A 57,671-nucleotide genomic window follows, 5' to 3' on the forward strand; every position below is an offset into this window, starting at 1 on the left:
GATCTGGATACATGCAGTATATGATGGCCCTGCATCATTTCTTCCTGTGTATTGGCAGGCGCTCCGAATTGCTCATACACATACCATTGCCAGGTTTGAATAAGTATATAGGCCAGTGCAATAAATGCAGCTACCTTTTTTATAGTAGAAAAGTTCATGGAAAAGGTTTTAAACTGAAAAAGGTTTATATGCTGAATGTATCTATTTCTTTTCTCCGAACATAGCTGTTCCTGTAAAACCCGCTGCCATTGCTGATTTTTAAGAATTCCTTATGATGCCTGTTATGAAAGTTTTCCGCATCTGGTAAGTGGCTTTTTCCGCATCTAGACAGGGTAAACCACTGATGCGCAGCATTTTTGCCGCCGAAACCAATTCATCATAAGAATATTTTTATACCATGACAAGGCTGCTTCTTCTCTGTAGCATCTTTCTTCTTTTTACAATACCCTCCTTTGCTCAGTCGTCTAACGGATCTCTGAAAGGAACAGTGAGTACCAGCGACGGAAAGCCTGCAGTTTTCGTAACTGTTAAAATTGAAAATACTAAATGGACTGCCACCACCGATGAGAGCGGTGTATTTGGCATCGATCAGATCAGGCCCGGCAATTATGTAGTGAAGTTTTCTGCGATCGGCACGGTTAGTCAGGAAAAACAAGTAGAGATCAAAGCGGGTGAAACCGTTCAGATCGAATGCATCCTTAAAGAAAGTGCTTCGCAATTGCAGGAAGTGATTGTAACTGCCCGCAACCTGAACAAGGAAAATAAATTCGTTTCAAAGATGCCACTGAGGAACCTCGAAAACCCTCAGGTGTATACCACGGTGTCTGCTGCTACATTGAATCAGCAGGGCATTACCAATTACGATGATGCATTAAGAAACGTAGCCGGCATTGTGCGTACATGGGGATCTACCGGAAGAGCTGACGATGGAGCATCTTACTTCGCATTGCGTGGCTTCGATGCACAACCCAATCTCATCAACGGGTTGCCTGGTTTGGCCAGCGGTACCCTCGATCCAGTGAATGTGGAAGAGATCAATGTGATCAAAGGCCCATCCAGCACGCTTTTCGGCGGAACCTTCTACGGATATGGCGGCGTTATCAATACCGTTACCAAAAAGCCTTACCATACTTTCGGAGCTGAAGTGGGTTATAAAGTAGGAAGCTTTGGTCTGCATCGTGTTACTGCCGATGTAAATCTTCCCTTCTCCAAAAAAGTAGCTTTCCGCATCACTTCTGCATTCCACTCCGAAAAGAACTGGCAGGATGCAGGCTTCAAAAAATCTTTCTACATCGCTCCTTCGCTTTCATATGATGTGAATGATCGTCTTTCGTTGCAGGTAATGGCTGAGATCCTTGAAGAGAACAGAGCAGTGCCTCCGGTATTCTTTCATTCGGACCGTACTACACCACTCGTGTTTAAGAACATAAAAGAATTGAATCTTAATACCGATCTTTCTTTTACTTCTGATGATCTTACCATGAGAAATCCGAGATACAATGTACAGGCGCAGGCGCTCTATAAACTGGGCCGTGGCTGGACTTCACAAACGGTTTTTTCTCACAGTCAATCCCGCGCCAAAGGCATCTATACTTATATCTGGGGCAATGTTGGAAATAAATTCGGTCAATCATTTGATGGACAGGATTACACCCGCCGTTCAATTGATGTACAACAGAACTTCAATGGCGAGTTCACTATTGGAAAGATGCGCAACCGCGTGCTGATCGGTCTGGATTATTTCCATCGCAATGTTCGCAACCGTGGGATCGGATCGGCCAGGCTGAGAAACGTAACACCACAGGGAGAAGTAACGTATGAAGATCCTGAAACAGGGGAAGCGGAGCCAGTTGTACCGCTGGATAAAAAAGCGATCTATCAAATACTCACGCAGCTCAATGGTGCGCCTGCAAATGGCAATGTTTCCAACAGTTCTTACAGTGCTTATGTTTCAGATGTTGTGGACATTCTGCCCCGATTGTCTGCGATGGTAAGTCTGCGTGTTGATTATTTCGATTCAAAAGGAGAGAAGAGCAAAAAGGAGGATGATTACGATCAGACAGCCTTCAGCCCCAAGTTTGGATTGATCTATCAGGCTGTTCCAGAAAAATTCTCTGTATTTGCCAACTACATGAATGCGTTCGTTAATGTTGAGCCACGCACTGTGAAAGATGCTGATCAGAAAAATCCCCGTGTAAAATCTTTCCGTCCCGAACAGGCTAACCAGTTTGAGTTCGGATTCAAATCCAATCTGCTCTCCAACAAATTGCAGGTTACGCTGTCTGCATACAATATCACTGTAAGCGATCGCGTGATAGGTATGATGGGCAATCCATTCGATTATACACAGAAAGGTAAAGTAAGGAGCCAGGGTTTTGAGCTGGAAGCCACTGCTTATCCGGTAGCCGGATTGAGCATTATCGGTGGTTACAGCTTCAATAAGATCAAAACAGTCGACGGCGATAAGAATGATTTCTATTCAGAGCCGGGCCGTGCACCTGGCGGTCAGGGACCCCAGAACCTGGCCAATATCTGGGCCAATTACAAATTCACCAAAGGGGCGCTGAAGAATCTCTCTGTTGGTGCCGGAGGAAACTACGCCAGCGTATACAAAGTGATCGACAACAGTGCAACCGGCGTATTTGAACTGCCTTCATATGCACTCGTAAATGCAGGTGTATCTTACAGCATTTCAAATGTTCGGATTTCATTCAATGTGAACAATATCTTCGATAAGTCTTATTATTCAGGATATTGGTCAGTAAATCCGCAGCCACCGGTGAATTTCGTGGCCGGTGTGTCGTACAGTTTCAAGTAAGCAGGATTTCGGCTTTCCGTATTTTATCTTTTACTAAGTATAGATTAACCGGTGACTATACCAGCCATCCTTTTTGTTTTGCTGTAAGAAATGGTTCTGTAAATTGCAGCACAATCACGATTGTTATGCACGTAAATATTTTCGGTAAAGAAGTTTATACAGCACGCAGAAAACAGTTGAGCGCAAACATGCAAAAGGGATTGCTCCTCTTCATGGGTAATGAAGAAAGCAGCATGAACTATAAAGACAACACTTATCCCTTCAGACAGGATAGTAATTTTCTTTATTATTTTGGATTGGATGTAGCAGGACTGGCTGCGGTGATCGATCTCGACAATGGCACAGAAACCATTTTCGGAACTGAGCTCAGCATCGACGACATTATCTGGACTGGTCCTCAGCCATCACTCAGTGAGCTGGCCGGTGCAGTAGGTGTGCAGAAGAATGGCAGCATCCCACAGCTGCAAAGCTTGCTGAAACAGGCGCTGGAGAAAGGACAGCAGATCCATATTCTTCCTCCTTATCGTCCGGAGAATAAGATCAAATTGTCCGCATGGCTGAATACATCACTCGATGGCATTGCGCAGTATGTTTCTCTTCCTTTCATCAAGGCAATTATCCGCCAGCGCGAAATCAAAGAAGCAATTGAGCTGGAAGAAATGGACAGAGCCTGCGATATCAGCGGCGACATGCACATGGCTGTGATCAAAAATGCAAAAGCAGGCATGAAGGAATATGAACTGAAAGGATTGCTGGAAGCGGTAACACTCTCCAACTGGGGAAGAACTTCTTACAATACCATTCTTTCAGTTGATGGACAGGTGCTGCACAATCACTATTACGGCAATACCATCAAAGAAGGGCAAATGATCCTCTGCGATGCAGGTGCCGAAACCAGTCATTACTACGCGGGCGATCTTACACGTACTGTTCCGGTAGGAAAGAAATTCACCAGCACACAGGAAGAGCTTTATCAGACTGTTCTCAACTCACTGAATCATGCTATCAGTCTGCTCAGACCTGGTATTGAATTCAGGGAAGTGCACAGACAGGCATGCGTAGAGCTGGTGAAAGGACTGGTAGGTGCAGGACTCATGAAAGGCGATCCAACAGAAGCAGTAGCGAACGATGCACACACCATGTTCTTCCAGTGCGGTCTCGGACATATGATCGGAATCGATGTGCACGATATGGAAGATCTCGGTGAAGAATATGTTGGCTACACCGATGACCTGAAAAAGAATATGGTATTCGGATGGAAATCGCTTCGCCTCGGAAAAGCGCTCCAGCCCGGATTTACGCTCACAGTTGAGCCTGGCATTTACATCATTCCTGAACTGATCGATAAGTGGAAAGCCACCAACAAACTCGATCAATTCATCAACTATCAGAAATTGGAAGAGTATCGCAACTTCGGCGGTATTCGTATCGAAGATAATTTCGTGATCACTGAGAACGGAAGCAGAAAGCTTGGCAAACATCTTCCCAAATCACTGGAAGACCTGTATGCAAGCAGAGGGTAATTGAACAGTTTCTCAGATCACGCTGCATTTATAAAATTTTCTGAAACGCTCGCCGGCACCGGCATCGGGAATTGGTTTTTCTTCCAGTATTTCGATGCCGTTGCGCGCGAGCGTTGCTTTTAATTCATCTTCAGTAAGATATGGCAGGTGACATCCTTTTGCTTTCGGCATCGGACGTTTGGTATGTGGTTCTTCAATAAACAGCAAACCGCCCGGTTTGAGTATTGATTTAATGTCTGCCAGCATTTCATCTTTGTAATCGCATTCGTGCAACACTGCAGTCATCATCACTTTAGTGAAATAGTTTTTGGGAAGCCGGGTAGAAGTGTACGTGCCGTAAGTGATCACAAAACTATCGATGGAAATAGCGGGGTTATATGCTTTGATCATCTTCTGCAGATTTCTCCGGTTGCAGGAGGATGAGTCGATGTCCTCAACATAATATCTGATAAGCGGATAATATTTTGAAAGTCTTACGAGGTTGTATCCTTTTCCTGTTCCGATATCTGCAACAATATCAGTAGTGGTGATATGCATCAAGGAAACCATGGTGTCGAGCCTTCCCTGTTTCAGTTTGCTGATATCTTCCATGGTCATTTTCTTCTGAGCAAAGGCAACAAGAGGGAAAAGAAGCAGGAGTAATGCTGGTATGGGTTTCATATTAATTCTTCCTGATGTAGTAGTTGGTCACCAGACCATTGGAAAAAGTTACAGAGCGTTTATGAGAAAAATGCAGTTCCCTGCCCAGCTCTCCGAATAATGATATGCCCGATCCGAGCAATAAAGGTGCAATTGAAACGATCAGTTCGTCGATGAGGTTCTCTTTCAAAAAGCTCTGGATCACTTTGCCTCCATCGATGTACAATCCCTTGTATCCTTTGTCTGATAAGTGTTTCAGCAGCTCTGCCGGTGGCATGGACACAATGCTGGCTTTGTCTTTCAATGTTTCAGGAATTTCTTTCAGCGTATTGCTCAGTACGTATACGTGTTGTTTGTAATACCATTCTGGAAAGGTGATCACTTTCTCGAAAGTATTTCTTCCCATTACAATTGCATCGATTTGGCTGCTGAATTCTACGTATGCCTGATTTACTTCGTCGTTGGCATATTCAACAATCCAGTCAACATCACCATCTTGTTTTGCGATAAAGCCGTCGAGACTGGTGCCTATGTACACGAATGTTTTCATACGTAAAGTTGTTGTTTGAAATGTAATGGTGGGAGTGTCGACAAAGATAAGACCGGAGAACGGATTTGTTGTTGCCGGTCAACATAAAAAAGAGACGGCTGCCTTTTTCAAAGCGGCCGTCTCTTTTTTTTGGGGTGATTATTTCTTTACCGGAATTGCATCGAGTGCATTGCTGATATCACGGATGATATCCTCGTGATGCTCTATCCCGATACTCAGTCTGATCATTTTTTCAGTTAATCCCAAACGATTTTTTTCGTCTACAGGAACACCTGCATGCGTCATGGTGAATGGATGTTCTGCAAGACTTTCAGTGCCGCCAAGGCTCACTGCCAATCGTATATGCTGCAATGCATTCAGAAATGCAAAGGCCTGTGCTTCGCCGCCTTTTACATCGAAGCTTACCATGGCTCCTGAGCTGCTGTACTGACGTTTGTTCAATGCGGTTTCGTTGAAGCCGAGATAATACACTTTTTCTACCAACGGATGCTGCTGCAACCATTGTGCTACATGCTTCGCATTGCTGGCAGCGGCTTCCATGCGGATCTTCAGCGTTTCCAGACTGCGCAGCAACAACCAGCTGGTATGCGGATCGATGATGGTACCAAAGAATGTGCGTGCCATTTTGATCTGCGCCATTACAGGTTTGCTGGCAACCGCCACACCTGCAATTACATCACTATGTCCACCGATGTATTTTGTTGCAGAGTACAACACAATATGCGCACCGTGTTTCAGGGGATGCGACCAGAGCGGTCCCATGTAAGTATTATCTACAGCGAGCAACACTGTTTTTTCTGCTGTTGAATAGGATGCGGCGATGTCGGCGCAAAGACGAATATCTATCAGATCATTGGTAGGATTTGCAGGTGTTTCAACGAGGATCATTTTGAGGCGACTCCCTTTGTCTCCGATATTTTCTCTGATGCTTGCTGCATCATCAGCGGCATCGAATGCAATGGATTCAATACCCCACTCTGCCAGAAAAAAATGGATGTAGCTATGTGTTCCTCCGTAGAGCGGATTGCTGTATAAAATGCAATCACCTGGTTTTAGAAAGCTCATCAGTGTGGTAGAGATCGCACTCATGCCACTGGAAAATGCTGCCGCTTCTTCGCCATCGTCCCAAAGTTTAAGACGTTCTTCGAGTATCTCGATATCCGGATTGTTGATACGGCTGTAGATCAATCCCATTTCCCTGGCCTGAGATGGTTCACGGCCGTATGCCATGCTGAAGAAATCTTTTCCTTCTTCGGCCGTTTTGAAAACAAAAGTGGAGGTCATGAAGATCGGGCATTTTACTGCACCCTCACTGAGGAATGGTTTGTAACCATAGCTCATCATCGCGGTTTCGGGTCTGTTTTTCATATTTGCAAGTTTGTAACAAAGCTGCTCAGAATGACTGCGATGTACAATACACAGCAGTTTGCATGGAGAAAATCGCTATTGGCAATATAAATGAGATAAGATTTAGAGTATTTCACTAAATTATGCCTGAATAATAGTAAAATCGTTCGTGATGAAAGCTGATTTAGATTGTATCGATCTGCAATTGCTGACTTTATTGCAGCACGATTGCAGACTTAGCAATAAAGAACTGGCAGATAAATTAGGCATCACTGCCACACCTGTTCTGATGCGAAGGCGTAAGCTCGAAGAGCAGGGCTACATCAGCAAATACATGGCTGTGGTAGACAGAAACAAAATTGATCTCTCACTCGTAGCATATACCAATGTGCAGCTGAGCATCCATTCAAGGTCGGCCATGACTGCTTTTGAAAAATCGGTGATGAAGTTTGAAGAAGTGATGGAGTGCCATCACATGACTGGTTCTTACGATTACCTGTTGAAGATTGTATTGAAAGATATGAACGCCTATCACCATTTCATACGCGAGAAACTCGCCACTCTGCCAAACATCCATACTGTGCAGAGCAGTTTTGTGATGACGGAAGTAAAAATGCAGCTCTCCTACAAATTGCATTCATAATGCTGCAATAAAAAACGCCCTCCAAATGGAAGGCGCTTTTATCAGAGACATAACCAGACAGCTTTAGTTCTGCGCTGTCAGCAGTTGATCCAATTGAGTACGGAGCAATTTATTGGATGGCCTGTACGCATTGGCCGAGACGATCTTCCCTTCTGTATCTATCAGTATGAAACGTGGAATGGAAATGATATTGAAATCCTGAATGAAAGCAGAGTTGAATGCATTGTCAGACATCAGTTGCACGCCTTTCAGTTCGTTGTTGATCACATAGTCTTTCCACTTCTGAGCATCTTTCAGCTCATCAACAGAGATGCTTACGAATTTGATGTTCTTATCTCTGTAATGCTCTTCCACTTTTTTCAGATTGGGTATCTCTGCTTTGCATGGACCGCACCAGGTAGCCCAAACATCGATGTACACGAAATTCCCTCTGAGGCTGCTGAGTGTTACTTTCTCACCAGTTACAGTCTGGTATTCGAACTCAGGCGCAGGCGCGCCTTTGGAGAATTTTTTGATACGCTCATATGTTTTTTCCATACCAGCTGCATAGGCAGGATGGCTGTTTGTTGTTTTGAATGCCTGAAAAATGCTGTCTGCTTCCTTCAGGTCTTCGGATGTTTTCAGTGCCTGAGAAGCGAAACGATAGTTCCAGTAATTTTTGATGTAGGTATTGCTCACTGCCTCGGCAGCTGCTTTCTGCTTGATCGCTTCCTGACTCATGCGGCCGCTGAACTCTTTGCTGTATTTGGTGTACATGAGAGTGGTGAATTGCTGGTCCATCCATCTTCTGTAGGCTGCTGATCCTTTGAAAGCAGCTTCTTCGTTGAAGGAGCCACCGAGATCTCCGATAGAATCCAGTTGTTTTCTCTGTTCTTTGGTGAGCTTCCAGGTTTGCATTGCTTTGTAGGCGGAATCAATTTTTTTGTGATCGAAATTAGTTCCCATCGACTCCATCAATTTGTAGAAGTTCTCCTGCTTCTTCGTGTCCACACCATATTTATACCCATATTCATTGTAGAAGTTGCGGATGGTGTAATCGATATCTGCTTTGCGTGTTGCCTGAAAATGCTCACTCAGTTTTTGTTTGTTGAGCAATGCATACTGGCTTTTTCTGAATGCTTCCATTTGTTTTTGGAAGTCGGGGATCTTCACAAAATTCATTTCTCCTTTATTCAGTTTCTCCGAAATTTTTTGTGAAGAAGCATTGAGTTGCTGTATGAGGTTGTTCTCTTTGCTGCCGTTACCCTGCATCACCAGTTGATCGTTCTTTTTGGTGATGTTGAGTGAGTAACCGGGTGAAAGGTATACTGTGCCTACATCTGAGAGAGTGTAATATCCTGCTTCGATGCCTTTGATGGTTTCATTGAAATTGCCTGTGGCATCTGTTGTGATGCTCCATTTCTGTTCGTCGAGGTTGGAGAGCTCCAGTTTGCCATTCTTCACGGAAGGCAGACTGCCGGCGAGGGTCACATCCTGCGCCTGCAATGCACTGCAACTTAAAACTGCACTGATAAAAATTACTGGTTTCATTTCTGCTTTGATTAGTGGTGAATTATCTTTCGTTCTGCGGCATATCCGGGTTGAATCTGATCACAACCGCCGGGATCATCATTGTGTATTTCTTGCTGTTGGGCTCCAGCGTATAAGTGGTAGTGCCTACAGTTCTGGTAACGGTTGGTGTTCTTCCTTCCGGTGCTAGCCTGCGCATATCGAACCACCTGAGCGGAGAGGGAAGAAGTTCTCTTCTTTTTTCATTCAGAATCCAGGTGATCACCTGCTCTGCATCTGTTGAACTAAGGTCTGTGTGGCTTCTGTCGCGGTTTTTATTCAGTCTGTTCATGATGTCGAGCGCGGCTGTGAGATCAGGGCTGCTTTTTCTTGCAAGCGCTTCCGCTTTGATGAGCATCACCTCCGGAACTGTGATGCCGTAGTGTGAACTGAATGCTGCGTAGCCGAGCGCATTTACAAACAGTCTTTTTCTGCTGTCCGTTGTATTGAACAAGGCCTTTGCATCTGCTGTAAGGTTTGCACTGTAAGGGTGTTCAAACTCCGTTACTGTTTTGAGGTAATAGAATTCCGGGTTGGCGGGGAAAGCTACTGCTCTGAAGGTTGCAGGAGAATAATCGAGTAAATCACTTTTCAGCGCCAGTGCTGCATCTGCGTTTGCAATTGCCTTTTCGTAATTCTTCATGTGAAGGTAGATGCGCGAAAGTGTTGCATGCGCTGCTGCCTTGCTGCCACGAATGCTGAGGGTACTGGTTTTGGGAAGAAGCGGTATTGCCTGCTCTATATCATTCAGCACTTTGGTGTAACAGTCAGCAACGGTTGAACGGGCAGGAGTTACACCATACATATCTGTTGTTGTTACATAAGGAATGCCGTAATCGGTGGCGGCTGTTGCTGCATCATAATGCTTTGCATAAAGTTGAAGCAGCAGAAAATGCATGTAGCCGCGGGTGAGCAATCCTTCTCCCTTCAGTTTTGTTTTTTCTGTTGCCAGTCCGCCCGTTGAATTTTCTACCTCATTGATCACGAGGTTGGCGTAGTAGATGGCTTTGTATGGCTGCGACCAGAGTGCGGGGTCTTCCTGCTGATATGGTTGATTCTGCCAGGTATAGACCATTCCCGGAGCGCCTGCCGGAGCTTTGCTGGAAGGAAATTCGAAATTGTCGTTCAGGCAAAGCATCGGCCAGCTGATGAATGATGTAACAGCGCTGCTGTTCAGCATCATGTCATAATCTTTGGTGGTGCTTACTGTGATCACGCCGGGTTGCTCCACTTCCAGGAAATTCTTTTCGCATCCTGCAAGCAGCAAGCCGGAGAGTATGAATAAATAGATGATTCTGTTCATGAGAGTGAAATTGATCAGTTAGAAATTGGCAAGTATTCCGAGTGTATAAGTGGTGGTTACTGGCAGTGTTCTTTCTCCGAATTGCAAAATGTGCGCTTCAGGATCGATGCCTTTGCTGTTCTCCACCCATTTCCATGGATTCCTTACCTGGAAGTTCACTTTAACGCTGTTCATCGGAATCTGACCCAGTTGTTTTTTGGTGAAGAGATAAGACACGGCTACTTCACGCAGCTTGATGAATGTTGCCGACTGATAATTGATATCGCTCCAATTGTACTGATTGGTCTCATAAGAGTCGAGCAAAGGCACATTGGTGTTTTTTTCGTCTCCCGGTTTTTTCCATCTGCGGGCTACATCTTTAGGCAGGTTGTTGAAACCTGATCCTCCGAAACTGTTGCTGAAATAATCGTCGGATATGGCGTCGGATTGCATGTAGTGGCCACCATTGGCAATGAAGAGGAAAGAGAAGTCCCAGCCTTTGTACTGGAAGATATTGCTGAAACCTGCAGTGTATTTGGGAATGATGGAACCGATCACTTTGTAATCTTCGAAAGTGAGGTTGTCATAATCAGCTGCCGGAATTTTTACTCTCTTGCCATCGGGCTGAAGATCCCACAACAGGCCATGTCCGTTTTCGTCCACACCTGCCCATTGCAATGCAAAGAATGTGCGGGCTGCATATCCTGTGAGGTTTTTAGGAGCACCGATCACATTGTTTTTGTTGGTAGTGGAGAAGCCAACTTTGTTGCTGTTGAAACCGAAATTCACAGCTGTTTGCCAACGGAAATCTTTGGTGTTTACATTGATGGTATTCAATCTCAGCTCAATTCCCTTATTCAGGATGTCGGATGAGTTGATGGGAACGGTAAAGAATCCTGTAAGTGTTGGGTCGATACCTTCCTGACCAAGCAACTCTGTTGTTTTCTTGTAATAGAGATCCACTGAACCACTGATTCTGTTTGCAAGCAGACTGAAGTCCAATGCGAGATTGTGCGTAAGTGTAGGTTCCCAACGCAGTTTCTTATTGGCAGGACTTCCGATGGAGAGCATAGGAACTCCAAATGTGTAACTTGCACTTGCATAGGCAAGGGTTTTCATAGAAGAGGTAGTGATGTTGGGCACATTGCCTGTGAGACCCGCTGTGTATCTGATCTGCAGCTGATTGATCCAATCAGGAGTTTTGATGAACTGCTCTTTCAGGATATCCCATTTTACACCTGCAGAGGCAAGAATCTGCTTGTTCAATCCGGCAGACGGATCGAACCGGCTGCTCTTATTGATCCTTGCGCTGGTACTGAATGCATACTTTCCTTTGTAGGTGTACGAGCCTGCGAAATAATAGAAAATGTAACGATCGTCGAGTTTCTTCTTGTTGAAGTAATCAGCCATTCTGAATTGAGAATTGAGGCCGGTTACCGGGTTTTTGTTTCCAGCTCCGCTCAATGTTGCGTAGTCTACACCGAAGCTCAGGTTGCTTACGGGGTTGTATCCGAACCTGGAATCCATGGTGTTGTCGAACACTGAACGCTGACGTTCCAGACCGATGTTGAGATCAACACGATGATCGTGGTTGAAAGTGTGGTTCAGATCGAGTTGTGCACGGATATAGTAGTTGGTAGTGGTGCCACGATCTTCTCTGAGCATGGCCCCTTTGGGAATATTGAAAATCGTGTTGGTGTTTACAATATTGGAGAAGTCGTTGATCAGAGCACGGGCTTCGTATGAATCTTCTTTGTAGAGATCGCTTTTCAGATCATTTATCTTTTCAGTTTTGTAACTGAGATTGAAAGAGAGCGCTTTGCTGAACTGATAGGTAAGCGTAGATTGAAGGCGAAGCGTATTGGTGTTAGATGTAAGCTCATAATCCTTGAAATCGTTCAGGGGATAGTAATTCATATCCATGAGCCCTGCCGCGTTCAGCTTGTTGATCATTTCGTTGCTGAACCTTCTGGGGAGCGCATTTGCGCTGCCGTCTGCTTTGCGCAGTCTCAGATAGGGCAACATTTTCAGTGCCCCCGGAACATCGGAATTGGATCCTGCTCCAAATCTTTTCAATGCGGAAATATCCTGATCGTTCACTGTATAGTTGGCGCCGATATTCAGAGTAAGTTTGCTGGTGAGTTTGATCTCAGTATTGAAATTGACGTTGCTCTTTTTGAAGTTATCTCCTTTGTAGAGGCCTATTCCTTTCAAAAATGCAAATGATGCGTAGTAGTTGAAACGATCGCTCGGAGCTGCGCTGATGCTGACTGTATTGTCTGAGCTCCAGGCGCTGTTGAGGTATGTTTTTTCTACTTCTTTGGAGTTGTTGTAGTTGGTGATCTCTTCAATTCTTTTGTCGCGTTCTTCGGCAGTGATCTTTCCTTCTTCAAAATCGAAGAATGCTCCATAGATATCAGTGTACGAATCGCGGGCATTCAGACCGGTAATTCTGTTAGGCCAGAAATCCGGGTCAGGATCTGCATAGAATTTGTTTTTTTCATAATCAGCCAGTTCTTTGGAATTCATAAGATTGAGGTAGGATAAGCGGGGTCTTTCATTCATGTTGAATGAAGAGCGGAAAGTGACTTTAGGATTGAGGGTCTTTCCTTTTTTGGTATTGATCACAATTACACCATTGGTGGCTTTCACGCCCCAGATGGCTGCTGCGGCTGCATCACGGAGGAGTGTAACGGTTTCAACGTCGTTCGGATTAATGGTAGAGAGCGTTCCTTCGATGGGAAATCCATCAACTACTACCAGCGGTTGCTGACTGCCGAAGGTAGATACGCCACGCATGAGAATGGACGGATCTTCCTGCCCTTCCATGCCATTGGCGCTTTTGTTGATCATGAGGCCGGGTGCCATTCCTTCGAGCAGGTTCAGCAGATCGGGTGAGGTTCTGCGTTCCAGCTCTTTTGAGGTGATGATGGTGAAGGAGCCGGTGGCCCTTTCTTTCGGTATCTTCTGGTAACCGGTGTTTACAGAAACGGTTACATCTCCAAGAGATGAAACTTTTGTTCTTACTTCCATATTGATGGTCGATCTGCCTGCAACGGCGATCTCCTTCGTTTCGTAGGATACACTGGTGAAAACCAGTATGGCATTGTCTTCTACCTGATCGAGTACGAACTCTCCTTTGCTGTTGGTGGCTGCACCGCGTTCTGTTCCTTTGATGGTAACGGTTACGCCTGCGACGGGTTCTCCGTTTTCATTGGTGACTTTGCCGCGCACTTCTCTTCCGGGTTTAGCCCAGAGTAATGAAGCAGGAGTTACAACCTTTTTTGGTGAGATCACAATGGTTCTTTTCTGAATGGAGAACTCATACGAATGATCGTTGAGCAGTTCCGTGAGAAAGCTGGCCAGCGGCATCTTGTCTGCATTGATGGTAACCGGCGGCATCTTCTCCAGTATCTCTGCATCGTAGAACAGCACAAAGCCCGTCTGATTTTCGATGGCATTGAATACTTTGATCAGCGGCACCTTCTTTCCGGTGAAGCTGACAGATTGTGAAACACCCGTGGCGCTTATATGCATGCAGAAGCCAAGGATGATGAGGGTGAAAATCGAGAGCCTCATAAGCAGTTGTTTTTTGAAGGCCGGCCCAAAGCCTTTAAGCCTCGCCCGGACATGGTCGTTTCCGGGTTGGCTGTCAATTTCGGTTCGGGTGTGCATAGGGCACCGGCCTGTGGTTTGAAGACCCGCATGGGATGGGTCTTTCCAAAGAACATTTAATTGCATAAATTAGCAACAGTTTTGGGTTGAATAAATGAATAGCATAGTCTGCAACGGCTATCTTGAAATGATCACCCGATACTCACGGAGCCCGGTCACGACCCGGGTTTCGTTTTTTCAGACAATCACGTAGTTTGGTCTGTTGGTTATGGTTTTACTATCAGTTTCTTCGATCCTTCGAGTTTGAAATTCAGGTTGAGTGATGATAATAAATTCAGCATTTCGTTCAACGTGAGATCACGCTGCATTTTCCCTGCGAATACTCTGTCGGGAATCTTTCCTTCGTACTGCACTTCTATATCGTACCACCTGCTTAGCTGACGCATCACGCCAGGTACATTGGCATTTACAAAACAGAAGAGGCCGTTCTTCCAGGCGATCACCGGCCCGGTATCCAGCTTTGTTACTGTTATCGCTCCATCGGAAACTGATGCCTGATGATCGGGCGTCAGCAGTTTCGACAGTTGCGATACTGCTCCGGATACCTTCACGCTGCCTTCTATCAGTGTGGTTTGCTCCAGCGGTTCATCTGCATAGGCATTTACATTGAAATGTGTGCCCATCACTTCGATCTGTTGTTTAGGAGTGAGCACACGGAAGGGGCGTTGCTGATCGGGCGCCACTTCGAAATAGGCTTCGCCTGTTAGTTCCACTTTTCTTTCATTGCCGGCAAATGCAGCAGGGTAGCGGATTGTACTGGCTGCATTCAGCCAAACTGCAGATCCGTCGGGCAGTCTCAGCTGAAACTGTCTGCCTCTGGGCGTCGACATGGTATGCCAGGCGAGGGCTGTGTTGCCTGTGCCGGCATTGTTGTCGTACGTTAATTGTCCGTTCTGAACAATCAGTTTTACACCGTTCTCCTGAATGGTGCTTCCGTTCTGCATATCATCCAGCACTATCTGTCTGCCATCGGGCAGCGTGAGAATAGCGCCTTCTTTTCCGGGTGCCACATCATGAACTTTGGCAACAGGCTCCGATGCCGGTGGCTTACCGGAATCGTTCATCCATAGATAAGTGCCGAAGGCAATGGCCAGCACCGCTGCTGCAACGCTGATGCGGAACCAGAGTCTGCGCGTTACCGGCCTTTGCTGAAAGGGCTGTGGGCGGCTGTTCTCCAGATCATCCCAGGATGCATCCATCAGATCGCGGAGGACAGGTTCATTTTCCGGATCATTGCTCAGCATAAAAAGCTCCTGCTGCTCTGCCTCTGTTGCATTGGCGGCCAGCTGTTTTTGAAACAGGTATTGTAGTCGTTGGGTATTGTTCACAGTAAACAAGGTTTAGTTGTGATAAATAGGACAGGTATGAGCTATAACGAACGAGGGAAACGAGACTACCAGTGGGGGATAAAATATTTTTTGAGGAAGATGAAATGCCCTGTCAGTGCGGATTGCGCGAGCATAACTCAATAATGGCGGCAGCTGCCACTACGGTACTGTGTTTCTCAACATGGTTTCTTACAGACCTGATGGCTTCCGTCATATGATTGCGAACGGTGTTGGGGGAGAGCTGCAGCTTTGCCGCAATCTGTTCGTAACTGAGATGATGGTCGCGGCTGAGTGTGAAGATGATTTTTTTCTGAGGAGGAAGCAGGGCGATAGCATTGCGATAGATCCTGCGCAATTCTTTTTCGTGCAATGCATCGGCGGGTTCATTGAGCGCCGTGCTCATAGCATTGTAGAGCAGTTGCTGGAAAGCCTGTTCCCGTCCGGCTTTGCGGAAAATATCGAGCACCAGGTTCTGCGTCATTTTTTTGATGTAGGGGAGAAGCAAGGTCTGTTCGGGGAGGCTGGCCCTCTTTTCCCAAACGCGCGTGAATACTTCCTGCACTACTTCTTCTGAGAGATCTTTGGATTTGGTGAGATAGAAAGCGAAGGAGAAAACGGACTGCTGAAATCGTTCATAGATTACCTGGAAAGCAGTTGCATTCCCTTCAGCCAGTTGTTGCAACAACTGCGCGTCATTGTATGAGGCTTCCTTAACCAAACGAGAGGGGTGTTGAATATGCAACTTACAACATTACCCAAAACTCTGCGCAATAAAATTGGCTGAAGTGCTTTGCAGATGGACAGTTGTTGCCGGTTATTTTTCATCGGATACCGGTTTCCGGGCATATTAAATTACCCTTAAACCGGTACTGATAGCGGAAAAGAGGAGATGGCTCAGAAAGGGAAAGCCTAACTTTGCATCGAGCAGCAATCATACAATGAACAATATTCTTTACAGATCACTCCGTTACGAAGACCTTAGCCTGATCAGAGACATCGATCGAAGCGAGGAGATTTTTTCGATGTACAAATTGAAGGAAGGGCGGTTGATTGCTGAGCCTCACCGTGAATCAGTTACAGACTGGGATGAAGTTGAACTGGAACAACTGATTTTGAATCAGCAGGTGATCCTGCAAAATAAAGGAGTGGTGATCGGTGCATTCGATCATCAGAAACTGATTGGTGCAGCTTCCGTGGAAAATCTGCGTCGTGGTAATTCAGCTGCGTATTTTAAACTGGATATTCTTTATGTGAGCAAAAGATACAGAGGACACAGAATCGGAAAACACCTGATGAATTTCTGCAAAACAATTGGCAGGAATTTCGGCGGCGATAAACTCTACATATCGGCAACGCCCACCAAGCATACTGTTGATTTCTATATGAGGCATGGTGCAGTGCTCGCAGAGGAAACGGATACCGCGTTGCTGGAGAAAGAGCCCGATGATATTCATCTTGAGCTGTTTGTTGGATAAATATTCCGTAACAAAAAATATGAAGCAAGCCCCGGAATCCTTCCGGGGCTTGAGTTTTAAAGGCTAATGATTATGATTGATGATTGGAGTTGTTAGTCGAAATCCCAATTGATGAACGGGAGACTTCTCTTGCTGTTTTCATTCCACAGACCGAACTGAAATCCGCGCAGGTGTTTGCATCGGTTCACAAGTCCGATCTGAACGCCACGTCCTTCAACGTTTTTGTTGATCAGACCCGAAACCACCACGCCTTCGAATCGAGCACTTTCATTCCGGAGACCTGTAATGTTGAGTCCTCTTGACCTCGTAACATAACATAGCAATCCGTTGATGGCAACACCGCGCATATCTGCGTTTCCTACAAGACCGCCACCACTGAGGCTTACACCCTTAATGCTTTCCTTCATTTCATCCCATGGAATAGTATCAGACATTTCAGCAAGTTTTCGCGTACTTTTCGGTGTGCCGAAAAGTACGTACATGGTAAATACGGCAGACAATACATCTGCACTGAGGTTCACGCCTGAGATGGTGAGTGAATCACCTTCGTTCAGGCCAAGCGTTTGCAGTCCGAGATTAACACCACTGATAAAACTTGCATTGCTGGGTGTGAACCAGATTACATCCCGTCTTTGGATATGTGCAGACGGAGGCGGAAACAAGTGCCTCCCTGTATTGCAATCGAGTGTGGATGTGGAATCGTAATAGAAGAACTCTCCGCATTTTTCAAACAATAGGTCGATGCCATGATCGGAGAAGTAGGGAAGCAGTGCCACTTCTTCAGTACCCATGCTATCTGCATTTTGCATGATGGCAGTTCTGGAAGGGAATTGCTTTGGCGCTTTATCAAGCGTGAAAGTTTGTCTGTATTTGGAGAGATAGATAGTAGTGAAAATTTCTTTGCCTGCGGTATTACTACGCGAAATGGAGCCGATCTCACTGGGATGTATTCTGAAGATGGTGTCTCTGTACATGCCAACCACAGTATGTTTCGTGTAAGACTCGTAATAAATGCTGTCGTTTCGGATATCAGTGATACGCACAATGCGTCTGCCTCCATAAGTTGGATTGATGGTGTACACGCAGTTGCGATAGAGATAGAAAGATTTTTCTTTACGGGGACTGAAATCTTCTTCGCCGAATACATCCTTCTTTTTGTAAACGGGTGTGAACAGGAGATTCTGCACCAGACTGTCCTGCGAAACAGCTATCTCCGGAACTAATGTTGTGATGATGATTGCAGCGATCAATAATTTCATATCAGCATGTTTGCAACAAACCTATCACATGCATATGGCTACGCATAACGGCAGACTGCGGCAGGGTAATGAATAACAGCAGAAAGCCTGAATCATATTGATGTCTGAACCTGGTGGTCGCAGTAACTGCAAACAAATGATTTTTATTGTTTATCTGTTTGCGAAATTCCGTAATCCCGTTTCCATTGTTATGGATTTTCAGTAATTTTCTCCCACATGGACGCCAAAACCCTACAACAACTGCTTTTCAAAAAGATCAGGGAACAACTTCCTGCCCATCTTTCCCTTGCTGACGAACTGGGCGAACTGCTCGATCTCAGTCCAGACAGCGTATACCGCCGAATCCGCGGAGAGAAACCTGTTGATCTCAGCGAGCTGCAGGCCATCTGCAAACATTACCAGATTTCACTCGATGGATTACTGCAACTGGAATCGGAAGCCGTGATTTTTCAGGCACCCGGAGTAGGGAACAAATTCATTCCATTTACACAGCATATGCAGGGGATGCTGCAACAGTTCCGGTATTTCAACAGCTTCAAAAAAAAGGAGATCCATTATCTCTGCAAAGACACACCCTTCTGGTACTTCTTTTTATTTCCGGCAATGGCGGCTTTCAAAACTTTTTTCTGGTGCCGTACCATCAATAATGAACCGGAGTTTCAGCAAAGTAAATTTTCATTGCAGGCTTATCCTGCCGATGAATGCCGGGCTATCGGTTACTCCATACTCGAAGAGCACAATAAAATGAATTCAACAGAGCTGTGGAATCTCGAAAGCATTCACAGCAGCATCAATCAGGTGGCCTATTACAGAGATGCCGGTATTTTTCTGGAAAGAAAAGATCTGCTGGCAGTAGTGGACGATTTCATTCAAATGCTCGATCATCTTCAAAAGCAGGCAGAACGTGGCACCACCTTCATGCCCGGCGATGGAGAGCTGAAACCACAGGGCAGTCTTCAGTTCTATGTGAACGAACTGATACTCGGCAACAATACCATTCTGCTTACACTCGACGATCAGCAGATCTCCATGATCACTTACAGCGTATTCAACTATATCTCCACGCGCGACGAACGATTCACCGAAAAAGCATTCGGAACTTTCAATACCCTGCTCAGCAGATCGACACTCATCAGCCGTTCGGGAGAAAAAGAAAGAAACCGTTTTTTCAATACGCTTCGCGATAAGGTGAACCGCCTCAAAGATTAACCCCAAATCAAACCATACATGAGACTTATCCTTTTTTGTTGTCTGTTTCTATACAGCCTCAGTACTATTGCACAACCCGTAAATGCGAAAGCTGAATGGCGCGTAGCTACTGCATCACCCATTGTTGGAGATGCCTGCATCGATGCAGGTAATATTTACTTCGGCAATGAAGCCGGTAAGGTTTTTTGCCAAGCATTGAAAAATGGAAAACTTATCTGGGAGAAACAATTGCCCGGCGCTGTGCGTAGTAAACCAGCTGTTGTTAATGGAAGTCTGATCATCAATTGCAATAACGGAGTGCTATATGAGCTAAATAAAAGCACCGGTGAAATAATCTGGGAGTTCAGTACCAAAGGCGAAAAGCAATACGATTTCTGGGATTACTATCGTTCATCCCCTGTGCATGTAAATGGATTGATCTATTTCGGAAGCGGCGACTATCACGTGTATGCAATCGATGCAGTTACAGGAAAAGAGCGTTGGAAGTTTGCCACAGGCGGCATTGTGCATGCAGACCCCGCTATTCAAAATGATATGCTATACATAGGAAGTTACGATGGTAAATTCTATGCGTTGAATGCCACAACAGGCCAGCAATTATGGCAATTCAAAACTATCGGCGACCGCAACTTCCCCAGAGGAGAAGTTCAGAAAGCTGCACTCGTTACCAATGAAGCAGTGATCTTCGGAAGCAGAGATTACAATATTTATGCGCTAAATAAATCCAACGGAATTGGCCTTTGGAATATGAAGGAAATTGGCAGCTGGATCACCGCCACACCGTTGCTTCATAAAAACAATCTCTTCTTCGGAACCTCCGATACACATGCGTTCTATTCATCTTCTGCAGAGGACGGAACCGTGAAATGGAAAACGCCGATCCCGTTCCGCTCTTACAACACTCCACTCGTTGCCGATTCACTGATACTGGCCGGCTGCTTCAACGGCATGCTCTATGCCTTCGATGTAACCACCGGTAAAATTCACTGGCAGTTTCAGACAGATGGAAGCAAAAAGAATTACTCCACCGTTTACGATGCAAATGGTCATTTCAGAAAAGACTTCGTGATGTACGGAGATAACAAAGTAACCGGAGCAGCTGAGAAAAAGATATTCGATCTCGGAGCCGTGCTGGCCACTCCTGTTCAGCACAATGGCATGTTGTACTTCGGCGCAACCGATGGTACTTTTTATGCAGTGAAACAGCCTTAGGCGCTGATTGCTGTAACGGAAGCATAGAAATACTGCTGCACCATGTCGGATACTTCACGGGCACATCCCCATGAGAAAGTAACGCCCGCGCCTCCATGCGCATAGTTGTGGATGAGCGGATAATTGGGATCTTTTTCCAATCGTACATTGGCATTGCGGAATGGACGAAGTCCTACACGCACCGGTTCTGTTTCATCGATCTCAGCCTGACGCAATATGGGCATGAATTCGCAGCACCGTTCGTACATCTGTTGCACTGGCTCGTGATTGTGCAGGCCGATGTCCGTGCTCCATTCATCTTTTTCTGCAAGACCTCCGAGTACAAGCATGTTATTGCCGCGGGGAACTATGAAGATGATGTCCTGATTGTTGCTCGATTCATCGTGCGAGATGCAGTATGCTTTGGTGATCTTCGGCATCTTCTTTCCATCATTCTTTACACGTACCAGCGCTCCGCGAAGCGGATACATGCTTTCACCCGCCAGTTCGCTGGCGCCTAGTCCGGAACAATTGACAATGAAGTCTGCATTGAACTGGTCGCGGAGTTGTTGTTCCTGCTCTGCTATCAGTCCGGTTATTTTTTGTTGCCTGATATCACATCCTGCCAGTTTCACTTGCCGGAGCAGCCAGTGCATATACTGATCGGTATCCACCATCGGTGCGAGATGGCAATAAGCATCTTTCAGTTGAAGATGAGGATTGATCTCTTCTTCACTGATCATTGCTTTATCGTGCCGGAATCCTTTGATCTTGTCTTTCAGCTCCAGCATCTTGTGCAGATCGCGCGGGGAGTTGTTCACCGGTTGCCGGAAGAAAAACAAAACCGGACGGATATGCACGCCTGTTTCGGGGCGCTCGGCGAGATCGAAGAACTGATCGTAAGAAGTCATGCACCAGTCTTTGGATCTTGAAAGCGAGATCTGATCGTGATGATAGCCGCAAACGGCCGGAGGCCACTCCCACAACGCGCCTGCCACTACCGAAGTGAGGTTGGGAGCAAACCTGTCTGCAACGATGGTTACTCTGAAGTTCTTTTCTGCGAGGCAGAGCGCTGTGGTCAATCCGGCTACGCCGGCGCCAATTACCAAAACACCGGGTTCCTGCGTTTTTTTCATGCTGTGTTGTTTTTGTCTTGATTGAATTGACGGGGAAGGTTGCCGGCCAATTTGAGTTGCCGGACGAACTCCTTCCAGCTCATGAATGGAGTTCCCAGGGCATGATTCTGTTTGCTGATACGATAGATCAGCGTCCAGTGTTTATAGAGATCGCGGTAAGCGGCGAAGAAAGAAACGCGGGGATCGAAAACGTGAATGGGCAGACTGCCCGCACCATTGATCTCAAGAACATGACAGTCTTTTCCTTCGCGGAGATTTTCGATGGAGCTGGTTCGGATATCGAGCCGGCCGATATCAAAGCCTTTCACAGGCCTTGTGATGCGCTCGATGGTTGCAGCCAGTTGCGGATCTGCGATCTCATTGGCATCGATGAATTTTGTTCCTCTTCTGCGATGCGCTACAAAATCGAGTGTTACTTTTTCTCCTTTTGATGGAATATGCTGCAGGTCTGTTGTTAGTCCATATCCGTTGATGGCGGAACCTGTCTGCAGAATCAATTGCTCAACCGTTGAAGCTCCGTCGCCGGTAACAGCAGGTAATTGCTTAATGCCAACTGAGCTGATGCCCCATTTTTTACCATCGGGATATCGATAAAAAACAATGCCCAGTTCCAACGGAAGATCGATGTATTGCTGTGCAACAGCATCCGTATCGTTGGTGCGTATCCAGTGCAGCAGCTCTTCTTCGGAATGGATCAGCTGAACACCCCATCCTTTCTCACCTCTGTCGGGTTTGAGAATGAAAGGATAGTTCAATGATGATGCGCCAATGAGTTGCAGCACATTGTTCGCCGGAGCGCCGGCAGGAATGAATATGGTGATTGGCCTGAATGCTTCGTCGAGATCACTCAGGTGCTGAAACTTCGATTCGTTCACCATTCCGCCAGCAAGCATTGCAGGATTGCAGGCCGTAGGAAATGAGAATGATCCTGAGCGCATACTCAGGTAAATATAGTAGGGAAGTATAGGAAGGTAGAACACCCACCAACGTCTCTTAGGCGATGTGAACAGTTTCTTTAGCACCGGAATTAATTGTTTGCTAATGGTAATGCGGAAAGGGCGGGATTACGTTTAGTGCAGGGGGATATACTAAAGATAATGAATTATTCCGTTCGGTAAAAGCTGACAGTAAAGGTTAACCGTACTGATGCCCGTTAAGGGTCAATGAGTTGGAAGTACATAAAAAAAACGGCCGCAATGCTGCGGACGCTTAATTGTCAATCAATGATGAAATATCATTCAGGCTTGCAATACACCGTTGCGAAATAGGTGCTGAGTGCATCGATCACTTCCTGCGGCAGATCTATCTGTTTTTTACTTCCTTCGGCTGATATTTTAATTACTGCTCTGTTATGTTCCATTGTAAGTGGACGGAATTTTCCCGCCAGATTTCCTTCTCCTTCATCGATGCTGATGTAGTTGGATTTGTTGCTGCAGTTGAAGTTTAGATCGGCAAACGAAATGCTTCTTCTTTTCTTATTGTCCTTTGTGAAAAATTCAATTCTTCTGTTGGTGATATCGTATGCGATGCTCCAAACGGTATAGTCACCCTGTGAAATTTCATTCATGATCTTGAACGCTTCGTCTACCGGACTTGTTTTGCTGTTAACATCCTGCTGATATTTTGAAACCATCGAACAGGCTTTGTTGAAACGAAGCTGTGAGTTGCTTTTCGTGGCGAGAATATCTTTAGCTGATTTGAAATTATTTTGTGCAGATTGATAGGTGTTGTTGGTGAGTACAGGTACCGGCAATTGTTTTCCTCTGTGCACAATCATTTTACCATTGATGAATTCGATGGTTGCTGCATCACCTGTTGCATCTGCGATCAAAAAATGATTGGTGGATGGAGATTTGCGGCTGATGCGGAGCAGCTTCTCCGACGCAAGCACTTCTGCAACGGTAGCGGAGTTGTCGAGCTGGTATTGTATCCACTGTACCTGATTGATGGCCGGGCGATCGTCGTCTGCTTCGTACACTGTTCCATCCAATGCCATCAGGTCTATCACCAGTCCTTTTTCATTCATGCCTCCGTACGGAAATTCTTTGCCAAACTGATTGAAAGTAAGGCTGCCATATTTTGAGGTCCAGGTGATGTTTTTCTCTTCGTACACCATGGAGCTTTTAGTAAGTCCCGAAGGATTGATCAGAACAATGCCGTTACCGGTCGACCAGTCGTAGTTTCTTCCGAAAACCAGGTGCCCGTTTTTGTTGATCAGAAAGGTGGAGCACGCGAAAGATTGCGCTGCGGCAAGTATAATTAAGAAGAGTAGTATTGGCTTTTTCATAAAGTGAAATTAGCCGGAAACACTGCAATGTACAAGCGGGCTGCGGCTAATTTGCGGGTAAAACCGGTGAATGCAGGAAATGGGGCGGTGAAACAGATTCGTACCCACCAGACAGTTGCAGGTGGGTACGAATCTGCTTTGATTATGCAAGGGGTGAAAAATCTGATGGAGCAGATTTTTCAAGATTGGGTAATTGCGGAACATTCTTTCTGCGGGATGCTTTTCTGCCGCGGAAGAAGAAGTACAGATTAAAGAAAAGCATCAGGCCAAGGTAGATGCTGAATCCGCCGATCTTGGGGCTAAGCGCTTCGATCATGGTGAGATTATCATTGATTGGTTGATGGATCTCCAGAATGTATAAGCCGAAACCAAGGTTCAGTAAATAGAAACCTGTTTTGAACAGTGTGTTGGTGGCATGGGCAATGTCTACTTTGTTATGGAAGATTTCGAGCATAAAGACACGGCCGTTTCTGAACAGGGTGCGGGCCACATACCAGGTAAGGAGAATCACTACAGGAAGATAAATGTAATAGCCAAGAAGCGTGAAGTTGAATGTGGGGTTCATATGTTTAGTTTTTATGGTTGAGCGAATGTTTATGTCTGCTTATCAGAAAAATTACCGTCATGTTTGCGAAGTGGATAGCAGCCAGCAACAGCATTATTCTTCCCGTTCGGGTGCAGATCTCTTCGATGATGGCAGCGAAGCTGCCGGGCCTCCATTCAGACAGGGTGAGCGCAACATAACCGAGGTTCAACAAATAATATCCGGTGAGCAGCATGCGGTTGATATATGCAGCGAGCTGTTGGTTGCCATCGAGCAGATCGAGTACATAGATGAGTCCGTTGCGGTAAAAGACCTGGCCTGCGTGTACAGTAATGAAGTAGGTAATGAGCAGGTAAAGGATGTAGGCGAATAAGTTCATGGTGCAGAGTTTTACTGCTGGTTTCACTTCCCTGATTTCACACTGTAAAGTTTATTGTTAATATTGAAATTTCAAAATATTCTGAAAGATAAATTTTAAATAAAGGGAGGAAACATTTCATCGGCCTTACCTGTGCATCCGGAAGTCTGATACCATAGACCGGGAGGGTGGGTCCGAAATGCTGCGATCTCTGTGTTGCGCAGTTCAACGGCATATGTTGCAATTCGTCGGTCTGCGGCGATCATTGGAGCAGCAGCGTGCTAATTTGGTGTTGTTATCAATCATTAATCAACCAAACCTGTTCCACATGCACGCCATCAGTAAACTGGAAGAAAAGAAGATCAGGGTACAGTTATCCCTGAACGAAGAAGAGCTTGGCAGACTCAGCGTAATGCTGCCACACTGCATCATGCAGAAGGAAATCATCGGAGATGATGAAGAGATCACTCCGCGCATATCGCTGGTAAAAAGCAATTTCCGCGCACTGAAGAACCGGTTCCTGCTGAGAAAAGGAAAAGAGCTGGTATCGGTTCATTGCAATGAGATCGCTTATTTCTATTCAAAGAACAAACTGAGTTATCTGAAAACTTTCAACGGCAGAAGTTTTCTGGTACGGATGAGTCTCGAAGAGATCGAGGAATGCCTTTCGCCCGAACAATTCTTCCGCGCAAGCCGTCAGGTAATTACCTGTCACGATGCAGTGCAGAAAGTATTGCTCTGGTTCAACGGCAACCTGAAAGTGGAGCTAGCTCCCAAGGAGATCGATCATGTGATCGTGAGCAGATTGAAAGCCAATCATTTCAGGGAATGGATGGGAGAATGAGTTATCAACCCATGCAAACAAGTATATTGCAGGCAGGGAATCAAAGCATCAAAGCGCGGATATGTCCATAAAAAAAATAATCATAGCTGATGATGAAGCAGCGGCAAGAACCATTCTGCTTCAGTATCTCGCAGACTTTGCGGAGCTGGAAATTGTTGCTCAATGCCAGGATGGGATCGAGGCTGTAGCTGCCATCGACCGGCTGGAGCCGGATATCGTTTTTCTCGATATCCAGATGCCAGGCCTCAGCGGCTTTCAGGTATTGCGGCAGATTGTGCATGTACCGCAGATCATCTTCACAACCGCCTATGATCAGTATGCACTGAAAGCTTTCGATTCGAATGCAATCGACTATCTGCTCAAACCTTACACGAGAGAAAGATTCAATCAGGCAGTATCGAAACTGCTTACACGGCAAGGAAATGATCTGGCGAAGATCACGGCGCTGACAGATGCCATCAATCAACCCGGACAAACTTTTCCGGAGCGTATCCTTTTGGAAAACGGCAACAAAATGATCAGTCTTGCAGTACAGGATATTGCCTGGCTGGCAGCCGAAAAAGACTATACCCGCGTACATACCCTTCAGAAGAATTTTCTCAGCAACTACGGCATCGGCATACTCGAACAGCGATTGAACCCCGCTGTTTTCATTCGTGTTCACCGCTCGCATATCGTGAACGTAAATCATATCAGGGAAGTGTACAAAGAGAACAGCGATGCCTATCTGGTGCTCAGCAACGATGTGAGCCTTAAAGTAAGCAGAGGTTATATCGATAACCTGAAAAAACTCATGTATTAGATTTTGATACTGTTGCAGCTGTATCCCGGAATATTGCTAACTTGGTTGTATGGAGCAACAGCAGGCAATAGACATGATCAGGCATGCATCGCTTAACAGCACTCAAGCCCGCACCTGGGCTGATCTTGGAAGCGGAAGCGGTGTGTTTACGCAGGCGCTCGCCGCCATTCTTACCCCTGGCAGTAAAATCATTGCCATCGATGATAATGCAGCAGCGCTCCGCCAGATCAGATCGGGCGATGCAGTGAACATCTCTACACTTGCTGCTGATTTTACCAAACCATTGTCGTTGCCTCCACTCGATGGTGTGCTGATGGCAAACTCTCTCCACTATGTGCAGGATAAAATTTCCTTCCTCGAACTGCTGAAAACCTATCTGCATCCATCCGGACAAATTCTGCTGGTAGAATATGATTTGAAAAAAGGCAATCAGTGGGTGCCTTATCCGCTTCCATTTGATGAAGCGAAGAAATTGTTTACCAATGCGGGTTTTCCTCACATTGAAAAAATCAATGAACGCCCTTCTGTTTACAATAATTCCATGATGTACAGTTGCATCTGCAGTGCCTGATCGGATGATGATCAGAGCAGCGGCGAAAGCAGTCTTGCTATCTTTTCCATGAGCTGCCTGAAAGTGCTTCGCTGCAGCCATTCTTCGAGAATAACTTCTTCTGATTCTTTGAGGTCTTCGTGAAATACCTCCGTCATTTTTTCTCCGAATGCCTGATCGTAGAGAATGGTGTTGAGTTCGAAGTTGAGATCGAAGCTTCTGAAATCGATATTGGCTGAACCTACCATACTGAGCGTATCGTCGATCACGATTGTTTTGGCATGCACGAATCCTTTCTGATACAAAAAGATGCGAACGCCACATTCTAGCAATGGTTCAAAATAAGACTGGGTGGCAGCATTCACGGTTTTGGAATCGGAGATGCCGGGCACCAGCAGGCGTACATCGCAACCACTGAGCGCTGCTTTTTTGATGGCATCATAAATGCTGTTGTTGGGGATGAAGTATGGTGTAGTGATGTATACTTTTTTCTGCGCATTGGCTATTGCCGAGAAGTAGCTGAGCATAATGTCTGCTCTCGGATAATCGGGACCGCTTACAGCGATCTGCGTAAGTGTGGTGAAGTCGTGGCGGCGGATCGGAACCGGAAAAATATCGCGGTTGGGAATGAGATTCTGATCGGAGCAGAAGTTCCAGTCGGCCAGAAAATGATATTGCAGATTGAGTACGGCCGGGCCTTCGATCATTACGTGAGAGTCCCGCCAGTAGAGCTTTTCAGGATCATTTCCATTGATGTATTTGTCGCTCACATTGATTCCCCCGGTGAAGCCGGTTTGTCCGTCGATGATGATCACTTTGCGGTGATTTCGGTAATTGAGACGGCTGGCAAGAAAAACAAAATAGATCTTGTAAAAAGGATAGATCTCCACACCTGCACTTTCCAGTTCGCGCACCCATCTTTTTTTCAGTCCGTTGCTGCCGAAGTCGTCGTAAATGAAACGCACTTTCACGCCTTCCTGCGCCTTGCGCATGAGCATGCTTTTGATCTGATTGCCGATCTCATCATTATCGTAAATGTAGTACTGGATATGGATGGAATGTTTTGCCGCTTCCAATGCTTTGAGCACTTCGGGGAATTTGTTCTCTCCGTTGAGAAGCAGTTTTACATGATTGAGTGAAAGAAAGGAGAGGGAGTCTCTGATCAGCAGTTTAGCGAGGCCTGCGAAACTGCCTACATCGTCGTGATGCTGTTGCAACAGGCGGAGCGCATTCTCATCGATATCTTTCCTAAGGGCCTGCAACAGGTATTCGTCGGTGATGAGTTTTTTGTTGTAGATCTTTCGTTTCCGATAGTTTACTCCCAGTGAAAAATAAACAATGCTGCCGGCAACGGGCAGCATGATTGTCAATAAGAGATACCCCAATGCTTTACTCACATTCACGGTATCGAAGATGATACGGATCATGGTAAAGATCATCAGGGCGTATACGCATACAATTAGGATGACCTCGGTAACAGGACTCATATTTGATTGTTTCGGTGCGGCCGGACCTGGGGCTAATACTTGAAAGTGGGGCAGAGACTCTGGCGGCGATCACCGTTGTAATCATCATAGAACCCGCGTTTCATCAATGCAAACTCCAGTGCGCCGCGGCGGTTGTTGTACTGCTTCAGCGTCGAAGTGGTTACATCGTATGTAAAGGTAAGGCGGATACTCTTCCATTCAAATCCTATCATGGGAATAATAGCGTCGTTGGGACGGTAATAAAGGCCACCAAGCACCTGCATCTCACCTTCGTCGGCCAGGTTGTACTGGGCGTAAGCGCCACCCACCACTTCGGAGGCATTGGCCTGACGGGAGTAGTACACCATGGGGTTCACAATCACATCGTCATTAACTTTAACGCTGGCATTGGCGAATGCGGTATAACGGATAGGTATGCGCGATTCTGTGCTGAGCGGATCGGTGCTGAAGAAAGATTCGCGTGGCCTGTTGATATGCCAGGCAGAAACCCCTGCATTGAGATACACTTTATCGTTGGGGAAGAATGCGTAATTGAAGCCCATCTGCACATCGAGATAACTCACGCTGTTATTGTCGAGAATGGCGTTGGTAGGCAGTTTGCTGTCGAAGAACTCGCCATCGAACTGATCGGGGAACTTAAGATCTGCTGAGTTCACTCGTTTGTTGGCCCATCCAAGGTTGAAGCCTGCTGAGATGAGGTGAGCTACTCCAACCATCTGGTGATAAGCCACCGAGCCATATATTTTTGTTGAGGTGAGACTTCCTGAACCGGCCTGATCGCGAAGAATGAGACCGCCGATACCTAGCCATCCTGATGCGATCTTATCACGGAACACCTGCGCATCGCCCCAAACGCTGTATGTTTTGTAGGGCATGGTCATGATACTGCTCCACTGGTTTCTGTAATTGGCGCCGATTCTGTAATCGGCATCAGGAATGAAACCGGTATTGGCCGGGTTGGTGCTGAGTGGCGAATTGAACCATTGGGAAAAGTGCATATCCTGTGCGGATAGATTTCCCATGAGCAACAACCCACTCAGGGTAAGCAACAGGGACAGTTTGCTGCGCCTGCCCGACCGCATGGTCCGGCTGCACTTCGCTACTGATTTCTGATGGTTGGTGTTCATGTGAAAATGATTTATCGGATCAATGTAATGTCTCCGCGTTTAGACAATTTTGTACCATCTGTGAACACCACTTCGAGTGTGTACACATAAACATCCATCGGTTGCAATTGTCCTTTGAATGTGCCATCCCATGCGCCGAAGCGTGAATTGGTTTCGTATACCATTTGTCCGTTCCGGTTATAGATTCTCCAGAGCATGGAATGGATGCCAAATCCTTCTACCTTGATGGTGCTGTTTCTTCCTCCTCGTCCGGGAGTGAAGGCATTGGGTACATCGAGGAGTGGCCTTACGATGGCATCTACCATCTTGGCTTCTGTTGTATCGGAACAGCCGTATTGGTTGAAAGTGATCAGTCGCGCAAGGTAGTTGGCCGAGGCGTTGTATTGATGCATGGTGGTATCCATGTTGTTCTTCAGTCTTTCTTCTCCATCTCCGAATTCCCATTTGTAATTGGTTCCACCAATGGATTGGTTGTAGAAGATCACTGGTTTATTTGCCACCGCTGTTTTGGGCTCGAAGTCAAATGCTGCGAGTGGTTTTGGATTCACTGTGATGGTGAAGCTGGTATCGTGCACTTTGTTGCAGGTGCTTTCGTCATATGCCCTCAGTTTAACAACATAGGTGTTCAGGTTGGGGTACAGGTGAGTTGGACTTTCTTCGGTGGATGTAGTTCCGTCTCCGAAGTCCCACTCAAATCGGGTACCACCTATTGAAGTATTGGTGAATACTGCGGTGTATGGCTGACAGCCCATCGGTGGAGTCTGAAACTGTGCCCTCACATTGGCTGCGATACGCAGGTTCTTTGTAAGTGTGTCTGGTGCGTTACAATAAGCAGGATTCTGTACTATCAGTTTTACAGGATATGTGCCGGGACCGAAGAATGTGTGGTTGATGTCGTCTGCATTTCTTACAACACCTGGTGCGCCATCACCCCATTCCCATCTGAAAGTGTTGCCATCGAAATCCGGGCCTGCGGCTGGTTTAATAGTGGTATTGTCGAAAGTGTATTCAGTAGAGTTACATGCACCGATTTTGGTGAAGTTGAAATCAGGGATAGCGGGATTGTTGCCAACTTCGATGAAGATATATGCAGTATCTGTAACGTTACAAGTATTGGGGTCTTCAACCACCAGCCTTACACGGTGTCTGCCAACCAGGTCGAATCTATGTGATGCATCTGATGTAGGTCCTGTAACATCGTCGGCACCGTCATCGTCGAAATCCCACTTGTATGTTTTACCATTATTGATGGTGTCGCGGAAATCAACTGTGAAAGGGGCACATCCTCTGGAATCTGGCTTTCCTTTGTAGAATGATTTCGGTGCAGAGATCACACCCGCAAAGTTGAAGCGGATCTTCACTGCAGCGAGGTTACATCCCGTACCACCGGTTCCGTTTACCTGACTCCAAACATTGGGTGTTACAGGGAAAGGCGTAGTGATCGGCATGCCGAACCCCTTAAAACAGTTGGCACAGATGGCCTGATAGATCACGCCAAGTTCATCGTAGCGGCTGGTTCCTCCATCTACGTGTTCTCCCTCACCGCCGTTCTGTCCGAAATAAGATCCGTAGAGCAGTCCGGCTGCATTCTTCTCCATCACAAAGAAGTAGAAGTCGCGGCCATCGGTGATGCTTTTCATCTGGTCTTTCAGTGGCATATTGCTGATGCCGCCAGTGGCGTAGGGATCCGTATTGGTATCGATCCATCCACCCCATCCTGAAATGTATATGTTCTCGCAACGGTCTACGAGAAAAGCCACCGGAGAGATATTCGGTTGTTTGGAACCGTTACCCCATGTAGTGGAATATTCAACTCCGGAAAGATCCTGCTTGAATTTTACAATGAACTGACTTGCTCCGGGTTTATTGTATGGTGCATTCACAATGGGCCAGTTGCCACCTTCGGTAATGCCCATTACGTATGGAAAATATTTTCTGTCGAAACGGATGCCGTATATCGCATCATAGTTCTGCGTTCCGAGATAAGTGCGTTTGATGATTCTGGAACCGTCGTTTGCTATCTGCATCACATAACCATCATAGCCGCCACCGGGCCTTGGCTGATACACACCGGCAGGGCTGCCATCGAGATCGGGTGTGTTGGTTACGCCTGCAACATAAATGTCTTTTGTAACAGGATGTACTGCCAGTACAAATGCGCCGTCGTATCCTGCTCCGCCGAGGTAGGAAGTCCAAACCAGGTCGTCGCAGTTTTTATTCAGTTTCAATACTACTCCATCCTGCGCGCCACCGAAGTTGGGCTGAAACACGCCGGCAGTTGTAGGCCAGTCGCTTGATTGCGTTTGCGCGGCAACATATACATTGTCGTCTCCGTCTACTACCACTTCACTTCTGGAATCATCGCCGTAAAAACGAAGTGTTTCTTTGGGGCCATCGCCACCACTGCGCATTTTATCGTACACATTCACGCAATCCTTATCCCGGCCACCAATACGAATGGCACCGATCAGGTCGCGGCCATCCACACTGATCTTTGCAACAAAGAGATCGGCATTGTCTCCTGAACCAGTGGAGATAGTTTTGGTTGCAGGAAATGACGAGCCGGAATAAGTTCGTCCCAGTACTATTACATTACCTGCCTTATCGCAGATGAGACTATGCGGAAGATCGTGGCTCAGGCCTCCGAGATAGGTTGCCCAGGCTCTTTGTCCGTTTGGTGTGAATTTGAAAATACCTACATCGAGGGCATTGCTGTTCGCTGGACCCTGGTATTCGGTTTTGTATGCACCCGGACTGGTTCTGAAGCCCGTTCCGAATACGATACTTCCTGAGTAGAGAGAACCATCGGGGCCAGGAGTGGCAGTGAATCCGAACTCATTGGCTTTCGATCCGGTGAAGGAAACAAATATCACAGTAGGGTCGATAATCAATGTGCTGTTGCCTGAATATTCTTTTACGTTGAATGTAACAGTATTGCTGTTGGCCAGCTGAAAGCGGCAGTCCACATCTTTCTTTCCATTGGCCATATCGAACTGATAGGCGTATGGATAACGTTCGCGAACAGTACCCACAGATGTTTTGATCAGCAGCTCCTGATTGCGGATAGACAATTTATCTGCACCGGTGTAACGCATTCTTATCTGACGCGGATCGCCGCCAGGATGAACAATGATATCGTATTTGAGATTTCCGTAATCGGAGTAATAACGTACATCGATATTGGGATAGATGCTCTTGTAAGTAACACCCTGATAGGAACCAACATTGCGCGCCCATTTGGAAGGATCATTACCGAGGAAGTAATTCGCTTCATCGGATATCAGTTTATCAGGTACGATCTCTGCATTGGGATTGCCGCCTTCGAACTCTACCATATAAGTATGTGCGCGGATGGGCATACTCAGGGGGGGAATGGGATTTCCACCACCACCGCCTGAACCATTGTCGGGATGTTCGGGATCGAAACTGTTGGTACTTGCTGAAGATCTGTTACGGGGAGGTCTGGAGACAGGGCCACCGCCTTTGCCATCTTTTTTTCCGTGGAATTGTTCCTGTGCAATTTTAAGATCGGCGGGGTTGCGCTGGTCTACTGTAAAACCACGGGCCGTCAGAAAGAAGGCTCCGGTATTCAGTTGTCCTTTGAATTTAATGTCTTTATCCCACTGTCCTTTATTCTGAACAAATTCAAAAGGTTCTACATCACTCTGCGCAGCAGCTTTCAGTGTGGCAAAGCAAAGCAAAGCAACGGCTATCAGATTTTTCCTGCCCAAGATATCTTTTTTACAAATTACAGAAATAAAACGTCTTATCGATGCGAACAGGCCGGAACGCCTGTTGATTTTTTATGATATTTTGCTCCAGGCGGTTTTGCCTTGCAGGGATTGCAGATAGTTTTTGAGGCGCAAATTTTCAGGTGAACTGAGGTCGGGGTCTGTATCGATGATCCGGCCAGCCATTTCCTTTGCCAGTTCGAGCCATTCTCTGTCTTGCAGAATATTTGCGAGCTTGAAATTAAGCATTCCACTCTGCCTGGTTCCTTCGATATCTCCGGGGCCTCTCAACTCCAGGTCTTTTTCTGCAATCTTGAATCCGTCGGTGGTTGCAACCATTGTTTTTAACCTTTCGAGCGCATCATTGTTCAGTTTCGAGCCTGTTAATAAAATGCAAAAGCTCTTTTCTCCTCCGCGGCCTACACGACCTCTCAACTGATGCAGTTGCGATAACCCGAATTTCTCTGCGCTTTCTATCACCATTACACTTGCATTCGGAACGTCAACGCCCACTTCTATCACTGTGGTGGCAACCATGATTTGAGTATCATGTTCCTTAAAACGTTGCATATTGGTTTCGCGTATCTCGTTGGTCTGCCGGCCATGTACCATGCTGATCCAGAACTTCGGTTCCGGGAAATATGCTTTTACATTTTCATATCCTTTCATCAGGTTCTCATAGTCCATCTTTTCGGATTCTTCTATGAGTGGGAAGATGATGTATGCCTGTCGTCCTTTTTCGATTTCGGATCGTATAAATCCCATCACCTGACTGCGTGCCTGTTCATAACGATGTACGGTTTGAATGGGCTTTCGGTTGGGTGGCAGTTCGTCCATTACCGAATAATCGAGGTCGCCATAAGCAGTCATGGCAAGTGTGCGGGGGATAGGGGTGGCCGTCATTACCAGCATATGTGGCGGAATGGGGGCTTTGGCCCAGAGCTTGGCGCGCTGTGCCACTCCGAAGCGGTGCTGTTCATCAACGATGGCCAGACCGAGGTTATGGAAGACCACAGGATCTTCCACCAAGGCATGTGTACCCACCAGCAAATGAATGGCTCCTGCTTCCAGTTCTTCCAGTATTTTTTTTCTTTCTGCTTTTTTGGTAGAGCCTGTGAGGATCTTCACATTCACAGGAAGATCGCGCAGCAGCTTTTCGATATTCGCAAAATGCTGACGCGCCAGAATTTCGGTAGGCGCCATCAGGCAGCTCTGATAGCCGTTGTCTGCTGCAATCAGCATCACCAGCAATGCCACGATGGTTTTGCCACTTCCTACATCACCCTGCAGCAGGCGGTTCATTTGTTTGCCGCTGCCTGTATCCTTTCTGATCTCTTTCACCACCCGCTTCTGTGCGCCGGTGAGTTGAAAGGGAAGATGTTTTTCGTAAAATGTATTGAACAATTCCCCTACCTGCGAAAACACTACGCCACGCGAATAACGATGTCGCTGCGACTTCACCAGTCCCATTCGCAGCTGCGCCACAAAGAACTCTTCGAATTTCAGTCGGTTCATGGCAGCCTGCCATGCTTCGGGGCCGGGTGGGAAATGAATATGCTGCAATGCCTGGAAACGCGGTACCAGTTTGGTTTCGCGAAGAATATCGTCTGGCAGGTTTTCGGGAAGATCTTTCTCTCTCAGCTGTGCCAGCAATGTTTGGGTGAGCTTACCGATCTGTCTCCCGCCGAGTGACCGGGCCTTGAGCTTTTCGGTGGTGGGATAAACAGGTTCGAGGTAGTTCTTGGTTTCTGTGCCGGTTTCCTGCAGGGATTCAATTTCAGGATGCGTCATCTGAGGCTGTCCCTGAAAGAAACTAACCTTTCCGTATACCCGAAATCCTGATCCGATCTGCAATGTTTTTTCCATCCAGGTTATTCCCTGGAACCAGATCAGCTCCATGATGCCTGAACTATCGCGGATCTCAGCTACGAGGCGTTTGGCTCTCTTTTCTCCGATGATGGATACGCTGGTGATCCTTCCTGCAATCTGAATGAAATCTGTGTTGGGCGTAATATCCCTGATCAGATTCACCTTGGTGCGGTCCACATGCCTGAAAGGGAAATATTCCAGCAGGTCTTTGAAGGTGAAGATGTTCAATTCCTTGCGGATCATCTCACCACGTTGGGGGCCTACACCTTTCAGGTATTCAATGGGACTGGATAATATGTTCGCTATTCCGGAAATGCTAAATAGTTTAGGGCAAAAATAAGGAGTGGGAAGGGAAAAGGACGCAAAGATCGACGGTAATAAATCTTTACTAGATTTGTGCCCGGTTTCAGACCCCCTAACCCAATCATATGCGTTTATTCCCAATAGCTTCCCTGTTGCTGATTGCAGCAGTTTCCTGTTCAAAGCCAGGCACTCCCGAAATGTCGGGTGATACCCTTTTTTCGCTGGATGCCAAAACAAAGACCTGGCTGCTTCCTGTAAAACTGAACGATACCTGGACGTTCTCCAGCGACAAAGGCAATACACGTGTGTATACTGTTCAGCATAAAACAAATTACAATACTCCCGACGTACAGAGCATGCCCGAAGGCGCAGCTAAAAGTTTTTACCGATCGGAGTATGAAACTATTTTGCTTGAAAGAACAGATGCAGGCCGTTCGTCTGCTTACACGGAAGCTATCGAAATGCTGTTTTTTGCAGCGCCTGCGCATCCCATGGATTCTTTCAATGTGATTGAACCAATCAGGAAGGGCTATCCCGGCCGTGGGTATATGAAAGTTACTTTCTTCGACTACAATGGCGGTGTGAACAGCAATATCCTTCCTGCTTACAATATGGAAAAACTGCCCGCATTCTCCACGTTCAATTCCGGTACAAGAAATTACACCAGCGTGCTGAAGTGTGCTTCCGGATACGATAAAGAAGTGGTATTGCCCGTTTCTTCAGGCGGAACCATCATTCAGCAAAAGCGTGCAGTGAACGAAGTTTGGTACGATAAGCAGTTCGGCATCGTTTACTTCGCAGATGTACATGGCGAAAAGTGGACACGCTCCAACTGATCTACTCTTTCACATATATTTCAATCCATGAATTGCTGCTCGGCTTGCGCGTAGCAGGGAATACATCTACCTGTTTGTAGTCTTTCAGCAGCGCCTCCCTGATCTTGAACGGATAGAAATTATTGGCGTAAGGAATGTATTCGTACAGCACCAGATCGTAATGTTTCTTGTGGATGCGATCTACAAACATCTCCGTTTGTTTTTCAAACATGCCTACTCCCTGATGGAACCAGAGCGGATAATGATCTCCTGTTTCGAGTGAGTAAGGGATCTCAGCTGCAAGCGGCGTCAGCTCAGACATATTGAGCACTTTGAGGGCTTTGTTGTTTTTCACCAGCGGCATTGCCATCAATCTTTCAATGCCATCTACCGTAGGACCCGGAACCAGGATCTTTTCAAACGATTTCAGTTTGGGGATACGCCATTCGCTGAGCGGAACATCGGTGGTATCGAGGCTAACGATATAAGTATTGCGGTTTACTGTATTCGCATAGGTAATGCCGTTATAAGTGGTAGTGGTGTACTGCTCGCCGCCTCCCTTGAATACGAATCTTTCAAAATACTTCCAGAACATATGGCTCCACCAGAGCAGCACTCCGGCTGTTCCGATGATGAGCGCTTTTCTTTGATTAAAATCAATTGGCAGCAGTGCCGCCAGCAAAGTGAATATGAAGATGAAGGCAAAACTGTGGAAGAAAATATTGTTGTCGGCAGGCACATAGCTGGTAACCTGAAAAATGGCCGCTTCTGCGAGAATGCCCAGTGTAAGCAATGAAAATATCATCTGTGGCCTGTTGCGCCAGTATTCTTTCCAGTTCTTAATAGTGGCCATCAGCAGCAGTGCAATGATGAAGAGGTAGAACTTCAGCCACATGCTGCCCGTCATGAACTCCTGTAAAATATCTCTGATCGAAACCCTCGATGTATGCGGCGGCTGGCCATGGTTGAACCAGTAACCGAAACCGTATTTGGTGAAAGGCAATATCATCAGCAGGGCCGTAATGATGGCCGAGCCTGCAAAAACCAGCAATGGCAACCATTTCTTACTGGTGAGTGCATTGTAAAAAAGCAGGGCGAAGCAGAGCAGAAACCCAAGTGCGCCGCCATCCTGTTTGGTGAAGAAAGAAAAGAACAGGAACATGCCTGCGGGTATCAGCCAGAGCTGTTGTTTGTTGCTCTGTGTGCCCATCAGATATTTCAGCAGAAAGGCTATGCCGATGAGTTCATACACAATCACAGTATGATTGTACCAGGGCCAGTAATTCAAGAACGAGTAGGAGAGGCTGAATAGCAGTACTCCGAGGAAACGCAGTCCTGGCTGAACTTTTAGGCTTTTGGCAATCGAGAGGAAAGCAAAGCCGCTCAGCAGATTGATGAATGCCTGCGCCTTCACCAGTGTAATCAGTTGTGCACCGAATATCTTAAAGAATGCAGCAGGAATTACCCAGTACATATATCCGAGTGGAATGCCGAAGTCTTTATAAGGCAGCTGTCCGATACTCATACGGTAGGCGCCTTCCCAGCTAAGGAAAATATTGATCCGGTAGGGGAATACGGCGAAGAGGGGGGCGATCGCAATTACAACGATCACCAGGATTTCGGCAATTGCCAGTAAACGTTTCATGTAAACAAATATACTGACCAGGCCGATAAACCGGAAATACAGGCTCTTACCATTTCGTAGTATTGCGCTATAACCCAAATGGTGCTATCTTGTGCCCCAGATATGGGTCGCGCATGTTAGCATATATCAAATTGTTACGTCCTAAAGACTGGGCGAAAAATCTCTTTCTCTTTGTGCCTTCATTTTTTGCAGGCAAACTGTTCGATCTGTACAAATTCGAATTGCTTCTTGGCGGCTTTGCAGCTTTCAGCTTTCTGGCCAGCAGCATCTACATCATCAACGATTACCGGGATATAGAGTCGGACCGCAAGCATCCGGAGAAGCGCAAACGCCCGCTGGCCGCGGGAACCGTGAATAAGATCACAGCGCTCATCATCGCCATTTCACTTTTTTTCGCGGGGATGCTCATCAGTTATCTGCTCGACAGCAGCGGGAAATTCCTCTTCGTTACATCTTTGTATTATGTGCTGAATCTCGGATACTCATTCGGACTGAAGAACGTCTCGATCGTAGATATTATCATCGTAGCCGCCGGATTTGTGCTCCGGGTGAAAGGCGGATCGGTGCTGAGCGAGGTAGATCTCTCGCAGTGGCTCACCATCATGACCTTCCTCCTGGCCCTCTTTATGGCCATCGCCAAACGACGGGACGATGTGGTGCTCAAAAGCAGCACCGGCGAAGAAATGCGTAAATCGATGAAAGGTTACAGCCTGGAGTTCCTCAACATGATGCTGGGACTCTTCTGCGCCATCCTCATTGTTACCTATATCAACTACACTGTTTCCTCAGGCGTATTGTACCGTCAGTTCGGGCATCGCCTTTATTATACCTCCCTTTTTGTGATTGCGGGAATTATGCGATATTTGCAGATCACCTTCATTCAGAATAAAGCTGGTTCGCCTACCGAAATCCTGTACAAAGACCGATTTATCCAGATTACTCTTCTCTTATGGATCGCCAGCTTCTATTTCATTTTGTACATGAAAGACGTTACTATTTTTGACAAATAAAAGATCCTGGCAGGATTGGTTATGAAAAAAAAGATCGCCAACTGGGGTAATTATCCCGTGATGGAAAGCGATGAGCAACTCTTTTCCTTCGACGATCAGTTGCAGGAGATGATCCGCAACAGCGAAGGATTCATTCCCCGCGGGAACGGACGTTGCTATGGAGATGCCTCGCTGGCGGAGCAAACCATCAATACACTTCGTTACGATAAAATACTGGGCTTCGATGCTGAGCACGGCATCTTTGAGTGCCAGAGCGGACTTACGCTCGATCGGGTGCTCGATGTGATTGTGCCCAAAGGATGGTTCCTGCCCGTAACTCCCGGCACTAAATTCATCACCATCGGTGGGGCTGTGGGCAGTGATGTACATGGAAAGAATCACCACGTAGACGGCACCTTCGGTCAGCATATCATCGACATGGACATTATTCTTGGCGATGGCTCATTGGTTACCTGCTCTCCCGAAAAATACCCTGATCTGTTCGAAGCCACCTGCGGTGGAATGGGACTAACAGGAATGATTACACGAGTTAAGTTCAAACTGAAACGCATCCCATCTTCCTACATCAGGCAAAAACAGGTAAAGGCTGCCAATCTCGAAGAGCTGATCCGTTTGTTTGAAGAATACAAGCATTACACGTACTCCATGGCATGGATCGATTGTCTGCAAAAGGGCGACAGTTTCGGCCGTGGCATTCTCACCATCGGCGAATTCGCCAGACCCGAAGAATTGAACGAGCAGCAGCGGAAAGCCCCGCTGGCACTGCCCCGCAAGAAATCGATCACCATTCCTTTCAACTTCCCTTCCTGGAGTTTGAATACGCTCACGGTGAAAGCGTTCAACTTTCTCTACTACGCCAAGAACACTAAGAAAGAGATCAACAATATCGTAACCTACGAACCTTTTTTCTATCCGCTGGATGCACTGCTCCACTGGAACCGATGCTATGGGAAGAAAGGTTTTGTGCAATATCAGTTTGTACTTCCGCTCGAAGCGAAAGAAGGTCTCATTGATATTCTCCGCAGGATCGGTGCAAAAGGAATGGGCTCCTTTCTGGTGGTGCTGAAGGTTTTCGGAAAGCAGGACAGCCTGATTTCTTTTCCATTCGAAGGCTTTACGCTCGCCCTTGATTTTCCTGTGCGCAAAGGGCTCTTCGAATTCCTCGATGAGCTGGACGAAGTGGTGCTGAAATACGGCGGCCGCCTGTACATGAGCAAAGATGCGCGGATGAATACCGCTATGCTCGAAGCCGGATATCCGAGGCTCGATGAATTCAAAGCCATCGTGCAGAAATACAATCCCGATTCAAAACTTAGATCGCTGCAGTCGGACAGGCTGCAACTCACTAATCAGATCACAAAGAGAAATTAACCATAATGCCTACTGTACTGATCCTTGGCGCAACGTCCGACATAGCCATTGCCATCGCAAAAAAATATGCCGGCAAAGGATATGATCTGCAACTCGCATCGCGTAATGTGGAGCGCCTGAAACCTCTTCAATCCGACCTGAGCATTCGTTACAACAGGGAATGCAGCCTGCACGAATTCGATGCTGCCAACTTTGCATCGCACGAAAGTTTCTTTCATGCGCTGCCACAGAAACCGGAGATCGCTGTATGCGTGTTCGGATATCTGGGTGATAATGAAACTGCGCGCGCTAACTGGAGCGAAGCTGAAAAGATCATCACCACCAACTACACAGGAGCAGTATCGATTCTGAATGTGATCAGCAATTATTTTGCTGCGCAGAAAAAGGGGGCGATTGCCGGCATCAGCTCCGTAGCAGGGGAGAGAGGAAGGCAAAGCAATTACCACTACGGCAGTGCCAAAGCGGGTTTCACCGCATATCTTTCGGGATTACGAAACCGTATGTTCCATGAAAACGTACATATCGTTAGTGTACAACCCGGATTTGTGTACACACGCATGACCGACAACATGAAACTGCCACCCCTGCTGACTGCAACGCCTGATGCTGTAGCCAATACCGTATTCAATGCAGTGGCAAAGAAGAAGAATGTGGTATATGTGAAATGGTTCTGGAGATGGATCATGCTGATCATCAAATCGATTCCGGAATTCATGTTCAAAAAACTAAAACTGTGAGCCGACGGATTGCCTTTCTTGATTTTGATGGAACGATCACCTCGAAAGATACCATGCTCGAAATGCTGCGGTATACTTTTGGTCCCTGGAAATTTATGCTGGGGTTTCTGCTGAACAGTCCTTTTATTGTTGCATACAAGCTGGGCATCATCAGCAACCACGATGCAAAGCAACGCGTGCTGCGTTTCTTCTTCGGAAAATTTCCTGTAGAAAAATTCAATGCATTTTGTCTCGATTATGCTGTGCGTGCCATGCCACTGGTAGTGCGCGGAAAAGCGCTGCATGAGATTGGATTATTGAAAGGGCAAGGGGCTGAAATTGTGGTGGTGTCTGCATCTCCGGAGAACTGGCTTCGCCCCTGGTGCGACGAAATGGAAGTGCAGTTGCTGGCTACACGTCTGGAAGTAAAGGATGGGCGCATCACCGGAAATATTGCCGGACAAAACTGTTACGGCGAGGAAAAAGTACGTCGTATTCGTGAAGCATATGATCTATCACAATACCAGCAGATCTGGTGTTATGGAGATACATCAGGCGACAAGCCCATGCTTGAGCTTGCCACCTTTTGTTTCTACAAACCATTCAGATAAGTTTCACTTCTTCACTATCTTTTTTACTTCGCGCCAGCCGCTGTTGTTGCTGATGGCTACAAAGTAGATGCCTGTGTTGAGCGATCGGGTGTCTACGCTGGCTGAAAGCTGGTCCTGCTGCTTGTTCCAGAGCGTTTCACTGATCAGTTGTCCTTCGGTGTTCTGAATACGGATGGATATCTTCCCTCTCTCCTGATTGCTCACTTTCACCCATAATGTTTGTTGCACTGGGTTGGGATAGAATTCCAATCCGGTCTTTGCTGCTGTTCTGTGAATGGAGATGATGGATGAATAGATATTTTTTCCGCTCGAAATGATTTTGAGCCGGTAATAGTTCTGCCCCTGCGAGTGCATCCAGCTATAGTTTTGCTGCTGGCTTTTTCCTGCACTGCCTGCGCTGTAAACGGGAGCCCACTGCTGACCGTTTTCACTGGCCTCGATTTCGAATTGCTCGTCGCCGCCTTCGTCGAGTGTTGTCCAGCTGAGCTGTGTGCTCCATCCAGACGGCGTTGCAGAGAACGATTTCAGTTTTACCGGTAACACCACGGAGAGCGATTTGATCACTACCGTGTCTTTGGTTGTGGCGCCGAGATTATCGGTTGCCTGCAATTCAAATTTGTAATCGCCGATGAGCAGATTGGAAACTTTAGGTACTGCTGTTGAACTGCCATCGAGTTTGTACACTGCCGGGCCTTCGATTTTGGTCCACTGATAACTCACTACAGTTCCGTCGGGATCATAAGATTTGCCTCCGTTGAGATCTGCTTCGGGAATGAGCACTGTCTGATCGGGACCTGCTTCCGTTACAGGTGGAATATTAGGTGTGGTACCACTTACCACTGTTATGTTCACTACATCGAGCGACCAGTCTGCGCGATCATCCACTGCCTTCAATTCAAACTGATACACACCTGCGGTGGTGAGTCCGGTTACTTTCGTATTGCCATCCTCTGAAACTGCAGTGGTGATGCTGCCTGCGGCTGGTCCGGATACCTTTCTCCAGATGAACCGAACCAGTTTGCCATCCGCATCTTTGGAGTGAACGGCGCTGAGGTTTACGGTTGCTTTTGAAGTGGCTATCGTTACATCCGGACCAGCATCCGCTATAGGTCGCTGATTGATGGGAAGGCTTTTGTTTTGGCCGAGAAACCATTCGTACACATTGGGGTTTTGCCAGTTGTGATCGGTGTCGTACACGCGGCCCCAGATGCCATGCCCACCGGTTGGCCAGATGGTCATGTAAGGATCTACTTTGGGATTGCAGTTGGTTCTGATATTGGTGATGGTTCCTTTGGTGCAGCTTACAGGTGCAGCGCTGTTATCGTCTTCTGCATGGAAGCTCCACATGGGCAGGTCTGCTTTGGCGATATTGCACCAGTCGGTGCTCTGGCAGGCGCCGCAGCTGGTGGCGATGGCTGCAAATTGTTTGGCGTTGTCGAGTGAGGTTCCGCAGTAGCTCCATGTTCCGCCACCGCCCATGCTCAGGCCGGTGAGAAAGATGCGGTTCTCATCGATGCGATAATTGGTCTTCGCATATTTGATCATTTCATCTACATAGAAGTTCTGCCAGAAACTGTATTTGTCTTTGTTGAGTTGTGGTATCATCACAAAGAACGTTTCCCATTTGCCATTCCAGAAGAAGCGCATTTTATGTCCTTCATTGATGTTTCTTGGCAAACCGTTGAAGAGTACACCGGGAAGATCGGTAGTGCCATTTCCTCTTTCGCCATAGCCATGCAGAAAAACAATCAATGGATATTTTTCTGTTCCTGCGACATCGTAATCGAGGGGTTTGAATTCATAAAATCCGATGAAGTCTTTGTTGGCGGCGATGAGACTTTTGGGAGTGAGCTGGGCATGCGCATGCGTGCACACCAATACGCACAGAATGAGTAATAGATTTTTCATGAGGTCGGATTAAAGAGTTAAAAGGATACGGGTAATATATACCCGCAATCGTTGTGCCGAAGGCGCTGAAACCGGCTCCCATTGCAGAAAGCAGCTCAAAATCGAGTGTTTCCGCTTTGCCGTTTTACAGTGTTTCTACGAGGATGTACTGCAACGGGAATTCGTAAATCTGGCATGTAAAAGTTGCAGCCTGTCAGTCTGTTTCTTTAATGCCGTTTTAACTCTTTGGTTAACAGCCGCTCTCAAATGCAGTATTTTTTTAAGTTGGTTTTAATATGTGTTAGGGTACTGTTAAGCTCATAACATGCCGGTTAAACAGGCACTCACTTTGCGCAGTCTAAGGGAGGACTAAAAAAAACAGGATTATGAAAAATGTCATCTTAACCATTGGTGTTGCAGCAGCATCTGTGCTGGTGCTGGCAGGATGCACCAAAGACCCGCTAAAGAACATGACCGAAGAAGAAAGCAGAATCTATATTACCAATCGCGACAGCACCGCGAACTTTTCTTCCTACGCCACATTCAGTGTGTCGGACTCTGTAGCAGTTATCAATAACAATAAACTGGAAAAGAAATCACTTACCGATGCGGACGCTGCATTTATCAATGCAACGAAAGCAAATCTGCAATCGCGCGGATATACATTGGTAACAAAAGATCAGCATCCTGATCTCGGTATCAATATCAGCAGAGTGTACAATACTTACACTGGTATTGTAAGTTATCCTGATTACTGGGGTGGTTATCCCGGCATCTGGGATCCATGGTATTGGGGTTATCCCGGTTACGGTTATGGATGGGGCGGATTCTATGGAGTGTACTCCATTAAAGAAGGTGCGCTTTCCATCGATGCGCTGGATCTGAAGAATGCCGCAGCGGATAAAAAGATCAAAGGCATCTGGAATGGTCTCATACGTGGTTCCGGAATTTTCCGTCCAGGTGCAGGCGAGAGCCAGATCAAAGCTTTGTTTGATCAGTCGCCCTACTTCAAAAAGTAAGCAGATCAACGCAATTGATTACCGAACAGAAAAAAACGAATTATGAAAAAGATCAGCATTATTGCTTCGATGATAGCCGGTGCGCTGCTTGTGGCCCTGATTCCCAATCAAAGCCAGGCACAGCAAGGCGTTACCAAACTGAATATTGGATACAATATCGCTTCCCCGCTGGGCTCTTTTAAAGATGATGTTAGCAAAACATCTTTCCGCGGCTGGACAGCCAATGTATTATATGGAGTAACCGATAAGATCTCAATCGGATTAGGAACCGGTTACCAGGATTTCTATGAAAAACATCCACGCGCAAATTATAAACTGGTAGAAGGTGGAGACATCTCTGCTGTAGTGAGCAATTCCATTCAGGTGGTTCCGATACTGGCAACGGGTCAGTACAACTTCCTCCCAAATGCAGCAGTACAGCCATATGCAGGCGTTGGAGTAGGTGGTAACCTGGTGTTCTATCGTCAGTTTCTCGGAGAGTTCTCCAACACAAAAACAAAATTCGGATTTGCTCTGAGACCCGAAGCTGGTGTGTTCATTCCTTTTGGAAAGAATAACCTCACAGGTATTACGCTCAATGCAAACTACAATTACATGCCATTCAATTATAATGGAGTGAAACAATTAAGTAACTGGGGTGGTGGTATTGGTGTGAAGTTTCCTTTGGAGTGATTTGGTTAAGATGAGTTTGGTTCACCCCTTACATTGGCCCTCGTCCGGTTTTCGGATGGGGGCTTTTTTATTGAATTAATTTAATTGAGGATCGATGGGGTAATTGGCCATCAGCTCATAATCGCCGCCCAGTTCTTTCAGGGCATCTTTCCAGATCTCATCGATCTTGCGATGGAATACCAGCTTACGCGTAGCGTGTGCAGTGAGCCAGCTTTTTTCTTTCAGCTCATCATTGAGCTGTCCGTTGCCCCAGCCTGAATAACCAATATAGAAGCGGATCTTGTTGAGATCTACGGATCCTTCCCTGATCAGTGCAATGGCGGTTTCGAAATCGCCGCCCCAGTAAATGCCTTCCATTACTTCGAAGCTGCCGGGAATGAGATCGGGATACTGATGAAGGAAGTGGATGGTATCCGTTTGAACGGGACCTCCGTAATACACGGGGAGTTTCAGTTCTTCCAGGTCATTCATCAGTTCATCAAGTGTATGGTTGAACGTTTTATTGATCACGAAACCAAAACTTCCTTCTTCCTGATGATCACACAGAAATACCACCGTTCTCATGAAATTGGGGTCCTTGAGAAACGGCTCTGCTATCAACAACGTACCTGGACCTGGAGCTATCATATTTCTAAATTAAGACTTATATATTATTGACAAAATGATTGTTTAAAAAAAGGAAGGTTGGTCAAATCTTCCTAAGTTAGCGTTGGACATTGATAAAACTTAGTTAAAAGGATTATGGCATAAATTGCTGTGCCAAGCTGTTCATCACCCATTCATTAAATTTGCCGTTTGAAATTACCTGCTGAGGAAAACTGAACCATCGCCCCAATCGGGGATTGCTGCCGGAGTACCGCGGGTAATGATAAGGAATACAAAAACATATCATTTGCAACTGAGGAAAATATTTCCTGTAATTATTGTGCTGATCAGTCTTTCACTGATCGGTACAATCTATGTACAGTACAACTGGCTGCTCACCATGGAAGCAGAGAAACAGCATGAGTTCAAATCGAAACTCGTGCGATCCATGGATGAAGTAGGCAAGTCGTTGCTGGAGCAAAAAGGCACTTTGCCTACGCTCAAAAGTTTCCGCAACAAACCCGGACTCAGCTGGCCTTCAGAGCAGTTCCGTCTCGAACTGATGAAGCCGCCTACCATAGCGCAGAAATTCACGGAATTTGAAGTGCAGGAAAAACTGCAGAAATCGTTCGATAGTCAGGAAGGCCTCAAAGGCATCAAGTTCGAGTTTGCCATAACGGCCAATGTAAACCTGATGCATTACGAACTTCGTTCGCCCAATTTCCTCAACCTCTGGCAGGATACGGTGAACAACCTGCAACTGGTGTACTACTTCCAGCCGGAAAGTGGCAGTGATCTCGAAAACCTGGTGCCCGAAGAAGTGATGATGGTAGTGGTTCCCAACGTAAAGAAACTCGTATTGAAACAGATGCGCTGGATGATCATCGGCGCCATCTTCTTCACCATAGTGATCATTCTTGCATTCTATGTAACCGTGTCTGCACTGATGCGTCAGAAGAAAATGAGTGAGATCAAAAACGATTTCATCAATAACATGACGCATGAGTTCAAAACGCCGCTAGCCACCATATCGCTGGCAGTGGATGCACTGCGGAACGATAAAGTATTGGCAGACCGGCAGAAGATGGATTACTTCAGCGGCATCATCAAGGAAGAGAACAAAAGGATGAACAAACACGTGGAGACCATTCTGCAGGCTGCTGTGATGGATCGTCAGGAATTGCAGCTCGCCAAGCGTCCTGTTCATGTACACGAAATGCTGAACGAAATGATCGGCAATTACACCTTGCAATTGCAGGAAAAGCAGGGCAGTGCTGAGCTTCAGCTCAATGCGCGCCGCGACTTCGTAGAAGCGGATCCTGTGCATTTTCGCAACCTCTTCTCCAATCTGATCGACAACGCGGTAAAATATTCAAACGATAATCTCGCTATCAAGATCACTACGCACAGCACCAATAAGAATCTTGTGGTGCGGATCGAGGATAATGGCATTGGTATGAGCAAAGAAACTGTTCGCAGGATCTTTGAGAAATTCTATCGCGCGCATACCGGCAATATCCATAATGTAAAGGGTTTCGGACTTGGACTGAGTTACGTGAAAACCATTGTGGATGCGCACCATGGCAAGATCAAAGTGGATAGTACGCTTGGTAAGGGTTCCATCTTTACACTGGAGTTTCCTTTGCTGAAAGAATCTGCTGAAGAGCTGGCATAAACAGATTTCATCTGAATAAAAATCGCCCGGAGAATGAATCTTCGGGCGATTTGCTTTTTAGGAATTCGATCTGTTTCTGAACAGATCAAAGCACTTTATGATGCGATGGCGCACCCGTTGCTCCCGGAATCGGAGGAGGGATCCTGAACAGCAGACATCCATCTCCATAACTCAGAAACCTGAATTCTTTTTCCAGCGCATACTTGTAGATCTTCTTCCACTCTGCGCCGGCAAATGCTGCAACCAGCAACAGCAAAGTGGATTGCGGCTGGTGAAAATTGGTAACCAGTGCATGTGGAATTCTGATCTTATAGCCCGGTGCAATCAGCAGTTGGGTACGCGTGAGCAGACGGGGAATATGTTTGTTTTCGAGATACTGCAAAAGCGCTACCAGCGCAGCTTTGGCAGGAATGGTAGATTCCATTTCGTATGCATCCCATTGTTTTACCACCAGCTGATCAACGGATATATCGGGTTCGTTGATCACTTTCAGTCCTAGCCAGTAGAGCGATTCGATGGTTCGTAAAGAAGTGGTGCCTACGGCAGTGATATGATCGTCGATATGTTTGATCAGATTTCGGATACTCTCCACCGTTACTTCGATGAATTCGATATGCATCGGATGTTCTTCGAGTGTGTCGGCTTTTACCGGCTGGAAAGTACCGGCGCCTACATGGAGCGTAACAAAGCTGCGTTGAATATTTTTTACGTCGAGTTTGCGAAAGAGCCTGTCGGTGAAGTGGAGTCCGGCAGTGGGTGCCGCTACGGAACCTTCATGTGCGGCATAGATGGTCTGGTACCGGTCGAGGTCGCTGAATTCCGCTCTGCGCTTGATATACGGCGGAAGCGGCATTTCGCCGGCGAGATGCAACACTTCTGCAAAAGTGAGGCTGCTCGCATTCCAGCTCAGTTCGATGATGAAGCTTCCCTGAATTTTATCTGCGATGCGTGCATGCAGTAAAAGTTCTCCCTGATGATAGGGGATTTTCTTTTCGAGCACGGTACCGGGCTTCCATTTGGAGGCGCCGCCTACGAGGCACATCCAGGTAACGGCTCCTTTGGAAGCCATCGCGGTGGTGATGTCCGGATAGTGGGAATGTGGCTCAAGGCAGAAAATTTCGATCATGCCTCCGGTATGCTTCTGAAACAGCAATCTTGCCGCAACTACGCGGGTATTGTTGAAAACGAGCAGGGAGTCGTTGGGAAGGTATTGATCGAGGTTGCGGTAAAAATCTTCGCGGATATTGGCATTCTTCCAGATCAGCAGGCGCGAGGCGTCCCGGTCCGGAAGCGGATATCTGGCGATCAGTTCATCTGGTAATTCATAGGTGAAATCCTTGATGGATAGGTGTTTTGGATGCATGAGCCTCAAGTAAGTTTCGTCAGAAAATCGATCAAAGTTAAAGCATTGGAGAAAGGAAAATGTAGAGAGATACTGAGAGGCGGTTTGACATTTTTTCCCACCAAAACCAAAAAAAGGGTCGGAATTCCCACCAAACCCGATTTTGAAATTTTCAGAAGAGCATGTTTCGGAAGGATGAAATTCTGTGCATAAACCACTTTTCCCATACTCATTGATTTTGAAGCAGGAAAGCCGCATGTGCACAGGATACGCACAGGTTTCGACAGTAAATCCACATGAAATTCACATTAGGCGTGCAGGTTTTGCACATAAAGGCTTGAAAGTAGCGCTGGGAGCGGGTTTGAAATATGCAAGCCTGTGGAAAAATTAAATTTTCCAAATCTCTCACCGTTCGTGGGAAAAAGTGTTATTTTGTGTTTATAAATGGGATACAGGTAATTTTCCTTTGTAAATGATTGAATTTCTGGGTGAATATGAAGCTACGCTGGACGCCAAAGGGCGTTTTCTCCTTCCGGCTGCCCTAAAAAAGCAGATCCCGGAAGAAGCAGGTACCCAGTTTGTGATCAACAGAGGCTTCGAACCTTGCCTCGTTCTGTATCCCACACTTAGCTGGAAGCCGATATTTTCCAGATTAAGCAAATTGAATGATTTCGACCCTAAGGTACGCGAATTCAGGAGAAAGTTCCTGAACGGCGCAACCAATATCGAGTTGGATTCCGCGGGTCGCTTACTTGTTCCACCCAATCTGAAAGAACATGCTGGATTGGATAAAGACATTGTGGTGGTTTCAGCCGTTAACAAAATAGAGATCTGGGATAAAGTAAAGTACCAACAGTTCTTTGAATCTTCTTCATCTGACAATTTTAGTCAACTGGCACATCAGGTGATGGCAGGCGCCGACAGTGCCTCATCGGACCTGGATGTATGATAAACGAATCTGAACATAGTGAATATCACGTGCCCGTTTTGCTGCAGGAAGTACTGCAGGGATTGAACATCAATCCCAATGGAACTTACGTTGATTGCACTTTCGGCGGCGGAGGACACTCCCGCGAAATTCTTCGTCAGCTCGGCGACAATGGCAAACTCATCGCATTCGATCAGGATGCAGATGCACGCCAGAATCTCCCAGACGATCCGAGAGTAACTTTCGTTCCGCATAACTTCCGCCACTTGCAACGTTTCCTCCGGTTGCATAACGCCATCCCCATTGACGGTATCCTTGCCGACCTCGGCGTAAGCAGTCACCAGTTCGATGAAGCAGAACGTGGATTTTCTACCCGGTTCGACGGCGATCTCGATATGAGAATGGACAAACGACAGGCACTCACCGCCTTCGACGTTGTGAACACTTACTCCGAACAACAACTGCACAAACTGTTTGAGCAGTATGGCGAAGTAACCAATTCCAAAACACTCGCGAGAACCATCATCGAAAAGAGAGGCACTCAAAGCATGCGAACCATCGCAAACTTCAAGCAGGCCCTTCACTCCGTGGTAAAAGGAAATCCCAATAAATACTTTGCCCAGGTTTTCCAGGCGTTGCGCATTGAAGTGAATGATGAATTGGGAGCGTTGAAAGATATGCTGCAACAAATTCCTTCTCTACTGAAACCAGGTGGCCGTGCTGCTATCATCACGTTCCACTCTCTGGAAGACAGGATTGTCAAGAATTTTTTCCGCAAAGGCAGTTTTGAAGATACCGATCTCACCGATCCATTCGGCAATCAACCCGCTGAACAGGTGTTTAAGATCATTACCAAAAAACCGGTAACCGCTTCAGATGCCGAACTAAAAAGAAACCCCCGCTCCCGCAGCGCCAAGCTGAGGGTAGCTGAGAAATTTATATGAGTGAAGAAAAAGCAATAAAGGAAGCGAAGCCGTTATCGAAAGATGCACGCGAGGAAAAAGAAGCCCGCGAAGCAAGAAGAGAGTGGAGGCGGATCTTCAGCTACCGCTGGATCACCAGAAATATTCCTTTCTTCCTTTTTCTCGCAGGTCTCGCAGTGGTGTACATCTATAATGGACACTATGCAGACAAAACCATTCGCAGCATCAATAAAGTAAGCAAAGAGCTGAAAGAATTGCACTACGAATACAAAACGCTGAAAAGCGAAGTGATGTACCGAAGCAAACAAAGCGAACTCGCTAAAGCTGTTGATACATTCGGATTGAAAGAACTCACCGTTCCGCCAATTGTGCTGAGAGATTCAATTTACAAAGCAGACTCAGTTAAAAAACGATAAAGAGGAAAAGCAACGTGGAAGTAAAACGCGACATATTATGGAGGGTATACCTCGCATTTATTCTGGTAGTGGTGTTCAGCATCGCTATTCTCGGTCGCGCTTTCTACATTCAGCAATTCCAGGGCGCACACTGGATCGCTGAAGCCAATCAGCAAATGGAGAAATACATCGAAACGGATGCGGAACGCGGCACCATCTACTCAGAAGATGGATCGATGCTCAGCACTTCCATCCCTTACTTCGATATCTACATCGACTTTGCGGCAGAAGGACTGAGAGCAAAAAACGGACAAAGATTTAAAGACAATATCGATTCGCTGGCCATCGGGCTGGCTGATTTGTTTCAGGATATGAGCAGTCAGGAATACAAAACCCTTCTGCAAAACGGTTATCGCAAGAAGAACAGATACTATCTCCTGAAAAAGAATATCAACTTCCAGCAGTACAAAACCCTCCGCACACTTCCGCTGGTAAAACAGGGAAAAGACAAGAGTGGTTTCATCGCAGAAGTGAAAGATAAAAGACTCAATCCCTTCGGGCTCCTCGCCAACCGTACCATCGGCCTCAGCCGCGAGTACATCGACAGCGACGGAAAAATGAAGAACACCAACGTAGGTCTCGAACTCACCTACGATTCGCTGCTCAAGGGAGAGACCGGAAAGAAGCTGATGCGCAAAGTAGCAGCAGGAGTATACGTTCCGGTGGAAGGAACCGAGATCGAAGCCCAGAATGGAAAAGATGTGGTTACCACCATCGATGTAAACATTCAGGACATTGCAGAGAACGCTCTTTTAAAAGTGCTGAGCGAAAATGAGTGCACCAACGGAACGGCACTGGTGATGGAAGTGAAAACCGGAAAGATCAAAGCGATCGCCAACCTCGGCCGCAGGCCAGACGGCTCTTACTTTGAAGATCTCAACTACGCGCTCCGCGCATCAGAGCCGGGATCTACTTTCAAACTCGCCACCATGCTGAGCCTGCTCGAAGACAAATACATTTCGCTAGATCAGCACGTGGATCTCGAAGGTGGTGTATGGCGTTACATGACGCGCACCGTGTACGATTCCGAAGAACATGGCCGCCACGATGTAACCGTGAAAGAAGCATTCGACCGCAGTTCCAACGTAGGCATGGCAAAACTGGTAACCACCTACTACAGCAAAAAACCAACGCAGTTCACTGATCATCTCAGAAGACTGCGTTTCGATAAACTCTCCGGCGTTTCACTCGTGGGAGAAACAAGGCCGATAGTGAAATCGCCCAAAGACCGCACCTGGAGCGGAACTACGCTGCCCTGGATGAGTTTCGGTTACGAAGTGCTGGTGAGCCCGCTGCAATCGCTGATGCTCTACAACGCTGTGGCGAATGATGGAAAAATGATGAAACCCTATCTCGTGAATTCCATTCAGGAAAACGGACAGGTGATAAAACAGTACGAACCCGAAGTGTTGGAAGAAGCCATCTGCAGCAAGGAAACACTGAAGAAATTACAATACTGCCTCCATTCGGTGTGCACCACACCCGGAGGTACAGGATACAAGCTCTTTTTAGGCGCACCGTACGAAGTGGCCGGCAAAACCGGAACCTCACAGGTGGCCAACGGAAGCAGAGGATATGTAGATCATATTTATCAATCGAGCTTCGCCGGTTATTTCCCCGCGAAGGATCCGCAATACAGTGTTATTGTGGTGGTGATCAACAAAGCCTTCGCTGCTAAATATTATGGAGCTGCCATTGCTGGTCCGGTGTTCAAAGAGATCTCAGACAAACTCTATGCACTGAACGCAGACAAAGACAACAGCAACGACAGCTACCGCGTAGCGCGCATGAGAAAAGACAGCAGCAATTATCTCTATGCCGGACAGGCAGACGATCTGCGCCTTATCATGGAAGCCATGCAATGGAAGTACAAAGATTCTGTGAAGAAAGATGAGTGGAGCAGAATGTACGCTGTGAACTATCAACCGGTACTGGACGGGCAACCGGTTTCCAAAAAAACAATGCCCGATGTGAGAGGAATGGGATTGAAAGATGCACTCTACCTGTTGGAGAATATGCAGTTGAAAGTAAATGTGCTCGGAAGAGGAAAAGTGAATTCGCAAAATATACTGCCCGGAACATCTATCGAAAAGGGACAGGCAGTAACGATAGCATTGAATTAATTATTATCAGATAACAGGCATGGCAATTCTGCAGGACATCTTGTACAAAGTGCGTATCCGTTCCGTTCACGGCGATACCCGTGTAGACGTGAAAGCGTTACAGCTCGACTCCCGCAAAGTGGGCGCGGGTGAGGCTTTCATCGCTCAAAAAGGTGTGGCTTCCGATGGACACGATTATATCAGCAAAGTAGTGGAGCAGGGCGCCATCGCCATCATCTGCGAAACAATGCCTGCGGAACTGAAAGAAGGTGTTACCTATGTTGAGGTTGAGAACAGTCATGCTGCTGCCGGATTGATCGCACACAATTTCTACGGTCAGCCTTCTGAAAAACTCAAACTGGTGGGCGTTACCGGTACCAACGGAAAAACAACCATCGCTACCTTATTGTATAAACTCTTCTCCGGCCTTGGGCATACCTGTGGTTTGCTCAGTACCGTGGAAAATCATATCGGCAACAAAGTGGTGCCTGCAACGCATACCACTCCCGATGCCATCAGCCTCAATGCTCTGCTGAAAGAAATGCTCGACGCCGGATGCACCCATGTGTTCATGGAAACCAGCTCGCACGCTATCCATCAGCATCGCATCAGCGGACTCCGCTATGCAGGTGGCATCTTCAGCAATATCACACACGATCATCTGGATTATCACAAAACATTCGATGAGTACATCCGCGTGAAGAAAGCTTTCTTCGACGGACTGCCCTCCGATGCATTTGCTGTTTCCAATGCAGATGATAAACGCGGTGCTGTGATGCTGCAGAACACAGCCGCACACAAATATTTCTACAGCCTGCGCACCCTCGCAGACTTCAAAGGAAAGATAATTGAGAATGCACTCACCGGACTGGTGATGACCATCAACGATCAGGAAGTGCATTTCCGTCTCATCGGTGAGTTCAATGCCTATAATCTGCTCGCAGTCTATGGCGCAGCCATTTGCCTGGGAGAAGATAAGCACGAAGTGCTGCGTGTATTGAGCAATATCACCGGAGCTGAAGGAAGGTTCGATTACATCATTTCAAAGAATGGCCAGGTGATCGGGATTGTGGATTATGCCCATACGCCCGATGCGCTGTTGAATGTGCTCGCCACCATCAAAAAATTGCGGAAAGGTCACGAACAGATCATCACCGTAGTTGGTTGCGGCGGCGATCGGGACAAAACTAAACGTCCGCAGATGGGTGAGATCGCCTGTGAGCACAGCGATAAAGCCATCTTCACTTCCGATAACCCGCGCAGTGAAGATCCGCTGGAGATCCTGAAAGATATGGAGGCAACACTGAACACCGCTGCAAAGCGCAAATTCATCTCCATCGCCGACAGAAAAGAAGCCATCAAAACCGCAGTGAGCCTCGCCAATCCTGAAGACATTGTGCTGATAGCAGGCAAAGGCCACGAAAAATACCAGGACATCAAAGGAGTGAAACATCCCTTCGACGATAAACAGGTATTGCAGGAAATGTTTGATTTGTTAGATAAGTAACCTTAAAAGCTCAAAATACCGAACCAGCATGTTGTATCACTTAACAGAATGGCTTAAAGAACTCGGAGTGAAATTCCCTGGGAGCGCATTGTTCCAGTTCATTACATCCCGCGTAATGCTGGCCGTTATTCTCTCACTGCTCATCACCACCGTGTTCGGCAAAAAGCTGATCAAATATCTGCTGAAGAAGCAGGTGGGCGAATCTGTGCGCGACCTCGGTCTCGCAGGTGAACAACAAAAGAAAGGAACGCCAACAATGGGTGGACTGATCATCATCCTCGCCATTCTGGTTCCCACTTTGCTGCTGGCAGATCTCAACAAGGCGTATATCCGCCTCATGATCTTCGCCACTGTATGGCTCGGCATCATCGGTTTCATCGACGATTACCTGAAACTCCGCGCCAAGAAACTCGCGCAGAAACAAGGTGTAGCATATAAAAAAGGAGACAAAGACGGATTGGCGGGATGGTTCAAAGTACTCGGACAAGTAGTATTAGGTATTGTGGTAGCCTGCGTGATCCTCTTTAATGATAACACAAAAGTTCTGAGAGATTATACCGGTCCGGTTAACGCGAATGATACCACCATCATCAAACGCACACTCGACGGTAAAACAAAATATTTCGTGCAGGCTGATGCACCCATCACCACCATTCCATTTGTGAAGAGCCATGAGTTCAACTATTCCAAGTTGCTGCCGGAAGCGCTTCGCGGATTCACCTGGTTGCTCTACATCGTGATCGTGATCTTTATTGTGACAGCGGTTTCTAACGGTGCCAATATCACCGACGGACTGGATGGGCTTGCAACCGGCACCAGCGCTATCATTGGGGCCTGTCTCGGCATCTTCGCATATGCTAGCGGCAACTTGCGGTTTGCGGAATACCTGAACATCATGTACATCCCCAATCTCGGTGAGCTGAGCATCTTCATCGGTGCCATGATCGGGGCCTGTATCGGATTTCTCTGGTACAATGCCTATCCCGCACAGGTGTTCATGGGCGATACGGGCAGCCTTACACTCGGTGGCATCATCGCAGCGCTGGCCATCATCGTAAGAAAAGAATTATTGATCCCGATCTTCTGTGGTGTGTTTCTGGTAGAAGTGCTGAGTGTAACACTGCAGGTAAGTTGGTTCAAGTATACGAAAAAGAAATACGGAGAAGGAAGAAGGATATTCCTCATGAGTCCGCTGCATCACCACTATCAGAAGCTGGGATATCATGAAGCGAAAATTGTAACAAGGTTCTGGATTGTAACACTGTTGTGCGTTGTGTTCTCTGTAGTAACAATGAAGATCAGATAATGGCAAAAAGATTGATCATACTGGGAGCCGGTGAAAGCGGAGTAGGAGCAGCCATTCTCGGCAAGCTGAAAGGATACGATGTGTTCGTATCCGACGGCGGAACCATTGCCGATAAATACAGGAAAGAACTGGAAGCGCATGGCATTGCTTACGAAGCAGGCAGCCATTCCGAAGCCACCATCCTGAATGCTGATGAAGTGATGAAGAGCCCCGGCATTCCCGAAAAGAATGAACTGGTAAAAAAGATCCGCAAGCAAGGCATTCCCATTATCAGCGAGATAGAGCTGGCGTATCGTTACAAAGGCAACAGCCGTATCGTCGGCATCACCGGCGCAAACGGAAAAACCACCACCACTTCGCTCACTTATCATATCTGCAAAACAGCAGGACTGGATGTGGCGCTCGTTGGAAACATCGGTTATTCCTTTGCCAAACAGGTGGCCCTCGATCCGAAAGAGCTGTACGTTGCCGAGATCAGCAGCTTTCAGCTCGATGATATCAAAGAGTTCAGACCAGATGTGGCTATCCTCACCAATATCACAGAAGATCATCTGGACAGATACGAGTATAAGTTTGAGAATTACATAAAAAGCAAGTTCAGGATCGTTGAAAACCAAACTGCCAACGATCACTTTATTTATTGTGAAGACGATCCTGTAACGATGGAGTATATCGGACGGTTCGCTATCAAATCTAACCTATTACCATTTACTATGAACAAAGAGCCAAACCAAGGAGGATACATCAAAAACGGCCAAATGACTGTTGCGACTGGTGATGAGAAAATGCAAATGAGCGTTTATGATTTCACTCTCAAAGGAAAGCACAATCAATACAACACGATGGCAGCAGGTATCGCGGGTTCCGTACTCGGCATCCGTAAAGAGAAGATCCGTGATGCAGTTCAGACCTTCGAAAGCCTGGAGCATCGTATGGAGTTTGTAACCACTGTGCGCGGCGTTGACTTCATCAACGACAGCAAGGCTACAAACGTAAACAGTACATGGTATGCACTGGAGAGCATGGAGAAACCAACCATCCTCATTCTCGGCGGTGTAGACAAAGGCAACGACTACAGCTCCATGATGGACCTGGTGAAAGAGAAAGTGAAAGCCATTGTAGCCATGGGTACCGACAACAGAAAGATCCACGAAGCTTTCCAGAACGATGTTCCCGTGATCGTGAACACAGGCAATGCACGCGAAGCCGTTCATGCAGCTTTCCACCTCGCCAACAAAGGTGATGTAGTTCTGCTGAGCCCTGCTTGCGCCAGCTTCGATCTGTTCAAGAACTATGAAGACAGAGGCACCCAGTTCAAAGATGCCGTGAAAGAATTGTAATAACCGATCATGAGCAATAGCAGAGACATATCCTTCGATGAGTTGACCAGTCCCCAGAAAATGGGGAACAGGTTGTGGAGTAAGACCCGTGGTGACAAAGTCATCTGGGCTGCGGTACTGCTATTGGCATTGGTGTCGGTACTGGTAGTGTACAGCTCCACAGGATTGCTGGCCTACAAAATGAACAAAGGCAATACCGAGATCTATCTGTTCAAACAGGTTGCGTTCATTGCAGTG

The 57,671-nt window shown here is 46.8% G+C and carries 48 protein-coding genes (2 of these 48 running past the window's edge); 25 read left to right on the forward strand and 23 right to left on the reverse strand.

Annotation, left to right across the window (positions count from 1 at the left end; translation table 11 throughout):
- Positions 1-158 carry the beginning of a hypothetical protein gene (locus tag HHL16_RS07465; protein WP_169424499.1) on the reverse strand. 547 nt of this gene lie to the left of the window's left edge, so only the first 158 of its 705 coding nucleotides appear in the window; the start codon lies at positions 156-158; the stop codon falls past the left edge of the window.
- Between the two features lie 239 nt (positions 159-397).
- Between HHL16_RS07465 and HHL16_RS07470 the strand changes: the two genes are divergently transcribed.
- A complete protein-coding gene (locus tag HHL16_RS07470) occupies positions 398-2,818 on the forward strand; it encodes a TonB-dependent receptor (protein WP_169424500.1) in 2,421 nt (806 codons plus the stop codon).
- Between the two features lie 125 nt (positions 2,819-2,943).
- Complete coding sequence (locus HHL16_RS07475; protein ID WP_169424501.1) at positions 2,944-4,341, forward strand: aminopeptidase P family protein; 1,398 nt, start codon at positions 2,944-2,946, stop codon at positions 4,339-4,341.
- A 12-nt stretch (positions 4,342-4,353) separates the two neighbouring features.
- On the opposite strand, the gene HHL16_RS07480 is transcribed toward HHL16_RS07475, so the two are convergent.
- The 3 genes from HHL16_RS07480 to HHL16_RS07490 form a co-directional block, all read right to left on the reverse strand.
- Positions 4,354-5,001 carry a class I SAM-dependent methyltransferase gene (locus HHL16_RS07480; RefSeq protein WP_169424502.1) on the reverse strand — a complete coding sequence of 216 codons (648 nt, stop codon included), beginning with the start codon at positions 4,999-5,001 and terminating at the stop codon, positions 4,354-4,356.
- A gap of 1 nt (position 5,002) precedes the next feature.
- Positions 5,003-5,530, reverse strand: a complete 528-nt coding sequence (locus HHL16_RS07485) for a dihydrofolate reductase family protein (protein ID WP_169424503.1) — start codon at positions 5,528-5,530, stop codon at positions 5,003-5,005.
- A 138-nt stretch (positions 5,531-5,668) separates the two neighbouring features.
- A complete protein-coding gene (locus HHL16_RS07490) occupies positions 5,669-6,955 on the reverse strand; it encodes a cystathionine gamma-synthase family protein (protein WP_346766833.1) in 1,287 nt (428 codons plus the stop codon).
- Positions 6,956-7,049: 94 nt separating this feature from the next.
- Between HHL16_RS07490 and HHL16_RS07495 the strand changes: the two genes are divergently transcribed.
- A complete protein-coding gene (locus HHL16_RS07495) occupies positions 7,050-7,520 on the forward strand; it encodes an Lrp/AsnC family transcriptional regulator (RefSeq protein ID WP_169424505.1) in 471 nt (156 codons plus the stop codon).
- A gap of 63 nt (positions 7,521-7,583) precedes the next feature.
- Here the strand turns inward: HHL16_RS07495 and HHL16_RS24795 are convergent, their stop codons facing one another.
- The 5 genes from HHL16_RS24795 to HHL16_RS07520 form a co-directional block, all read right to left on the reverse strand.
- The gene (locus HHL16_RS24795) at positions 7,584-9,050 is read right to left on the reverse strand and encodes a TlpA disulfide reductase family protein (protein WP_206022280.1); all 1,467 of its coding nucleotides are present in this window, start codon (positions 9,048-9,050) and stop codon (positions 7,584-7,586) included.
- Positions 9,051-9,072: 22 nt separating this feature from the next.
- A complete protein-coding gene (locus HHL16_RS07505; RefSeq protein ID WP_169424506.1) occupies positions 9,073-10,371 on the reverse strand; it encodes a RagB/SusD family nutrient uptake outer membrane protein in 1,299 nt (432 codons plus the stop codon).
- A gap of 18 nt (positions 10,372-10,389) precedes the next feature.
- Positions 10,390-13,929, reverse strand: coding sequence for a SusC/RagA family TonB-linked outer membrane protein (locus HHL16_RS07510; protein WP_169424507.1), 3,540 nt, complete (start codon positions 13,927-13,929; stop codon positions 10,390-10,392).
- Between the two features lie 302 nt (positions 13,930-14,231).
- Complete coding sequence (locus HHL16_RS25310; protein ID WP_169424508.1) at positions 14,232-15,353, reverse strand: FecR family protein; 1,122 nt, start codon at positions 15,351-15,353, stop codon at positions 14,232-14,234.
- Between the two features lie 112 nt (positions 15,354-15,465).
- Positions 15,466-16,071, reverse strand: a complete 606-nt coding sequence (locus tag HHL16_RS07520; protein ID WP_169424509.1) for an RNA polymerase sigma-70 factor — start codon at positions 16,069-16,071, stop codon at positions 15,466-15,468.
- A gap of 220 nt (positions 16,072-16,291) precedes the next feature.
- Here HHL16_RS07520 and HHL16_RS07525 point away from each other — a divergent pair, with 220 nt between their 5' ends.
- Positions 16,292-16,828, forward strand: coding sequence for a GNAT family N-acetyltransferase (locus HHL16_RS07525; protein ID WP_169424510.1), 537 nt, complete (start codon positions 16,292-16,294; stop codon positions 16,826-16,828).
- Between the two features lie 92 nt (positions 16,829-16,920).
- Here the strand turns inward: HHL16_RS07525 and HHL16_RS07530 are convergent, their stop codons facing one another.
- A complete protein-coding gene (locus HHL16_RS07530; RefSeq protein WP_169424511.1) occupies positions 16,921-18,087 on the reverse strand; it encodes a hypothetical protein in 1,167 nt (388 codons plus the stop codon).
- Positions 18,088-18,303: 216 nt separating this feature from the next.
- On the opposite strand from HHL16_RS07530, the gene HHL16_RS07535 reads away from it, so the two are divergent.
- Positions 18,304-19,296 (forward strand): helix-turn-helix transcriptional regulator, encoded by a 993-nt coding sequence (locus HHL16_RS07535; RefSeq protein ID WP_169424512.1) that lies wholly within the window; start codon positions 18,304-18,306, stop codon positions 19,294-19,296.
- Positions 19,297-19,314: 18 nt separating this feature from the next.
- Entirely contained in the window at positions 19,315-20,508 is a 1,194-nt protein-coding gene (locus HHL16_RS07540) for a PQQ-binding-like beta-propeller repeat protein (protein WP_169424513.1), read from the forward strand.
- Here the strand turns inward: HHL16_RS07540 and HHL16_RS07545 are convergent.
- The 5 genes from HHL16_RS07545 to HHL16_RS07565 form a co-directional block, all read right to left on the reverse strand.
- Positions 20,505-21,623, reverse strand: a complete 1,119-nt coding sequence (locus tag HHL16_RS07545) for an FAD-dependent oxidoreductase (protein WP_169424514.1) — start codon at positions 21,621-21,623, stop codon at positions 20,505-20,507. The genes HHL16_RS07540 and HHL16_RS07545 overlap by 4 nt on opposite strands.
- Positions 21,620-22,645: a hypothetical protein gene (locus tag HHL16_RS07550; protein ID WP_169424515.1), complete on the reverse strand. Its 1,026-nt coding sequence runs from the start codon at positions 22,643-22,645 to the stop codon at positions 21,620-21,622. Before HHL16_RS07550 ends, HHL16_RS07545 begins: the two co-directional genes overlap by 4 nt.
- Positions 22,646-22,857: 212 nt before the next feature.
- Positions 22,858-23,910, reverse strand: coding sequence for a linear amide C-N hydrolase (locus tag HHL16_RS07555; protein ID WP_169424516.1), 1,053 nt, complete (start codon positions 23,908-23,910; stop codon positions 22,858-22,860).
- Between the two features lie 142 nt (positions 23,911-24,052).
- Entirely contained in the window at positions 24,053-24,475 is a 423-nt protein-coding gene (locus HHL16_RS07560) for a hypothetical protein (protein ID WP_169424517.1), read from the reverse strand.
- Positions 24,476-24,479: 4 nt separating this feature from the next.
- Positions 24,480-24,833, reverse strand: coding sequence for a hypothetical protein (locus HHL16_RS07565; protein WP_169424518.1), 354 nt, complete (start codon positions 24,831-24,833; stop codon positions 24,480-24,482).
- A 307-nt stretch (positions 24,834-25,140) separates the two neighbouring features.
- Between HHL16_RS07565 and HHL16_RS07570 the strand changes: the two genes are divergently transcribed.
- The 3 genes from HHL16_RS07570 (at position 25,141) to HHL16_RS07580 (ending at position 27,029) form a co-directional block, all read left to right on the forward strand.
- Positions 25,141-25,656: a LytTR family DNA-binding domain-containing protein gene (locus HHL16_RS07570; protein ID WP_169424519.1), complete on the forward strand. Its 516-nt coding sequence runs from the start codon at positions 25,141-25,143 to the stop codon at positions 25,654-25,656.
- Positions 25,657-25,717: 61 nt separating this feature from the next.
- Positions 25,718-26,458 (forward strand): LytTR family DNA-binding domain-containing protein, encoded by a 741-nt coding sequence (locus HHL16_RS07575; RefSeq protein WP_169424520.1) that lies wholly within the window; start codon positions 25,718-25,720, stop codon positions 26,456-26,458.
- 49 nt (positions 26,459-26,507) lie between these two features.
- Positions 26,508-27,029 carry a class I SAM-dependent methyltransferase gene (locus tag HHL16_RS07580; protein ID WP_169424521.1) on the forward strand — a complete coding sequence of 174 codons (522 nt, stop codon included), beginning with the start codon at positions 26,508-26,510 and terminating at the stop codon, positions 27,027-27,029.
- Between the two features lie 11 nt (positions 27,030-27,040).
- Here HHL16_RS07580 and cls read toward each other — a convergent pair whose 3' ends face one another.
- The 4 genes from cls to recG all read right to left on the reverse strand — a co-directional run bounded on the left by cls (position 27,041) and on the right by recG (position 35,591).
- Positions 27,041-28,495 (reverse strand): cardiolipin synthase, encoded by a 1,455-nt coding sequence (gene cls, locus HHL16_RS07585; protein WP_169424522.1) that lies wholly within the window; start codon positions 28,493-28,495, stop codon positions 27,041-27,043.
- A 32-nt stretch (positions 28,496-28,527) separates the two neighbouring features.
- On the reverse strand, positions 28,528-29,622 hold the full coding sequence (locus HHL16_RS07590; protein ID WP_169424523.1) for a PorP/SprF family type IX secretion system membrane protein: 1,095 nt from the start codon (positions 29,620-29,622) through the stop codon (positions 28,528-28,530).
- 11 nt (positions 29,623-29,633) lie between these two features.
- On the reverse strand, positions 29,634-33,353 hold the full coding sequence (locus tag HHL16_RS07595; RefSeq protein WP_240965917.1) for a PKD domain-containing protein: 3,720 nt from the start codon (positions 33,351-33,353) through the stop codon (positions 29,634-29,636).
- Between the two features lie 72 nt (positions 33,354-33,425).
- Positions 33,426-35,591 carry an ATP-dependent DNA helicase RecG gene (gene recG / locus HHL16_RS07600; RefSeq protein ID WP_346766834.1) on the reverse strand — a complete coding sequence of 722 codons (2,166 nt, stop codon included), beginning with the start codon at positions 35,589-35,591 and terminating at the stop codon, positions 33,426-33,428.
- A 59-nt stretch (positions 35,592-35,650) separates the two neighbouring features.
- Here recG and HHL16_RS07605 point away from each other — a divergent pair, with 59 nt between their 5' ends.
- Entirely contained in the window at positions 35,651-36,361 is a 711-nt protein-coding gene (locus tag HHL16_RS07605) for a hypothetical protein (protein WP_169424524.1), read from the forward strand.
- 1 nt (position 36,362) lies between these two features.
- On the opposite strand, the gene HHL16_RS07610 is transcribed toward HHL16_RS07605, so the two are convergent.
- Positions 36,363-37,985 (reverse strand): hypothetical protein, encoded by a 1,623-nt coding sequence (locus HHL16_RS07610; protein ID WP_169424525.1) that lies wholly within the window; start codon positions 37,983-37,985, stop codon positions 36,363-36,365.
- 113 nt (positions 37,986-38,098) lie between these two features.
- Here HHL16_RS07610 and HHL16_RS07615 point away from each other — a divergent pair, with 113 nt between their 5' ends.
- Genes HHL16_RS07615 through HHL16_RS07630 form a run of 4 tightly spaced genes read left to right on the forward strand, consistent with a single transcriptional unit; the run spans position 38,099 to position 41,693 of the window.
- On the forward strand, positions 38,099-38,995 hold the full coding sequence (locus tag HHL16_RS07615) for a decaprenyl-phosphate phosphoribosyltransferase (RefSeq protein WP_169424526.1): 897 nt from the start codon (positions 38,099-38,101) through the stop codon (positions 38,993-38,995).
- A 21-nt stretch (positions 38,996-39,016) separates the two neighbouring features.
- Positions 39,017-40,366 carry an FAD-binding oxidoreductase gene (locus tag HHL16_RS07620; protein WP_169424527.1) on the forward strand — a complete coding sequence of 450 codons (1,350 nt, stop codon included), beginning with the start codon at positions 39,017-39,019 and terminating at the stop codon, positions 40,364-40,366.
- Between the two features lie 5 nt (positions 40,367-40,371).
- Positions 40,372-41,103, forward strand: coding sequence for an SDR family oxidoreductase (locus HHL16_RS07625; protein ID WP_169424528.1), 732 nt, complete (start codon positions 40,372-40,374; stop codon positions 41,101-41,103).
- On the forward strand, positions 41,100-41,693 hold the full coding sequence (locus HHL16_RS07630; RefSeq protein ID WP_169424529.1) for an HAD-IB family hydrolase: 594 nt from the start codon (positions 41,100-41,102) through the stop codon (positions 41,691-41,693). Before HHL16_RS07625 ends, HHL16_RS07630 begins: the two co-directional genes overlap by 4 nt.
- Positions 41,694-41,696: 3 nt before the next feature.
- On the opposite strand, the gene HHL16_RS07635 is transcribed toward HHL16_RS07630, so the two are convergent.
- On the reverse strand, positions 41,697-43,601 hold the full coding sequence (locus tag HHL16_RS07635; protein WP_169424530.1) for a T9SS type A sorting domain-containing protein: 1,905 nt from the start codon (positions 43,599-43,601) through the stop codon (positions 41,697-41,699).
- A 365-nt stretch (positions 43,602-43,966) separates the two neighbouring features.
- Here HHL16_RS07635 and HHL16_RS07640 point away from each other — a divergent pair, with 365 nt between their 5' ends.
- Positions 43,967-44,599 carry a DUF4136 domain-containing protein gene (locus HHL16_RS07640; RefSeq protein WP_169424531.1) on the forward strand — a complete coding sequence of 211 codons (633 nt, stop codon included), beginning with the start codon at positions 43,967-43,969 and terminating at the stop codon, positions 44,597-44,599.
- Between the two features lie 42 nt (positions 44,600-44,641).
- Positions 44,642-45,271 (forward strand): OmpW family outer membrane protein, encoded by a 630-nt coding sequence (locus HHL16_RS07645; protein WP_169424532.1) that lies wholly within the window; start codon positions 44,642-44,644, stop codon positions 45,269-45,271.
- Positions 45,272-45,346: 75 nt separating this feature from the next.
- Here the strand turns inward: HHL16_RS07645 and HHL16_RS07650 are convergent, their stop codons facing one another.
- On the reverse strand, positions 45,347-45,898 hold the full coding sequence (locus HHL16_RS07650; RefSeq protein WP_169424533.1) for a YqgE/AlgH family protein: 552 nt from the start codon (positions 45,896-45,898) through the stop codon (positions 45,347-45,349).
- A gap of 265 nt (positions 45,899-46,163) precedes the next feature.
- Between HHL16_RS07650 and HHL16_RS07655 the strand changes: the two genes are divergently transcribed.
- Complete coding sequence (locus HHL16_RS07655; protein WP_240965921.1) at positions 46,164-47,531, forward strand: HAMP domain-containing sensor histidine kinase; 1,368 nt, start codon at positions 46,164-46,166, stop codon at positions 47,529-47,531.
- A gap of 85 nt (positions 47,532-47,616) precedes the next feature.
- Here HHL16_RS07655 and HHL16_RS07660 read toward each other — a convergent pair whose 3' ends face one another.
- Positions 47,617-48,894 carry an S-adenosylmethionine:tRNA ribosyltransferase-isomerase gene (locus HHL16_RS07660; RefSeq protein WP_169424535.1) on the reverse strand — a complete coding sequence of 426 codons (1,278 nt, stop codon included), beginning with the start codon at positions 48,892-48,894 and terminating at the stop codon, positions 47,617-47,619.
- A gap of 451 nt (positions 48,895-49,345) precedes the next feature.
- Between HHL16_RS07660 and mraZ the strand changes: the two genes are divergently transcribed.
- The 8 genes in view from mraZ to HHL16_RS07700 are tightly spaced (at most 28 nt apart) and all read left to right on the forward strand, a layout consistent with a single transcriptional unit that may run on beyond the window.
- Positions 49,346-49,822 (forward strand): division/cell wall cluster transcriptional repressor MraZ, encoded by a 477-nt coding sequence (mraZ, locus tag HHL16_RS07665; protein ID WP_169424536.1) that lies wholly within the window; start codon positions 49,346-49,348, stop codon positions 49,820-49,822.
- Positions 49,819-50,745, forward strand: a complete 927-nt coding sequence (gene rsmH / locus HHL16_RS07670; protein ID WP_169424537.1) for a 16S rRNA (cytosine(1402)-N(4))-methyltransferase RsmH — start codon at positions 49,819-49,821, stop codon at positions 50,743-50,745. The genes mraZ and rsmH overlap by 4 nt, the downstream gene beginning before the upstream one ends.
- Positions 50,742-51,140, forward strand: a complete 399-nt coding sequence (locus HHL16_RS07675; protein WP_169424538.1) for an FtsL-like putative cell division protein — start codon at positions 50,742-50,744, stop codon at positions 51,138-51,140. Before rsmH ends, HHL16_RS07675 begins: the two co-directional genes overlap by 4 nt.
- 14 nt (positions 51,141-51,154) lie before the next feature.
- On the forward strand, positions 51,155-53,302 hold the full coding sequence (locus tag HHL16_RS07680) for a penicillin-binding protein (protein ID WP_169424539.1): 2,148 nt from the start codon (positions 51,155-51,157) through the stop codon (positions 53,300-53,302).
- Between the two features lie 19 nt (positions 53,303-53,321).
- On the forward strand, positions 53,322-54,788 hold the full coding sequence (locus tag HHL16_RS07685) for a UDP-N-acetylmuramoyl-L-alanyl-D-glutamate--2,6-diaminopimelate ligase (protein WP_169424540.1): 1,467 nt from the start codon (positions 53,322-53,324) through the stop codon (positions 54,786-54,788).
- A 28-nt stretch (positions 54,789-54,816) separates the two neighbouring features.
- A complete protein-coding gene (gene mraY, locus HHL16_RS07690; RefSeq protein ID WP_169424541.1) occupies positions 54,817-56,094 on the forward strand; it encodes a phospho-N-acetylmuramoyl-pentapeptide-transferase in 1,278 nt (425 codons plus the stop codon).
- Positions 56,094-57,434, forward strand: coding sequence for a UDP-N-acetylmuramoyl-L-alanine--D-glutamate ligase (murD, locus tag HHL16_RS07695; RefSeq protein ID WP_169424542.1), 1,341 nt, complete (start codon positions 56,094-56,096; stop codon positions 57,432-57,434). The genes mraY and murD overlap by 1 nt, the downstream gene beginning before the upstream one ends.
- Positions 57,435-57,443: 9 nt before the next feature.
- Positions 57,444-57,671: the 5' end (the start) of an FtsW/RodA/SpoVE family cell cycle protein gene (locus HHL16_RS07700; protein ID WP_206022284.1), read on the forward strand. It continues 1,038 nt past the right edge of the window; 228 of the gene's 1,266 nt are visible here — the first part of the coding sequence; it begins with the start codon at positions 57,444-57,446; the stop codon falls past the right edge of the window.

Source organism: Pseudoflavitalea sp. G-6-1-2 (genome assembly GCF_012927185.1).
Taxonomy (GTDB): Bacteria; Bacteroidota; Bacteroidia; order Chitinophagales; family Chitinophagaceae; genus Pseudobacter.

Excerpts from the sequence above, each read along its gene's own strand:
- HHL16_RS07540 (WP_169424513.1), top strand. The coding sequence starts at position 19,315 with ATGAGACTTATCCTTTTTTGTTGTCTGTTTCTATACAGCCTCAGTACT.
- rsmH (WP_169424537.1), top strand. The coding sequence starts at position 49,819 with ATGATAAACGAATCTGAACATAGTGAATATCACGTGCCCGTTTTGCTG.
- HHL16_RS07495 (WP_169424505.1), top strand. The coding sequence starts at position 7,050 with ATGAAAGCTGATTTAGATTGTATCGATCTGCAATTGCTGACTTTATTG.
- HHL16_RS07510 (WP_169424507.1), bottom strand. The coding sequence starts at position 13,929 with ATGAGGCTCTCGATTTTCACCCTCATCATCCTTGGCTTCTGCATGCAT.
- HHL16_RS07565 (WP_169424518.1), bottom strand. The coding sequence starts at position 24,833 with ATGAACTTATTCGCCTACATCCTTTACCTGCTCATTACCTACTTCATT.
- HHL16_RS07470 (WP_169424500.1), top strand. The coding sequence starts at position 398 with ATGACAAGGCTGCTTCTTCTCTGTAGCATCTTTCTTCTTTTTACAATA.
- HHL16_RS07545 (WP_169424514.1), bottom strand. The coding sequence starts at position 21,623 with ATGAAAAAAACGCAGGAACCCGGTGTTTTGGTAATTGGCGCCGGCGTA.
- cls (WP_169424522.1), bottom strand. The coding sequence starts at position 28,495 with ATGAGTCCTGTTACCGAGGTCATCCTAATTGTATGCGTATACGCCCTG.
- HHL16_RS07620 (WP_169424527.1), top strand. The coding sequence starts at position 39,017 with ATGAAAAAAAAGATCGCCAACTGGGGTAATTATCCCGTGATGGAAAGC.
- HHL16_RS07475 (WP_169424501.1), top strand. The coding sequence starts at position 2,944 with ATGCACGTAAATATTTTCGGTAAAGAAGTTTATACAGCACGCAGAAAA.
- HHL16_RS24795 (WP_206022280.1), bottom strand. The coding sequence starts at position 9,050 with ATGAAACCAGTAATTTTTATCAGTGCAGTTTTAAGTTGCAGTGCATTG.
- HHL16_RS07525 (WP_169424510.1), top strand. The coding sequence starts at position 16,292 with ATGAACAATATTCTTTACAGATCACTCCGTTACGAAGACCTTAGCCTG.
- HHL16_RS07635 (WP_169424530.1), bottom strand. The coding sequence starts at position 43,601 with ATGAAAAATCTATTACTCATTCTGTGCGTATTGGTGTGCACGCATGCG.
- murD (WP_169424542.1), top strand. The coding sequence starts at position 56,094 with ATGGCAAAAAGATTGATCATACTGGGAGCCGGTGAAAGCGGAGTAGGA.
- HHL16_RS07580 (WP_169424521.1), top strand. The coding sequence starts at position 26,508 with ATGGAGCAACAGCAGGCAATAGACATGATCAGGCATGCATCGCTTAAC.
- HHL16_RS07555 (WP_169424516.1), bottom strand. The coding sequence starts at position 23,910 with ATGAAAAAGCCAATACTACTCTTCTTAATTATACTTGCCGCAGCGCAA.
- HHL16_RS07650 (WP_169424533.1), bottom strand. The coding sequence starts at position 45,898 with ATGATAGCTCCAGGTCCAGGTACGTTGTTGATAGCAGAGCCGTTTCTC.
- HHL16_RS07660 (WP_169424535.1), bottom strand. The coding sequence starts at position 48,894 with ATGCATCCAAAACACCTATCCATCAAGGATTTCACCTATGAATTACCA.
- HHL16_RS07505 (WP_169424506.1), bottom strand. The coding sequence starts at position 10,371 with ATGAACAGAATCATCTATTTATTCATACTCTCCGGCTTGCTGCTTGCA.
- mraY (WP_169424541.1), top strand. The coding sequence starts at position 54,817 with ATGTTGTATCACTTAACAGAATGGCTTAAAGAACTCGGAGTGAAATTC.
- HHL16_RS07625 (WP_169424528.1), top strand. The coding sequence starts at position 40,372 with ATGCCTACTGTACTGATCCTTGGCGCAACGTCCGACATAGCCATTGCC.
- HHL16_RS07570 (WP_169424519.1), top strand. The coding sequence starts at position 25,141 with ATGCACGCCATCAGTAAACTGGAAGAAAAGAAGATCAGGGTACAGTTA.
- HHL16_RS07615 (WP_169424526.1), top strand. The coding sequence starts at position 38,099 with ATGTTAGCATATATCAAATTGTTACGTCCTAAAGACTGGGCGAAAAAT.
- HHL16_RS07485 (WP_169424503.1), bottom strand. The coding sequence starts at position 5,530 with ATGAAAACATTCGTGTACATAGGCACCAGTCTCGACGGCTTTATCGCA.
- HHL16_RS07645 (WP_169424532.1), top strand. The coding sequence starts at position 44,642 with ATGAAAAAGATCAGCATTATTGCTTCGATGATAGCCGGTGCGCTGCTT.
- HHL16_RS07640 (WP_169424531.1), top strand. The coding sequence starts at position 43,967 with ATGAAAAATGTCATCTTAACCATTGGTGTTGCAGCAGCATCTGTGCTG.
- HHL16_RS07675 (WP_169424538.1), top strand. The coding sequence starts at position 50,742 with ATGAGTGAAGAAAAAGCAATAAAGGAAGCGAAGCCGTTATCGAAAGAT.
- HHL16_RS07605 (WP_169424524.1), top strand. The coding sequence starts at position 35,651 with ATGCGTTTATTCCCAATAGCTTCCCTGTTGCTGATTGCAGCAGTTTCC.
- HHL16_RS07610 (WP_169424525.1), bottom strand. The coding sequence starts at position 37,985 with ATGAAACGTTTACTGGCAATTGCCGAAATCCTGGTGATCGTTGTAATT.
- mraZ (WP_169424536.1), top strand. The coding sequence starts at position 49,346 with ATGATTGAATTTCTGGGTGAATATGAAGCTACGCTGGACGCCAAAGGG.
- HHL16_RS07575 (WP_169424520.1), top strand. The coding sequence starts at position 25,718 with ATGTCCATAAAAAAAATAATCATAGCTGATGATGAAGCAGCGGCAAGA.
- HHL16_RS07590 (WP_169424523.1), bottom strand. The coding sequence starts at position 29,622 with ATGAACACCAACCATCAGAAATCAGTAGCGAAGTGCAGCCGGACCATG.
- HHL16_RS07530 (WP_169424511.1), bottom strand. The coding sequence starts at position 18,087 with ATGAAATTATTGATCGCTGCAATCATCATCACAACATTAGTTCCGGAG.
- HHL16_RS07560 (WP_169424517.1), bottom strand. The coding sequence starts at position 24,475 with ATGAACCCCACATTCAACTTCACGCTTCTTGGCTATTACATTTATCTT.
- HHL16_RS07535 (WP_169424512.1), top strand. The coding sequence starts at position 18,304 with ATGGACGCCAAAACCCTACAACAACTGCTTTTCAAAAAGATCAGGGAA.
- HHL16_RS07685 (WP_169424540.1), top strand. The coding sequence starts at position 53,322 with ATGGCAATTCTGCAGGACATCTTGTACAAAGTGCGTATCCGTTCCGTT.
- HHL16_RS07480 (WP_169424502.1), bottom strand. The coding sequence starts at position 5,001 with ATGAAACCCATACCAGCATTACTCCTGCTTCTTTTCCCTCTTGTTGCC.